This window comes from Rodentibacter ratti (genome assembly GCF_002000485.1).
GTDB lineage: Bacteria > Pseudomonadota > Gammaproteobacteria > Enterobacterales > Pasteurellaceae > Rodentibacter > Rodentibacter ratti.
The window spans coordinates 1-57,671 of record NZ_MLAJ01000015.1; the positions used below are offsets into that span (position 1 = coordinate 1).

General features: G+C 40.4%; 59 protein-coding genes. 24 read left to right on the plus strand and 35 right to left on the minus strand.

Annotated features, from left to right (window positions below; genetic code table 11):
• Positions 1 to 81: 81 nt before the first annotated feature.
• Positions 82 to 711 (minus strand): response regulator, encoded by a 630-nt coding sequence (locus BKG94_RS09095; protein WP_077436399.1) that lies wholly within the window; start codon positions 709 to 711, stop codon positions 82 to 84.
• Positions 712 to 848: 137 nt separating this feature from the next.
• Positions 849 to 3,338 (minus strand): class I adenylate cyclase, encoded by a 2,490-nt coding sequence (locus BKG94_RS09100; protein WP_077436401.1) that lies wholly within the window; start codon positions 3,336 to 3,338, stop codon positions 849 to 851.
• A 144-nt stretch (positions 3,339 to 3,482) separates the two neighbouring features.
• Here BKG94_RS09100 and BKG94_RS09105 point away from each other — a divergent pair, with 144 nt between their 5' ends.
• Positions 3,483 to 3,794 carry a DUF5389 family protein gene (locus tag BKG94_RS09105; protein WP_077436403.1) on the plus strand — a complete coding sequence of 104 codons (312 nt, stop codon included), beginning with the start codon at positions 3,483 to 3,485 and terminating at the stop codon, positions 3,792 to 3,794.
• Between the two features lie 26 nt (positions 3,795 to 3,820).
• On the opposite strand, the gene greB is transcribed toward BKG94_RS09105, so the two are convergent.
• Positions 3,821 to 4,300, minus strand: coding sequence for a transcription elongation factor GreB (gene greB, locus BKG94_RS09110; protein ID WP_077436405.1), 480 nt, complete (start codon positions 4,298 to 4,300; stop codon positions 3,821 to 3,823).
• A gap of 101 nt (positions 4,301 to 4,401) precedes the next feature.
• Here greB and BKG94_RS09115 point away from each other — a divergent pair, with 101 nt between their 5' ends.
• Positions 4,402 to 6,714 (plus strand): Tex family protein, encoded by a 2,313-nt coding sequence (locus BKG94_RS09115; RefSeq protein WP_077436407.1) that lies wholly within the window; start codon positions 4,402 to 4,404, stop codon positions 6,712 to 6,714.
• Between the two features lie 191 nt (positions 6,715 to 6,905).
• Positions 6,906 to 8,522, plus strand: a complete 1,617-nt coding sequence (pckA, locus tag BKG94_RS09120; protein WP_077436409.1) for a phosphoenolpyruvate carboxykinase (ATP) — start codon at positions 6,906 to 6,908, stop codon at positions 8,520 to 8,522.
• A gap of 224 nt (positions 8,523 to 8,746) precedes the next feature.
• Here pckA and aspA read toward each other — a convergent pair whose 3' ends face one another.
• A complete protein-coding gene (aspA, locus tag BKG94_RS09125) occupies positions 8,747 to 10,165 on the minus strand; it encodes an aspartate ammonia-lyase (RefSeq protein WP_077436411.1) in 1,419 nt (472 codons plus the stop codon).
• A 223-nt stretch (positions 10,166 to 10,388) separates the two neighbouring features.
• Here aspA and BKG94_RS09130 point away from each other — a divergent pair, with 223 nt between their 5' ends.
• From BKG94_RS09130 to galU, 8 genes are all read left to right on the plus strand, one after another.
• Positions 10,389 to 10,679 carry a co-chaperone GroES gene (locus BKG94_RS09130; RefSeq protein ID WP_018356907.1) on the plus strand — a complete coding sequence of 97 codons (291 nt, stop codon included), beginning with the start codon at positions 10,389 to 10,391 and terminating at the stop codon, positions 10,677 to 10,679.
• 74 nt (positions 10,680 to 10,753) lie between these two features.
• Entirely contained in the window at positions 10,754 to 12,397 is a 1,644-nt protein-coding gene (gene groL, locus BKG94_RS09135) for a chaperonin GroEL (RefSeq protein ID WP_077436413.1), read from the plus strand.
• A gap of 107 nt (positions 12,398 to 12,504) precedes the next feature.
• Positions 12,505 to 13,053 carry a YecA/YgfB family protein gene (locus BKG94_RS09140; RefSeq protein WP_077436415.1) on the plus strand — a complete coding sequence of 183 codons (549 nt, stop codon included), beginning with the start codon at positions 12,505 to 12,507 and terminating at the stop codon, positions 13,051 to 13,053.
• Positions 13,054 to 13,082: 29 nt separating this feature from the next.
• Positions 13,083 to 14,381, plus strand: coding sequence for a Xaa-Pro aminopeptidase (gene pepP, locus BKG94_RS09145; protein WP_077436417.1), 1,299 nt, complete (start codon positions 13,083 to 13,085; stop codon positions 14,379 to 14,381).
• 92 nt (positions 14,382 to 14,473) lie between these two features.
• The gene (gene uspA / locus BKG94_RS09150; protein WP_077436419.1) at positions 14,474 to 14,899 is read left to right on the plus strand and encodes a universal stress protein UspA; all 426 of its coding nucleotides are present in this window, start codon (positions 14,474 to 14,476) and stop codon (positions 14,897 to 14,899) included.
• A 253-nt stretch (positions 14,900 to 15,152) separates the two neighbouring features.
• On the plus strand, positions 15,153 to 17,777 hold the full coding sequence (alaS, locus tag BKG94_RS09155; RefSeq protein WP_077436421.1) for an alanine--tRNA ligase: 2,625 nt from the start codon (positions 15,153 to 15,155) through the stop codon (positions 17,775 to 17,777).
• 82 nt (positions 17,778 to 17,859) lie between these two features.
• On the plus strand, positions 17,860 to 18,051 hold the full coding sequence (gene csrA / locus BKG94_RS09160) for a carbon storage regulator CsrA (RefSeq protein ID WP_077436423.1): 192 nt from the start codon (positions 17,860 to 17,862) through the stop codon (positions 18,049 to 18,051).
• 20 nt (positions 18,052 to 18,071) lie between these two features.
• A complete protein-coding gene (gene galU / locus BKG94_RS09165; protein ID WP_077436425.1) occupies positions 18,072 to 18,959 on the plus strand; it encodes a UTP--glucose-1-phosphate uridylyltransferase GalU in 888 nt (295 codons plus the stop codon).
• A gap of 262 nt (positions 18,960 to 19,221) precedes the next feature.
• On the opposite strand, the gene rplQ is transcribed toward galU, so the two are convergent.
• The 22 genes from rplQ to BKG94_RS09275 all read right to left on the minus strand — a co-directional run bounded on the left by rplQ (position 19,222) and on the right by BKG94_RS09275 (position 30,416).
• The gene (rplQ, locus tag BKG94_RS09170; RefSeq protein ID WP_077436427.1) at positions 19,222 to 19,605 is read right to left on the minus strand and encodes a 50S ribosomal protein L17; all 384 of its coding nucleotides are present in this window, start codon (positions 19,603 to 19,605) and stop codon (positions 19,222 to 19,224) included.
• Between the two features lie 39 nt (positions 19,606 to 19,644).
• A complete protein-coding gene (locus BKG94_RS09175) occupies positions 19,645 to 20,628 on the minus strand; it encodes a DNA-directed RNA polymerase subunit alpha (protein WP_077436429.1) in 984 nt (327 codons plus the stop codon).
• A gap of 31 nt (positions 20,629 to 20,659) precedes the next feature.
• Positions 20,660 to 21,280, minus strand: coding sequence for a 30S ribosomal protein S4 (rpsD, locus tag BKG94_RS09180; RefSeq protein ID WP_018356917.1), 621 nt, complete (start codon positions 21,278 to 21,280; stop codon positions 20,660 to 20,662).
• A gap of 29 nt (positions 21,281 to 21,309) precedes the next feature.
• Positions 21,310 to 21,699, minus strand: a complete 390-nt coding sequence (gene rpsK / locus BKG94_RS09185) for a 30S ribosomal protein S11 (RefSeq protein WP_005543603.1) — start codon at positions 21,697 to 21,699, stop codon at positions 21,310 to 21,312.
• Positions 21,700 to 21,711: 12 nt separating this feature from the next.
• On the minus strand, positions 21,712 to 22,068 hold the full coding sequence (gene rpsM, locus BKG94_RS09190) for a 30S ribosomal protein S13 (RefSeq protein ID WP_059366018.1): 357 nt from the start codon (positions 22,066 to 22,068) through the stop codon (positions 21,712 to 21,714).
• Between the two features lie 139 nt (positions 22,069 to 22,207).
• Complete coding sequence (gene rpmJ, locus BKG94_RS09195) at positions 22,208 to 22,321, minus strand: 50S ribosomal protein L36 (RefSeq protein ID WP_005625868.1); 114 nt, start codon at positions 22,319 to 22,321, stop codon at positions 22,208 to 22,210.
• A 30-nt stretch (positions 22,322 to 22,351) separates the two neighbouring features.
• Positions 22,352 to 23,677 (minus strand): preprotein translocase subunit SecY, encoded by a 1,326-nt coding sequence (gene secY, locus BKG94_RS09200; RefSeq protein WP_077436431.1) that lies wholly within the window; start codon positions 23,675 to 23,677, stop codon positions 22,352 to 22,354.
• 7 nt (positions 23,678 to 23,684) lie between these two features.
• A complete protein-coding gene (rplO, locus tag BKG94_RS09205) occupies positions 23,685 to 24,119 on the minus strand; it encodes a 50S ribosomal protein L15 (RefSeq protein ID WP_077436433.1) in 435 nt (144 codons plus the stop codon).
• 3 nt (positions 24,120 to 24,122) lie between these two features.
• Positions 24,123 to 24,302 (minus strand): 50S ribosomal protein L30, encoded by a 180-nt coding sequence (gene rpmD / locus BKG94_RS09210; protein ID WP_026215457.1) that lies wholly within the window; start codon positions 24,300 to 24,302, stop codon positions 24,123 to 24,125.
• Between the two features lie 6 nt (positions 24,303 to 24,308).
• Entirely contained in the window at positions 24,309 to 24,809 is a 501-nt protein-coding gene (rpsE, locus tag BKG94_RS09215) for a 30S ribosomal protein S5 (RefSeq protein ID WP_059366021.1), read from the minus strand.
• Between the two features lie 14 nt (positions 24,810 to 24,823).
• A complete protein-coding gene (rplR, locus tag BKG94_RS09220; RefSeq protein WP_018356923.1) occupies positions 24,824 to 25,177 on the minus strand; it encodes a 50S ribosomal protein L18 in 354 nt (117 codons plus the stop codon).
• Positions 25,178 to 25,190: 13 nt separating this feature from the next.
• Entirely contained in the window at positions 25,191 to 25,724 is a 534-nt protein-coding gene (gene rplF, locus BKG94_RS09225) for a 50S ribosomal protein L6 (protein ID WP_077436435.1), read from the minus strand.
• A 15-nt stretch (positions 25,725 to 25,739) separates the two neighbouring features.
• Complete coding sequence (gene rpsH, locus BKG94_RS09230; RefSeq protein WP_018356925.1) at positions 25,740 to 26,132, minus strand: 30S ribosomal protein S8; 393 nt, start codon at positions 26,130 to 26,132, stop codon at positions 25,740 to 25,742.
• Positions 26,133 to 26,168: 36 nt separating this feature from the next.
• Positions 26,169 to 26,474 (minus strand): 30S ribosomal protein S14, encoded by a 306-nt coding sequence (gene rpsN, locus BKG94_RS09235; RefSeq protein WP_005701877.1) that lies wholly within the window; start codon positions 26,472 to 26,474, stop codon positions 26,169 to 26,171.
• A gap of 11 nt (positions 26,475 to 26,485) precedes the next feature.
• Positions 26,486 to 27,025 carry a 50S ribosomal protein L5 gene (gene rplE, locus BKG94_RS09240; RefSeq protein ID WP_018356926.1) on the minus strand — a complete coding sequence of 180 codons (540 nt, stop codon included), beginning with the start codon at positions 27,023 to 27,025 and terminating at the stop codon, positions 26,486 to 26,488.
• A gap of 17 nt (positions 27,026 to 27,042) precedes the next feature.
• Entirely contained in the window at positions 27,043 to 27,354 is a 312-nt protein-coding gene (gene rplX / locus BKG94_RS09245) for a 50S ribosomal protein L24 (protein ID WP_077436437.1), read from the minus strand.
• Positions 27,355 to 27,367: 13 nt separating this feature from the next.
• Complete coding sequence (gene rplN, locus BKG94_RS09250; RefSeq protein ID WP_005548786.1) at positions 27,368 to 27,739, minus strand: 50S ribosomal protein L14; 372 nt, start codon at positions 27,737 to 27,739, stop codon at positions 27,368 to 27,370.
• A gap of 160 nt (positions 27,740 to 27,899) precedes the next feature.
• A complete protein-coding gene (locus BKG94_RS09255; RefSeq protein ID WP_077436439.1) occupies positions 27,900 to 28,187 on the minus strand; it encodes a DsrH/TusB family sulfur relay protein in 288 nt (95 codons plus the stop codon).
• A gap of 9 nt (positions 28,188 to 28,196) precedes the next feature.
• A complete protein-coding gene (gene tusC, locus BKG94_RS09260; RefSeq protein ID WP_077436441.1) occupies positions 28,197 to 28,556 on the minus strand; it encodes a sulfurtransferase complex subunit TusC in 360 nt (119 codons plus the stop codon).
• Positions 28,553 to 28,933 carry a sulfurtransferase complex subunit TusD gene (tusD, locus tag BKG94_RS09265; RefSeq protein ID WP_077436443.1) on the minus strand — a complete coding sequence of 127 codons (381 nt, stop codon included), beginning with the start codon at positions 28,931 to 28,933 and terminating at the stop codon, positions 28,553 to 28,555. The genes tusC and tusD overlap by 4 nt, the downstream gene beginning before the upstream one ends.
• Positions 28,933 to 29,595 carry a helix-turn-helix transcriptional regulator gene (locus BKG94_RS09270; RefSeq protein WP_077436445.1) on the minus strand — a complete coding sequence of 221 codons (663 nt, stop codon included), beginning with the start codon at positions 29,593 to 29,595 and terminating at the stop codon, positions 28,933 to 28,935. Before BKG94_RS09270 ends, tusD begins: the two co-directional genes overlap by 1 nt.
• 98 nt (positions 29,596 to 29,693) lie before the next feature.
• A complete protein-coding gene (locus tag BKG94_RS09275; protein WP_077436447.1) occupies positions 29,694 to 30,416 on the minus strand; it encodes an FKBP-type peptidyl-prolyl cis-trans isomerase in 723 nt (240 codons plus the stop codon).
• A 91-nt stretch (positions 30,417 to 30,507) separates the two neighbouring features.
• Here BKG94_RS09275 and BKG94_RS09280 point away from each other — a divergent pair, with 91 nt between their 5' ends.
• Positions 30,508 to 30,729 carry a SlyX family protein gene (locus BKG94_RS09280; RefSeq protein ID WP_077436449.1) on the plus strand — a complete coding sequence of 74 codons (222 nt, stop codon included), beginning with the start codon at positions 30,508 to 30,510 and terminating at the stop codon, positions 30,727 to 30,729.
• A gap of 43 nt (positions 30,730 to 30,772) precedes the next feature.
• Here the strand turns inward: BKG94_RS09280 and BKG94_RS09285 are convergent, their stop codons facing one another.
• From BKG94_RS09285 to BKG94_RS09295, 3 genes are all read right to left on the minus strand, one after another.
• Positions 30,773 to 31,255, minus strand: coding sequence for a hypothetical protein (locus BKG94_RS09285; protein WP_077436451.1), 483 nt, complete (start codon positions 31,253 to 31,255; stop codon positions 30,773 to 30,775).
• A gap of 128 nt (positions 31,256 to 31,383) precedes the next feature.
• Entirely contained in the window at positions 31,384 to 32,793 is a 1,410-nt protein-coding gene (locus tag BKG94_RS09290) for a multicopper oxidase domain-containing protein (RefSeq protein ID WP_077436453.1), read from the minus strand.
• A complete protein-coding gene (locus tag BKG94_RS09295) occupies positions 32,786 to 33,532 on the minus strand; it encodes a 1-acylglycerol-3-phosphate O-acyltransferase (protein ID WP_077436455.1) in 747 nt (248 codons plus the stop codon). Before BKG94_RS09295 ends, BKG94_RS09290 begins: the two co-directional genes overlap by 8 nt.
• Positions 33,533 to 33,618: 86 nt before the next feature.
• Here BKG94_RS09295 and lpxH point away from each other — a divergent pair, with 86 nt between their 5' ends.
• The 3 genes from lpxH (at position 33,619) to BKG94_RS09310 (ending at position 35,924) form a co-directional block, all read left to right on the plus strand.
• Positions 33,619 to 34,329 carry a UDP-2,3-diacylglucosamine diphosphatase gene (gene lpxH, locus BKG94_RS09300; protein WP_077436457.1) on the plus strand — a complete coding sequence of 237 codons (711 nt, stop codon included), beginning with the start codon at positions 33,619 to 33,621 and terminating at the stop codon, positions 34,327 to 34,329.
• A gap of 141 nt (positions 34,330 to 34,470) precedes the next feature.
• Positions 34,471 to 35,022, plus strand: coding sequence for a carboxymuconolactone decarboxylase family protein (locus BKG94_RS09305; RefSeq protein WP_077436459.1), 552 nt, complete (start codon positions 34,471 to 34,473; stop codon positions 35,020 to 35,022).
• Between the two features lie 107 nt (positions 35,023 to 35,129).
• Positions 35,130 to 35,924 (plus strand): formate/nitrite transporter family protein, encoded by a 795-nt coding sequence (locus BKG94_RS09310; protein ID WP_077436461.1) that lies wholly within the window; start codon positions 35,130 to 35,132, stop codon positions 35,922 to 35,924.
• A 45-nt stretch (positions 35,925 to 35,969) separates the two neighbouring features.
• On the opposite strand, the gene BKG94_RS09315 is transcribed toward BKG94_RS09310, so the two are convergent.
• Positions 35,970 to 36,509, minus strand: a complete 540-nt coding sequence (locus BKG94_RS09315; RefSeq protein ID WP_077436463.1) for a DUF924 family protein — start codon at positions 36,507 to 36,509, stop codon at positions 35,970 to 35,972.
• A gap of 155 nt (positions 36,510 to 36,664) precedes the next feature.
• Between BKG94_RS09315 and purL the strand changes: the two genes are divergently transcribed.
• A complete protein-coding gene (purL, locus tag BKG94_RS09320) occupies positions 36,665 to 40,558 on the plus strand; it encodes a phosphoribosylformylglycinamidine synthase (protein WP_077436465.1) in 3,894 nt (1,297 codons plus the stop codon).
• A 95-nt stretch (positions 40,559 to 40,653) separates the two neighbouring features.
• Here the strand turns inward: purL and mutS are convergent, their stop codons facing one another.
• Together mutS and BKG94_RS09330 are read right to left on the minus strand one after the other, a co-directional pair.
• Complete coding sequence (gene mutS / locus BKG94_RS09325; protein WP_077436467.1) at positions 40,654 to 43,239, minus strand: DNA mismatch repair protein MutS; 2,586 nt, start codon at positions 43,237 to 43,239, stop codon at positions 40,654 to 40,656.
• A 136-nt stretch (positions 43,240 to 43,375) separates the two neighbouring features.
• Positions 43,376 to 44,320, minus strand: coding sequence for an alpha/beta fold hydrolase (locus BKG94_RS09330; protein ID WP_077436469.1), 945 nt, complete (start codon positions 44,318 to 44,320; stop codon positions 43,376 to 43,378).
• Positions 44,321 to 44,621: 301 nt separating this feature from the next.
• On the opposite strand from BKG94_RS09330, the gene BKG94_RS09335 reads away from it, so the two are divergent.
• From BKG94_RS09335 to BKG94_RS09360, 6 genes are all read left to right on the plus strand, one after another.
• Positions 44,622 to 45,278, plus strand: a complete 657-nt coding sequence (locus BKG94_RS09335; protein ID WP_077436471.1) for a tetratricopeptide repeat protein — start codon at positions 44,622 to 44,624, stop codon at positions 45,276 to 45,278.
• A gap of 1 nt (position 45,279) precedes the next feature.
• Positions 45,280 to 46,542 carry an MBL fold metallo-hydrolase gene (locus BKG94_RS09340; RefSeq protein WP_077436473.1) on the plus strand — a complete coding sequence of 421 codons (1,263 nt, stop codon included), beginning with the start codon at positions 45,280 to 45,282 and terminating at the stop codon, positions 46,540 to 46,542.
• Between the two features lie 8 nt (positions 46,543 to 46,550).
• The gene (locus BKG94_RS09345) at positions 46,551 to 47,312 is read left to right on the plus strand and encodes a tetratricopeptide repeat protein (protein ID WP_077436475.1); all 762 of its coding nucleotides are present in this window, start codon (positions 46,551 to 46,553) and stop codon (positions 47,310 to 47,312) included.
• An 89-nt stretch (positions 47,313 to 47,401) separates the two neighbouring features.
• Entirely contained in the window at positions 47,402 to 48,277 is an 876-nt protein-coding gene (locus BKG94_RS09350; RefSeq protein WP_077436477.1) for an SEL1-like repeat protein, read from the plus strand.
• Positions 48,278 to 48,461: 184 nt separating this feature from the next.
• Positions 48,462 to 48,860, plus strand: coding sequence for a DUF805 domain-containing protein (locus BKG94_RS09355; protein WP_077436479.1), 399 nt, complete (start codon positions 48,462 to 48,464; stop codon positions 48,858 to 48,860).
• Positions 48,844 to 49,440: a hypothetical protein gene (locus BKG94_RS09360; RefSeq protein WP_077436481.1), complete on the plus strand. Its 597-nt coding sequence runs from the start codon at positions 48,844 to 48,846 to the stop codon at positions 49,438 to 49,440. Before BKG94_RS09355 ends, BKG94_RS09360 begins: the two co-directional genes overlap by 17 nt.
• 62 nt (positions 49,441 to 49,502) lie before the next feature.
• On the opposite strand, the gene asd is transcribed toward BKG94_RS09360, so the two are convergent.
• The 3 genes from asd to rimO all read right to left on the minus strand — a co-directional run bounded on the left by asd (position 49,503) and on the right by rimO (position 54,162).
• Positions 49,503 to 50,618: an aspartate-semialdehyde dehydrogenase gene (asd, locus tag BKG94_RS09365; RefSeq protein ID WP_077436483.1), complete on the minus strand. Its 1,116-nt coding sequence runs from the start codon at positions 50,616 to 50,618 to the stop codon at positions 49,503 to 49,505.
• 164 nt (positions 50,619 to 50,782) lie between these two features.
• Positions 50,783 to 52,807 (minus strand): UDP-glucose:protein N-beta-glucosyltransferase, encoded by a 2,025-nt coding sequence (locus BKG94_RS09370; RefSeq protein WP_077436485.1) that lies wholly within the window; start codon positions 52,805 to 52,807, stop codon positions 50,783 to 50,785.
• 17 nt (positions 52,808 to 52,824) lie between these two features.
• Positions 52,825 to 54,162, minus strand: a complete 1,338-nt coding sequence (gene rimO / locus BKG94_RS09375) for a 30S ribosomal protein S12 methylthiotransferase RimO (protein ID WP_077436487.1) — start codon at positions 54,160 to 54,162, stop codon at positions 52,825 to 52,827.
• Positions 54,163 to 54,317: 155 nt separating this feature from the next.
• On the opposite strand from rimO, the gene BKG94_RS09380 reads away from it, so the two are divergent.
• Together BKG94_RS09380 and BKG94_RS09385 are read left to right on the plus strand one after the other, a co-directional pair.
• Positions 54,318 to 55,037: an MgtC/SapB family protein gene (locus BKG94_RS09380; RefSeq protein WP_077436489.1), complete on the plus strand. Its 720-nt coding sequence runs from the start codon at positions 54,318 to 54,320 to the stop codon at positions 55,035 to 55,037.
• 249 nt (positions 55,038 to 55,286) lie between these two features.
• A complete protein-coding gene (locus BKG94_RS09385) occupies positions 55,287 to 57,647 on the plus strand; it encodes a TonB-dependent receptor plug domain-containing protein (protein WP_077436491.1) in 2,361 nt (786 codons plus the stop codon).
• Positions 57,648 to 57,671 lie beyond the last annotated feature (24 nt).

Sequence of the window (57,671 nt, forward strand, 5' to 3'; positions counted from 1 at the left end):
TTTTAGTTAAAAATAAAAAGAGCGGTCAGAAAATTTAATGTTTTTCTGACCGCTCTTTTCTGATTTCTCGAATAACCTTTGTTAGCGTCCGTTATACTCAAAATATAATACGGTAGCCGCCACACGGGAATGTACGTTCAATTTACGCAACAGATTGCGAATATGTACTTTTACCGTTTCTTCGGAAATAAATAACTGCCCTGCAATTTGTTTGTTTGATAATCCTGTGGCAATTAAACGTAAAACGCCCATTTCACGATCCGTTAGTAAATCCATCGGATCTCTACGATGCTCACGTTCAATTAATAAATTTTTAATTGAGCTACTTAAAATTACCTCACCTTTTGCAATGCGTTTGATTTCTTCAAGTAGGATTTCCGGTTCCGTATCCTTTAATAAATAACCGTCCGCTCCTGCATCAATTAAGGCAAAAACATCATTTTTTGCATCCGATACTGTCAAAATAACAATACGCGCATCGACTTCTTCTGCACGTAAACCTTTCAGCGTATCCAAGCCTGAAAGTCCTTTCATATTAAGATCTAAAATGATTAAATCCGGCGATGTCTGTAAGGCAACGGAAATACCTTCCGTCCCACTCCCCACATCAGCAATAACTTCGAAATCTTCTTCTAATTCAATTAGTTGTTTGATACCTCGACGCATTAATGGATGATCGTCGATAAGTAAAACTTTTAATTTTTCTTGCATTTTTCCCCCAACGGTGAACTACAAAATTTATTAACCATTCACCTAAAATCCGCTCATTTTATCGGGATTTTTCACTTCTTCCAATCAAGAAACTCAGGAAATGTGATCTATCTCATTATTTTATTTACTTATTACGTCTAATCTATTACCGATGCATTTTGTTGATATTTAAAGGATTGAATTTCCACATCTCCCTGATCATTATATTGAATCTGATAAAACTGTGGATAATTAAAATTACGAGACTCAATATTATATGGATTTTCATCTCCAGTGCCTAAAGCTTGATAAAGTTGGTTAATCTGTTTTACCTTTTCATCTTTTGAGCCGTCACAGTGACGATAAATTTCCAACTGGTTGGTTTCATTCAATAAATATACGTTAAAGGTATTATCTTCATTATCTTCAAAGAAAAACTGCAAAAAACCTTCTCTTGCCAAAAGATCAATTTCAACCGGATATTTGCGATAAACTTCACTTTTTTCGTCCACAGGGCTTTGTAAAACATCATCAAAATCCTCCGTACTTTGAGCGTTATTTTCGACTTCTTGTAAGCTCAATCCGCTTTCTTCAAAGAAGAATTGCCAGTTTTTGCCCGCTATACGCAAGCGTGGAATGTGAGATGTTTGGTGACCAAGTTGAATACTTATACAACGATTGACTAAAGCGTTCACAAGGTTACGTAATGTCCGGCGATAATGCTGACTATAACAAAAAACCTGTACGGAAGGAGGGTTATTCACATCTCGATAAATCTTATTTGATAGCACTTTTAAGGCAACCAAGATAGCATTTGGGCCTTCAAAATGCAGAGTACGGATTTCATTCCATATATTACGATAAGTAAAATCAATACTCCCCACAAGATTTTGTTCTAATGGACCAAAACTAAATAAATCACAGGCGGAAAGGCTATCTTTAAATTCGGTGATACGGGTCGTTGGATCAGAAGTTAGATTTACAGCAATAACAACATTACGAATTTCACAAGCACTTGCCAAACTACCACTACCCGCCACAGGGATTTCCCGAGAAAAAGATAAACGGAGATCTGCCACAAAATTGCGCAAAGTTTCAATCTCAATAGAATGACTAAACAGGTGAATTTGCGTTTCTGCAGTGAGTAATCGGTTAAAATACGCCCAAGCAACCAGTTTATTGAGACTTTTATTGTATTCAATAATACGATTTTGAGAAAACATCATCGCATTTGGCGGCCGATTAACAAGATACCAACCATCTTGGAAATGCTTATTACCTCGCACTTCTAAAAATGAAATATCAGGCTCGGATAAATTACGAGAAATCTGCGAATTAAGTAAAATCACTTTTCCCGGCAGTTCTTCAAATGTCGTATAAAGTTTACGTGTTAGAACATTAATATCTTGTGGTACGACACTTGAGTTAATTTTATGTTTACGGGCAAAATTCACCAAATTGTGATAGCTCAGCATCAAAAACTTCACTAAGTTATCATGGCTTTCTTTGGCCCGCTTAATTTTCCAAAACGGACGATAATTCAGCTCGTGAATTTTTTCGGCGCTCCATCCCCATTCCTGAGCCAAAATCTGCATATAGTTGGTACGCCAGTTATGAGTTTGATATAAGGCTAAATCTTCTGTCACTTTGACATAAAAACAACGGCGTACAAAATCAAGGCGTTTAAATTCGGAAAGTGCGGTCAAATAATCCGTCACTTTAGAAAGAATCGCAATATAAGGATCAAAATGATGCGCGGGCGTTGTATTACCGGAAAAAAGATCTTCTTTAAACTGGCGGGCAATAAGATGAGTGTTTGGATACTCTTTCGAATAAACTTCCAATAACAAAATTTTCAGTACGGATTTGTAAGGCGAATCAATTCCTTTGTAAAGTTGCCACAAGCCTGCACCAAAATATTCTTTCGCCGAGAACTGCGCTAATCCGCCAAAATCAACCCAATCTTGTGGGTCAAGTAAACCATCTTGAATACGTATTTTTACTTCACTTTCATAGTCTGCTTCATTTTCTACCCATAAATGTAACCACAGTAACGGTTTCCCGGCTAAACGAACGGCAGAACGATAAAATTCATCAAGCAGTAACATATATTGGGCAGAACCGCTATTTTCGCTCGTCAAAGGATCAGAGTATGATTCATGGCGAAAACGTTGTTGATCAACCAAATAAAAATTAATTTCAACCTCAAACTGCATTGCCCATTCTTTGATTTTGTGGGCTTTTTGCTCTAATAAATTCCGTTCATTTTCTGTTAAATCTTCACGGCAGCAGATCCAGGTATCCATATCAGAGCTGCTACTTTGACTAATAGAGCCAAAGCTGCCCATCACATAAATACCCAAAATCGGAGGGTTATCAACGTCGAGCTGCTCTTTTATTTGCTCGTAAAGCTCAGGATATTCGGAAGAAAGGAATTGTTGCTGGTAATCTGACAACTTAAAATTTGCGACACCACAAAGGGATTGCGCCATATAACCAGATAAACTAGGATGGTTCAATTGAAACAATAAAGGGAACAGAGATAAAACATGCTGAAACCCATCACTGGCTCCTGATAACGCCCGTTCCAAACGACGTTTATCAAGAATTTCCACACATTTTTTTGCTCGATTGAGATCGTACTTCAAGCGGCATCCTACCGAATGGAAAAAGTTACCAATACTTTACCATTTTAAGACGGTTAAAGCAAAGAATTACTACCCAATCTTAGCCGTATTTGCTATATTTCCCGTGTTACTATTTTATTACGAATTTATGACGAAATTTACCTTATGAAACAACCGTCTATGCCTACAAAATTTAGTAAGTTTGCTTGGGGACTCGCCGCTTTTTGCGTGCCGGTTTTACTTTGGCCTCTCGTCTTACTCATTTCTTCCCATTTCTCTCAAAATCAGGCATTAACGGAAGGGCAAATCAAGTTGTTCTCTACCTTATTTTGGATTTACCCTTTCATTCTCGCGGTTATTGCACGTCTACTGTATAAATTACACGCTAAACGCCCTACACTTGCCGAACGATTACTCGGTATAAGTGCGGTCATTTTTTACGGCGTTTTGATTTATATTTGCATGGTAAGTTTTTAAAAAATCTCTTAAAACAGACCGCACTTTTACAGCGAGTCATACCAAATTCGATTCACATAAAGCGTCACTCGACCTGAAGGGGTTTCCACACTCACTTCATCATCAGTGGTTTTACCAATCAAAGCCCGAGCCACAGGGGAATCAATCGATATCCAGTTTTTTGCCGGATCAAACTCATCACAACCCACAATGCGATATTGTTTCACTTCGCCCTCGTCATCCTCCAGCTCTACCCACGCTCCAAAAAACACTTTGCCTTCTTGTTTCGGGTTGTAATCCACAATTTGTAAGACTTCCAGACGTTTTGTCAGAAAACGCACTCGGCGATCAATTTCTCTTAATCGGCGTTTGCCGTAAATATATTCCGCATTTTCACTGCGATCCCCTAAAGCGGCGGCATCAGAAACCGCTTGGGTGACTTTGGGGCGTTCTTCTTTCCACAAGAATTTCAGTTCTTTGTCCAAGGCGCTCCAGCCTTGGCGTGTAATGTAATTGGATTTTGCCATTTCTTTTGTAAAGGTTGGAAAATTTATTGAATTATATTTGAGCCAAGGTATCAAAACCAGTATTCTATGCCCGATTTTATTTTCAACAAAGACGTATACCGATGTTAAATCAACAAATTAGTCAAATTATCGCAGCAGAACTTAATGTTGCTTCTCATCAAATTCTCGCCGCCATTCAATTGCTGGATGACGGCAACACCATTCCATTTATCGCCCGTTATCGTAAAGAAGCTACCGGTGGCTTAGATGACACTCAACTCCGCCATTTTGAAACCCGTTTAGGCTATTTGCGTGAGCTTGAAGATCGCCGTCAAAGTATTTTGAAATCCATTGAGGAACAAGGCAAACTCACCGATGAATTACGTACGCAAATCGAAGCGACTCAAAGCAAAACCGAACTTGAAGACCTCTATTTGCCTTATAAACCGAAACGTCGCACGAAAGGGCAAATTGCCATTGAAGCAGGGCTTGAGCCACTTGCCGAGTTACTTTGGAGCGAACCACAAAATGATCCGGAAACCACCGCACTTTCTTTCGTGAATGCGGAAAAAGGCGTAACGGATACAAAAACCGCATTGGACGGGGCGCGCTATATTTTAATGGAACGCTTTGCCGAAGATGCACAATTGTTGGCGAAGGTACGGCAATATTTGCAGCAAAATGCACAAATTGAATCGAAAGTAGCTGAAGGAAAAGAACAAGAAGGAGCAAAATTCCAAGATTATTTTGATCATCAGGAATTATTGAAAAATGTGCCTTCTCACCGTGCTTTGGCGATGTTCCGAGGACGTAATGAAGGTGTTTTACAACTAACTTTAAATGCCGATCCCGATGCGGAAGAAGGGACACGTCACAGTTATTGTGAAGAGATTATCCGAGAGCATTTGGGTGTACGTTTAAGCGGTCAGCCGGCGGATAAATGGCGTGAGCAAGTGATTGCTTGGACGTGGAAAATTAAAGTTTCCCTCCATTTAGAAACGGAATTAATGGGTACCTTGCGTGAAAAAGCGGAAGAAGAAGCCATTGATGTTTTCGCCCGAAATTTGACCGCACTTTTAATGGCTGCCCCTGCCGGCTCAAAAAATACCATGGGGCTTGACCCGGGGTTACGCACCGGAGTGAAAGTTGCCGTGGTGGATAACACCGGAAAATTATTGGATACGGCAACCATTTATCCTCACACCGGTCGTGAGAGTGAAGCACAAATGACCTTATTTGGCTTGATTCGTCAGCATAATGTGGAACTGATTGCCATTGGTAACGGCACGGCTTCCCGTGAAACAGAACGTTTTGCGAAAGAAGTGATTAAAGAAATCAAAGAAAACAAACCACAAACCGTGGTCGTGAGCGAGGCGGGCGCTTCGGTATATTCTGCTTCTGAATTTGCCGCCAATGAATTTCCAAATTTAGATGTTTCCTTGCGTGGGGCGGTATCCATTGCCCGCCGATTACAAGACCCATTGGCGGAACTGGTGAAAATCGAACCAAAAGCCATTGGCGTGGGGCAATATCAGCACGATATCAATCAACCCCAATTAGCCCGTAAATTGGATGCGGTGGTAGAAGATTGCGTTAATGCGGTGGGGGTTGATTTAAACACGGCTTCCGCCCCGTTACTTGCTCGTGTGGCTGGAATGACAAAAACCTTGGCACAAAATATTGTGGCTTATCGTGATGAAAATGGGCGTTTTGACAGCCGTGAACAACTGAAAAAAGTACCTCGTTTGGGGCCAAAAGCCTTTGAGCAATGTGCCGGTTTTATGCGCATTGCAGGTGGCAAAAATCCACTGGATGCCTCCGGGGTGCACCCGGAAGCTTATTCGTTGGTAGAAAAAATCTTACAAGCGACCCAACAATCCATTCAAGAATTAATGGGAAGCCATACAGTGCGTCAACTTAACGCTGCCCAGTTTACTGATGAGCGTTTTGGTTTACCAACGGTACAGGATATTTTCAAAGAATTGGAAAAACCGGGGCGTGACCCTCGTGGTGAATTTAAAACCGCCACCTTTATTGAGGGCGTGGAAGAAATCACCGATTTAAAAGCCGGTATGATTTTAGAAGGCACAATTACAAATGTCACCAACTTCGGGGCATTCGTGGATATTGGTGTACACCAAGACGGGCTGGTGCATATTTCATCACTCAGTGATAAATTTGTCGAAGATCCGCACCAAGTGGTGAAAACCGGTGATATTGTGAAAGTTAAAGTGTTAGAGGTGGATATCCCTCGTAAGCGTATCGCACTAACCATGCGATTAGAGGAAAGTGCGGTAAAAAATACCGAGAAATCCGACCGCACTTTATCGGCAAAGCCACGGTCTCAATCACGCCAAGAGCGCCACCCGCGCACTTCAAATAATAGTGTCATGGGTAATGCTTTTGCAGATGCCTTAAAAAATTGGAAAAAATAATTGATATTTCAGGGGGAATGTATGGGATGTGCATATTCCCCTTATTTTTTAATTTTCTCTACTAAACCAACTATAAATAGGTAGAAATTAACGTTAATTTTCAAAAATGAGATCAAGTTAACATTTTTTATTATTTACTTTCTTTAAAATAGGACATAGCTAAATTTTAATTTTTTATACAGAGGTGACTTATGACAGACTTAAACAAAGTAATTAAAGCGCTTGAAACTCTTGGTATTTATGACGTAAAAGAAGTTGTCTATAACCCAAGCTACGAGCAATTATTTGAAGAAGAAACCAAACCCGGGCTAGAGGGATTTGAAAAAGGTACGCTAACCAATACCGGTGCCGTAGCCGTAGATACCGGTATCTTTACCGGTCGTTCACCGAAAGATAAATATATTGTTTTAGATGAAAAAACCAAAGATACCGTTTGGTGGACATCTGATGCGGCAAAAAACGACAACAAACCAATGAACCAAGCAACCTGGCAAAGCTTAAAAGACTTGGTGACTAACCAACTATCCCGTAAACGTTTGTTTGTCATTGATGGTTTCTGCGGCGCAAGCGAAAAAGATCGTATTGCCGTCCGTATTGTTACTGAAGTCGCATGGCAGGCGCACTTTGTGAAAAATATGTTCATTCGTCCAACGGAAGAACAATTAAAAGACTTTGAACCTGACTTTGTCGTGATGAACGGTTCAAAAGTCACAAATCCAAACTGGAAAGAGCAAGGTTTAAATTCTGAAAACTTTGTTGCGTTCAACTTAACTGAAGGGATTCAATTAATCGGCGGTACTTGGTACGGTGGTGAAATGAAAAAAGGTATGTTCTCTATGATGAACTACTTCCTACCGTTAAAAGGTGTAGGTGCAATGCACTGCTCTGCCAATGTTGGTAAAGATGGGGATGTCGCTGTTTTCTTCGGCCTATCCGGTACCGGTAAAACGACACTTTCTACCGATCCAAAACGTGAGTTGATTGGTGATGACGAACATGGTTGGGATGATGTAGGCGTCTTCAACTTTGAAGGGGGATGTTACGCCAAAACCATCCATCTTTCTGAAGAAAATGAACCGGATATTTATCGTGCAATCCGTCGTGATGCCTTATTGGAAAACGTTGTGGTTCGTGCAGATGGCTCCATTGATTTCGATGATGCGTCAAAAACCGAAAACACACGTGTATCTTACCCGATTTATCATATCGATAATATCGTTAAACCGGTTTCCCGTGCAGGTCATGCCACTAAAGTTATTTTCTTAACGGCTGATGCTTTTGGTGTTTTACCGCCGGTTTCTAAATTAACACCGGAACAAACCAAATATTATTTCCTATCAGGTTTCACAGCAAAATTAGCGGGAACGGAACGAGGTATTACTGAACCTACGCCAACCTTCTCGGCCTGTTTTGGTGCAGCATTCTTAACTCTCCACCCAACACAATATGCCGAAGTTTTAGTAAAACGAATGGAAGCGGCCGGTGCGGAAGCCTATTTAGTCAATACCGGTTGGAACGGCACGGGTAAACGTATCTCTATTAAAGATACTCGAGGCATTATTGATGCTATCCTAGACGGTTCAATCGAAAAAGCAGAAATGGGTAAATTACCAATCTTTAACTTAACGATTCCAAAAGCATTACCGGGTGTCGATTCTGCGATTTTAGATCCACGTGATACCTATGCGGATAAAGCTCAATGGCAAGAAAAAGCAAAAGACCTAGCAGGTCGTTTTGTGAAAAACTTCGAAAAATATGCGACCAATGCTGAAGGTAAAGCATTAATCCCAGCCGGTCCTGAAGCATAATCAAAAAATATCTAAATAATCAACCGCACTTTAAGTGCGGTTTTTTTGTTAGCATTTTTGACTTATGAAACTGAGTTTATCTAAAACAATAACGTTCTATCACAAACTCAGACAATTTTGATTATTTTTGAGTAGTAAAAAAGCCACCCTCTATGAAGGTGGCTTTCGGTTAGCAAAAAAAGTGCGGTCATTTTGACCGCACTTGATTCGTTTAACTTATAAAACTATTTATTTAATTTCGCTTTATAAGTCGGATTCATTAAGTTCTCCACAGAGAGAATATCATCAAGCTGTTCAGCAGTGAGTAGGCCTTTTTCTAATACGACTTCACGTACACCTTTACCGGTTTCCGCACAGATTTTACCCACTAAATCACCATTGTGGTGGCCGATGAATGGGTTCAAATAAGTCACGATACCGATTGAATTGAATACATAGTTTTCACAAATTTCTTTGTTTACCGTAATACCATCAACACATTTATCACGTAAATTCACACAAGCATTGGTTAGGATGTCGATAGATTCAAACATCGCTTGACCGATGACCGGTTCCATCACGTTTAATTGTAATTGACCCGCTTCTGCTGCAAAAGTCACGGTAGTATCGTTACCGATTACTTTAAAGCAAACTTGGTTTACCACTTCAGGCACAACCGGATTAACTTTTGCCGGCATAATAGATGAACCGGCTTGTAATTCAGGAAGATTGATTTCTTTTAAGCCTGCGCGCGGACCGGAAGAAAGTAAACGTAAGTCATTACATACTTTAGAAAGTTTTACCGCCGTACGTTTTAAAGCACCATGTACCATGACGTAAGCACCACAGTCAGAGGTTGCTTCAATTAAGTTTTCAGCCAATACACAAGGTAAACCGGTGACTTCTGCAAGATACTTCACAGCAAGCGGAGCATAACCTTGTGGGGTATTTAAACCGGTACCGATTGCCGTTGCACCAAGGTTTACTTCAAGTAACAATTCAGCAGTGCGTTTTAAATTGCGAACTTCTTCTTCAAGCAATACAGCAAAGGCTTTAAATTCTTGTCCCACTGTCATTGGCACAGCATCTTGTAACTGGGTGCGCCCCATTTTCAATACGTTGTGAAATTCTTTCGCTTTATTTTCAAACCCTTCTTGTAAATATTGGATTTTATCAATAAGCTTTAAAATACTGTTATATACAGCAATACGGAAACCTGTAGGGTAAGCATCATTAGTCGATTGGCTGGCGTTTACATGATCCATTGGATCTAAGAATTGATATTGCCCTTTTTGATGCCCTAATTTTTCCAAAGCAAGATTCGCCACCACTTCATTGGTATTCATATTCACGGAAGTACCTGCACCGCCCTGATACACATCCGATGGAAACTGATCTAAGCATTTACCGGTTGTTAAGATTTCATCACAAGCTGAAACAATCGCTTTTGCAATGTCAGCAGGAATTGCGCCTAATTCACCATTCGCTAAAGCAGTGGCTTTTTTTACCATCACCATACCACGCACAAATTCCGGTACGTCAGAAATAGTTACATTGGAAATATTGAAATTTTCAACCGCTCTTAATGTGTGGATCCCCCAGTACGCATCTGCTGGGACTTCGCGTTCACCTAACAAATCTACTTCTTTTCTAAATTGTGTCATTTTGATCACCTATTCTAGTTAGTTAATTTGCTACCATTATAAAAATTTTCACAAGAAAAAAATTGATTGAGATCACATTTTTGATGTGAGATTTCAAGATATATTTTCATCATTCAAATTAGTTTTTTTAAGGCTAAAAATTTTTAATTTCCCTCTTGAAAGCAAAATTTTTATTCCCATATAGAGTGAGAATTTCACATTTTTAAACAGAAGGAAATTAATCATGAATATTCGTCCATTACACGATCGTTTGATTATCAAACGTGAAGAAGTTGAAACCTTATCTGCAGGCGGTATCGTATTAACCGGTTCTGCGGCGACAAAATCTACCCGAGCAAAAGTATTAGCTGTAGGAAAAGGTCGTATTTTGGAAAACGGCACCGTTCAACCTCTAGATGTTAAAGTAGGTGATACCGTGATTTTCAATGATGGTTATGGTGTGAAAAGCGAGAAAATCGATGGTGAAGAAGTGTTAATCATTTCTGAAAGCGATGTTTTGGCGATTGTAGAATAAGATTGAATGGATTTTAATCAATCCAAAAATAAATAGGCTTAAGCCTACAATTCTGGAAGAAAAGGAAAAATAAAATGGCAGCAAAAGATGTAAAATTTGGTAATGATGCGCGCGTAAAAATGTTGAAAGGCGTGAACGTATTAGCAGACGCAGTAAAAGTCACGCTTGGTCCGAAAGGTCGTAATGTGATTTTAGATAAATCATTCGGTGCACCGACTATCACCAAAGATGGGGTGTCTGTGGCACGTGAGATTGAATTAGAAGATAAATTTGAAAACATGGGCGCACAAATGGTGAAAGAGGTTGCCTCTAAAGCCAATGACGCAGCTGGTGACGGTACAACCACTGCGACTGTTCTTGCACAAGCGATTGTCAGCGAAGGATTAAAAGCGGTAGCGGCGGGAATGAACCCGATGGATTTAAAACGCGGGATTGATAAAGCCGTAAGTGCGGTGGTTTCTGAGCTTAAAAACCTTTCTAAACCTTGCGAAACCTCAAAAGAAATCGAACAAGTCGGGACTATTTCTGCAAACTCTGATAGCGTTGTCGGTCAGTTAATCGCCCAGGCAATGGAAAAAGTAGGTAAAGAAGGTGTAATTACGGTAGAAGACGGTACAGGTCTTGAAGATGAATTAGCGGTGGTAGAAGGTATGCAGTTCGACCGTGGTTATCTCTCTCCATACTTCATCAATAAACCGGAAGCGGCAACCGTTGAACTGGACAACCCATACATTCTATTAGTAGATAAAAAAATCTCTAATATTCGTGAATTATTACCTGTATTAGAAGCCGTGGCGAAAGCCGGTAAACCATTATTAATTATTGCAGAAGATGTGGAAGGCGAAGCCCTTGCTACTTTAGTGGTGAACACTATGCGCGGTATTGTGAAAGTGGCGGCAGTGAAAGCACCGGGCTTTGGTGATCGTCGTAAGGCCATGTTACAAGATATTGCGATTTTAACCGCAGGTACCGTAATTTCTGAAGAAATCGGTATGGAGCTTGAAAAAGCCACATTAGAAGATCTTGGTCAAGCAAAACGTGTAGTAATCAATAAAGATAATACGACCATTATTGACGGTATCGGTGATCAAGCACAAATTAACGGTCGTGTAGCACAGATTCGTCAACAAATTGAAGAATCCACCTCTGACTATGACAAAGAAAAACTTCAAGAGCGCGTGGCGAAGTTAGCTGGCGGTGTTGCGGTAATCAAAGTGGGTGCAGCAACTGAAGTGGAAATGAAAGAGAAAAAAGACCGTGTGGACGATGCTTTACACGCAACTCGCGCAGCGGTTGAAGAAGGTATTGTTGCCGGTGGTGGTGTGGCACTCGTACGTGCAGCCTCTAAAGTAGCGGCGAGCCTACAAGGTGACAATGAAGAACAAAATGTGGGGATCAAACTCGCATTACGTGCAATGGAAGCGCCTCTACGTCAAATCGTCACCAATGCCGGTGAAGAAGCCTCTGTGGTGGCAAGTGCAGTGAAAGCGGGCGAAGGTAACTTCGGCTATAACGCAAGCACTGAACAATACGGCGATATGTTAGAAATGGGTATCTTAGATCCAACAAAAGTCACCCGTTCTGCATTGCAATTTGCCGCATCGGTAGCAGGCTTAATGATTACCACCGAATGTATGGTTACCGAGCTTCCAAAAGAGGAAAAAGCGGATCTTGGCGCCGGAATGGGCGGCATGGGAGGTATGGGCGGAATGATGTAACCCCCATCGTAAAATAAAAAGTGCGGTCGTTTTTCTATGCGGAAAGCGATCGCTTTTTTATTTATAAAGGTTTACACTGAAAAAAATCTTTACTACGGAAATAAATAATGACAATTTCGCAAATCGAACTTAACCAACAACTCAAATCCAATGGTATCGGGATTAACGCAACAGAACTTCACGGTTTCTTAAGCGGCTTAATTTGTGGGGGGATCAAAGATCAAAGTTGGCAGCCACTACTCTACCAATTCACTAACGATAATCACGCTTATCCGACCGCACTTTTAGAACAAGTTAATGAGCTTTATCAAACCATTTCTAACGCATTAGCGGATGTCGAAAGTTTTTCTTTTGAATTAGGCCTAATTGAAAACGAAAATGTATTCACCCGAGCTGACAGCTTATCTGAATGGGCAAATCATTTTTTACTGGGTTTGGGATTAGCTCAACCTTCTTTAGATAAAGAAAAAGGTGAAATTGGTGAAGCCGTTGAGGATTTACATGATATTTGCCAACTAGGATATGATGAAGACGACGATGAAGAAGAAATGAGCGAAGCACTTGAAGAAATTATTGAGTATGTGCGAACCATCGCAACCTTGTTTTACACTCAATTTAATCAAACCTCCGACAGGGAAAAACCAATATTACACTAATTCAAAAAAACACATAAAAAGGAGAAAAAATGGATCTTGCGTATATGGCAGAATTGCCCCAACAAGAATTTGCGGAACGCCGGAAACAGGTTTTGGCAAAAATGCAGCCGAATTCTGCTTTGTTACTGTTTTCAGAAATTGAAAAACGTCGCAACAACGACTGTACTTTTCCTTTTCGCCAAGACAGTTATTTTTGGTATTTAACCGGTTTTAATGAGCCGAATGCCGCCTTGCTATTGCTGAAGACGGCACAATCCGAAAAAACCATCCTTCTTCTTCGACCGCGAGATCCTTTACTTGAAACTTGGAATGGGCGTCGTTTAGGCTTAGAACGGGCCCCTGAAAAACTCAATATAGATGAGGCATATTCTATCGATGATTTTAATACCGTTTTTCCTAAAATTACCGAAAATCTAACCGCACTTTATTATGCGCCGGAGCTTCATTTATGGGGAGACAAATTACTTTCGGAAAGTGCGGTTAATTTTACGGAAATTTTAGATTGGCGCCCTATCATTAGTGAAATGCGCTTGATTAAATCCCCCAATGAAATTCGCTTAATGCAACAAGCCGGGCAAATTACTGCTTTGGCGCATATCAAAGCAATGCAAGAAACCTGCCCTAATCGCTTTGAGTATGAAATTGAAAGTGAAATTTTGCATGAATTTAATCGCCACGGTGCACGTTTTGCTTCTTATAATTCGATTATTGCGGGAGGCGATAATGCTTGCATTTTGCATTACACCGAAAACGATCAACCTTTGAAAGACGGGGATTTAGTGTTAATTGATGCTGGCTGTGAGTTTGCCATGTATGCCGGTGATATCACAAGAACTTTTCCTGTAAACGGCAAATTTACCCAAGCTCAGCGCGACATTTATGAGCTCGTCCTAAAAGCACAAAAACGGGCTATTGAATTATTGATCCCGGGTAATTCAATAAAAAAAGCGAATGATCAAGTCATTCGTATAAAAGTACAGGGTTTGGTTGAGTTAGGTATTTTACATGGCAATGTAGAGGAGCTCATTGAACAGAAAGCCTATCGCCAATTTTATATGCACGGCTTAGGTCATTGGCTTGGGTTGGATGTTCATGATGTGGGTGAATATCATGATGAACGCAGCCGCACTTTAGAAATCGGCATGGTAATTACGGTAGAGCCCGGGTTGTATATTTCCGAAGATGCCGATGTGCCGGAACAATATAAAGGTATCGGAGTACGCATTGAAGATAATTTATTAATAACGGAATACGGTAATAAAATCTTGACAGCTGCGGTACCGAAAGAGATCGAAGAAATTGAAAAACTAATGGAAAAAAATTGGTAATTTCCCAAAATGTGATCTAGAGCAAGTTTTTTTGAGTAGTGAAATGCTACTATTCTATTAAACAGATAAGTCCATCAGATAAGGAGTCGATTATGTATAAACATGTTTTAGTCGCAGTGGATCTTTCAGATGAAAGTGAATTCTTGGTTAAAAAAGCAGCAGGTATTGCCAAACGCCATGATGCAAAACTTTCGATTATCCACGTAGATGTAAACTTTTCAGATCTTTATACCGGATTGATTGATGTTAATATGCATTCCATGCAAGATCGGATTTCAAGTGAAACCCAAAAAGCATTATTGGAACTCGCAGAAGAAGCCGATTATCCTATTTTGGAAAAATTGAGTGGTAGCGGTGATCTGGGACAAGTGCTTACCGATGCAATAGAACAATATGATGTTGATTTATTGGTTACAGGTCATCACCAAGACTTTTGGAGTAAATTAATGTCTTCAACACGTCAAGTAATGAATACAATTAAAATTGATATGTTAGTTGTTCCACTTCTTGATGATTGAGCAATACCGATTTCTAAACTAGAAAATGAATAAGTTTAACCGCACTTCTTAAATTATTTAAGAAGTGCGGTTTTATTTTTACGCGTTTACAAATAATTTAATAATATTTTTTCGATACGAAAAATAACAAACTGTTCAAATAATAAACAAAACTGAATAATTACAAGCAAAAAGCCTTTTTATAAAGTTAAAAAATATGCAAGAATAATATGTTTTATTTTTTACTTTAAATTACTTTTACAACGGGTTTATGATGAAAACGACAGCGGAAATTAGACAATCGTTCCTTAATTTCTTTCATAGTAAAGGACACCAAGTGGTCTCAAGTAGCTCGCTTGTACCTGAAAATGATCCAACGCTACTTTTTACCAATGCGGGGATGAACCAATTTAAAGATGTATTTTTAGGCTTAGACAAACGCCCTTATTCACGAGCAACAACTGCACAACGCTGTGTACGTGCCGGCGGTAAACATAATGATTTAGAAAATGTAGGCTATACCGCTCGCCACCATACTTTTTTTGAAATGTTGGGGAACTTCAGCTTTGGTGATTACTTTAAACAAGATGCAATTCATTTTGCCTGGGAGTTTTTAACCTCTCCACAATGGCTTGGGTTACCAAAGGAAAAATTATGGGTAACCGTTTATGAAACGGATAATGAGGCTTATGACATTTGGAACCAAAAAGTTGGCGTGCCAACAGAGCGCATTATTCGAATCGGCGACAACAAGGGCGCACCCTATGCCTCAGATAATTTTTGGGCGATGGGGGACACAGGTCCTTGCGGTCCTTGTACTGAAATTTTCTACGATCATGGCGACCATATTTGGGGCGGTCCCCCGGGTTCCCCTGAAGAAGACGGTGATCGTTATATCGAAATTTGGAACGTTGTATTCATGCAATACAATCGCTTAGCCGATGGAACAATGGAAAAATTACCACGTCCATCCGTAGATACCGGCATGGGTTTAGAGCGTATTGCTGCGGTACTACAACATGTAAATTCAAACTACGATATTGATATTTTTAAAACATTAATCAAAAAAGCCGCAGAAATTGTTGGTACAACCGATCTAACCAATAAGTCATTACGCGTGATTGCTGATCATATTCGTTCTTGCGCCTACTTAATTGCTGATGGCGTGATTCCGTCAAATGAGGGTCGAGGTTATGTATTGCGCCGTATTATTCGTCGTGCGGTGCGTCATGGACATTTACTCGGTGCAAAAGAAGCATTTTTCTACAAACTAGTACCAACATTGATTGAAGTAATGGCTGACGCAGGCCAAGATATCAAAGAAAAACAGGCAAATGTTGAAAAATTACTACGTTTGGAAGAAGAGCAATTTGCACGCACATTGGAGCGTGGTTTAACCCTTTTAGATGAAGCCCTTTCTGAAGTGAAAGACGGAGTGCTTTCCGGAGAAGTCGCCTTCAAACTTTATGATACCTATGGTTTCCCATTAGATTTAACCGCTGATGTATGTCGTGAACGTGACATTACCATCGATGAAGCCGGATTTGAGCGGGAAATGGCAGCACAACGTACTCGCGCCCAAGCAGCAAGTCAGTTCGGCGTGGATTACAATAATGTCATTCGCGTTGAAGGTGAAACAAAATTTGAAGGCTATACCGAATCGGAATCATTGGCAAAAGTGACCGCACTTTTCCATGACGGTAAATCGGTAGAACAAATTTCAGCCGGACAAAGTGCGGTAGTTGTATTAGAAAATACGCCATTTTACGCAGAATCAGGCGGTCAAATTGGTGACAGTGGTTATTTAGCAATAGAAGGGGTTACCTTTAATGTTAAAGACACCCAAAAATATGGCCAAATATTTGGGCATATTGGTGAATTAGAGAAAGGAACATTATCCGTTGGGCAAACTGTGAAAGCAGTAGTAGATGTTAAGCGCCGCAATCAAACGGCACTTAATCACTCCGCAACCCATTTATTACATGCAGCGCTCCGCCAATTATTAGGGACGCATGTTACACAAAAAGGTTCCCTTGTTTCAGAAACTGCTTTGAGATTTGACTTTGCACACCCAGAAGCGTTGAATAAAGAACAACTTGCGGAAATAGAACGCCTTGTAAACCAAAAAATCCGTGCAAATTTTCCAATTCAAACTGATATTATGGAAATTGAAGCGGCAAAAGAAAAAGGAGCAATGGCACTGTTTGGTGAAAAATATGGCGATCAGGTTCGGGTATTAACAATGGGAGATTTCTCCATTGAACTATGTGGCGGTATTCATGCCAACCGAACCGGTGATATAGGGTTATTTAAAATTACAGTAGAAACAGCTGTTGCTGCGGGAATTCGACGAATCGAAGCAGTAACGGGTGAAAATGCGATGAATTGGATATTAAAACAACAACGTATTTTGAACCAAAGCGCAGAATTACTAAAATCAGACGTAAATACCCTTGTAGATAAAATCCAGCAATTGCAGGATAAAACAAAAAAACTAGAAAAAGAGCTCCAAGGCTTAAAAGAGAAAGCGGCAGTGCAAGCCGGCTCTGATTTAGCCAAAAGTGCGGTCAAAATTAACGATGTTTCAGTCATTCTTCATCAATTAGATGGTATCGAAACAAAATCACTACGAGTGATGGTCGATGACTTAAAAAATCAACTGGCTTCAGGTATTATCGTATTTGCATCGATTTTAGATGAAAAAGTGAATCTTGTTGTTGGTGTAACAAACGATTTAACTTCTAAAATAAAAGCCGGCGAACTCGTTAATTTAATGGCTCAACAGGTTGGCGGTAAAGGTGGTGGTCGCGCAGATATGGCGATGGCTGGAGGCTCTCAACCAGAAAATGTAGCACAAGCCTTAACCGTTGCACAGGACTGGTTAAAAGAAAATCTGTAGTACAAAAGCCTTGGTTGGATGGATGCCAACTGTTCCTTGATAGATAGGGATATCTAATAAATGCAAACTAAGAGGATAAAGAATGTTAATCTTAACCCGCAAAGTTGGCGAAAGTGTACTTATTGGAGATGATATTTCTATCACAGTGTTAAGTGTACGTGGAAACCAAGTAAAGCTCGGTGTACAAGCACCTAAAGAAGTATCTGTTCACCGAGAAGAGATTTACCAACAAATTAAAAAACAGCAAGATGAATCTTCTAATGATTTATCATAATTATTATGGACTTTAATGTTATGAAAGTGATTATTCCGGTTGCCGGTTTAGGCACTCGTATGTTACCTGCAACAAAAGCAATTCCAAAAGAAATGCTTACGTTAGTAGATAAACCACTAATTCAATATGTAGTAAATGAATGTGTTGCGGCAGGTATTAAAGAGATTGTACTCGTTACCCATTCATCAAAAAATGCTATAGAAAACCACTTCGATACCTCTTTTGAGCTTGAAACAATGTTGGAAAAACGCGTAAAGCGCCAACTTTTAGAGGAGGTACGTTCTATTTGCCCTAAAGATGTTACTCTCATACATGTACGCCAAGGTAATGCGAAAGGCTTGGGTCATGCTGTATTATGTGGACGCTCAGTTGTAGGTAATGAGCCTTTTGCTGTTGTTCTGCCGGATGTGTTACTTGCTGATTTTAGTGCGAATCAGAAAAAAGAAAATTTATCCGCTATGATTAAACGGTTTAATGAAACTCTATCTAGTCAAATCATGGTGGCTCCCGTTGCTCAAGAAGAAGTGAGTAGTTACGGGATCGTTGATTGTGGTAATGTAGAACTAAAAGATGGAGAAAGTGCTAAAATTGAAAATATCGTTGAAAAACCTTCAATTGAAAATGCGCCATCTAACCTTGCTGTGGTCGGTCGTTACGTATTTTCTTCCACGATCTGGGACTTATTAGAAAAAACGCCTGTTGGTGTAGGTGATGAAATTCAATTAACTGATGCTATTGATATGCTGATCGAAAAAGAAAATGTTGAAGCATTCCATATGACAGGTAACTCCTTCGATTGCGGTGATAAAATCGGTTATATGAAAGCTTTCGTTGAATATGGCATTAGACATGAAAAACTAGGTAAAGATTTTAAATTATTTATTAAAAGCCTGGCAAAAAGCCTATAAAACGATAAGAAAAGCGGTTAATTCACCGCTTTTTTGTCATTAGCTCTGGCGATAGGTCTAGATGTAGAGTAAAAATAAGTATTTTTAATAGCCTTCCTGAATAAATCTACGCGAATAGAAGTCGCAGTACAGCAATTATTTTACCTAAATTTTATTTTCTTGATTCAAATCATTCGTTATCAAAATATAATTGATTTCACTTACGAATTTAAAACAACAAAAAAGCTCGCAATTGCGAGCTTTTTAATTTTTATTCAACTATTTATTCCGCGGTTGTTTCCACAATCTCTGGGCGTTCAACTAACTCAATATAAGCCATTGGAGCATTATCACCTGCACGGAAACCACATTTTAAAATACGGGTATAACCACCTGCACGTTGAGCAAAACGTGGACCTAATTCATTGAATAACTTCGCAACAGTTTCAATGTTACGAGTACGAGCGAATGCTAAACGACGGTTTGCAACGCTATCTTCTTTTGCTAATGTAATTAACGGTTCAACTACACGACGTAATTCTTTAGCTTTAGGTAAAGTTGTCTTGATAATCTCGTGACTAACTAAAGCACTGGCTAAATTACGGAACATCGCTTGGCGATGGCTACTATTACGGTTTAGTTGACGACCACTCTTACGATGGCGCATGATATTATCCTTCTCAGAAAAACCTTAATCTATGCCAAATTAGTCTTCAGCAATACTTGCTGGCGGCCAATTTTCAAGGCGCATACCAAGTGACAAACCACGTGAAGCAAGTACATCCTTAATTTCAGTAAGTGATTTCTTACCAAGATTAGGCGTTTTTAATAACTCAACTTCTGTACGTTGTACTAAGTCACCGATATAGTGAATTGTTTCTGCTTTCAAACAGTTAGCAGAACGAACTGTCAACTCTAAATCATCTACAGGACGTAGTAAAATCGGGTCAAATTCCGGTTTTTCTTCCTTGATTTCAGGTTGACGAACATCACGTAAATCAACGAATGCATCTAGTTGCTCTGCTAAGATTGTTGCTGCACGACGAATTGCTTCTTCAGGATCCAACGTACCGTTTGTTTCTAAATTAATTACTAATTTATCCAAGTCCGTACGTTGTTCAACACGAGCTGCTTCAACATTATAAGAAATGCTTTCGACAGGACTATAACAAGCATCAACAAGTAAACGACCAATTGGACGTTCATCTGTCTGAACACGAGTCGAAGCCGGAACGTATCCTCTGCCACGCTGAACACGAATACGCATACTAATTGAGGCATTTTCGTCAGTTAAATGACAAATCACATGGTCTTGATTTACAATCTCAACATCCCCATCATGGGAGATATCTGCTGCAACAACAGGGCCAATTCCAGATTTATTTAGTGTCAGAATAACATCATCTTTATTCTGTACTTTGACCGCTAGACCTTTAAGGTTTAAAAGCACTTCAAGAATATCTTCTTGAACTCCTTCCTTACTACTATATTCATGCAATACTCCATCGATCTCTACTTCAGTTACAGCACAACCTGGCATTGAAGATAGAAGAATACGGCGTAATGCATTACCTAGAGTATGACCAAAGCCACGCTCTAACGGTTCAAGGATCACCTTAGCATGTGTTGAGCTAACCTGCTCAATATCTACTAAACGTGGTTTTAAAAATTCTGTAACAGAACCCTGCATTTTATCCTCTCTTTACTTTTAAGCTTAACTATTATTTCGAGTAAAGCTCAACGATCAGATGTTCGTTAATATCTGCTGATAAATCAGAACGTTCAGGAATACGTTTAAAAACACCTTCCATTTTAGTTGCATCAACTTCTAACCAAGTTGGTTTCTCTCTTTGTTCTGCTAATTCTAATGATGCTTTAATCCGAGCTTGTTTTTTAGATTTTTCTCTAACAGCTACTACATCATTAACTGCAACCTGGAAAGATGGGATATTCACAACGCGACCATTTACTACAATCGCTTTATGACTTACCAACTGACGAGCTTCTGCTCGAGTTGCAGCAAATCCCATACGATAAACAACGTTATCCAATCTACCCTCTAATAACACTAATAAGTTTTCACCAGTGTTACCTTTTAAGCGATTCGCCTCTTTATAGTAGTTACGGAACTGACGTTCTAAAATACCATAGATACGACGAACTTTTTGTTTTTCACGTAATTGACTACCATAGTCAGATAAACGTGGTTTACGAGCACCATGTTGACCTGGAGCTGTATCAATTTTACATTTTGAATCAATCGCACGCACACCTGATTTAAGAAATAAATCAGTGCCTTCACGACGGCTGAGCTTGAGTTTAGGGCCCAAATATCTTGCCATTTTCTTTCTCCAACTATCCTATTACGTCACTAAACACGACGTTTTTTCGGTGGACGACAACCGTTATGAGGAATCGGGGTTACATCTGTAATATTCGTGATACGGAAACCCGCAGCATTTAATGCACGGATTGTTGACTCACGACCTGGTCCCGGACCTTTAACCATAACTTCCAAGTTCTTTAAGCCGAATTCTTTAACGATTTCAGCACAACGTTCAGCAGCAACTTGTGCAGCAAACGGTGTAGATTTACGAGAACCACGGAAACCTGAACCACCAGCTGTTGCCCATGCTAAAGCATTACCTTGGCGGTCAGTAATAGTAACGATTGTGTTATTGAAAGATGCGTGAATATGAGCTACGCCATCTACAACTTGTTTTTTTACACGTTTACGTGCACGAACTGGTGTTTTAGCCATTATTTACCCCGACTATTTTTTGATCGGTTTACGAGGACCCTTACGGGTACGCGCGTTAGTTTTAGTACGTTGACCACGTACCGGTAGACTACGACGATGGCGTAAGCCACGGTAACAACCTAAGTCTAGAAGACGTTTGATGTTTAGTGTTACTTCACGGCGTAAGTCACCTTCAACGGTAAATTTACCAACTTCGTCACGCAGTTTGTCAATCTGCTCTTCAGACAATTCTCTGATCTTAACATCTTCGGCAATCCCCGCTGCAGCACAAATAGCTTTTGAACGAGTTTTACCGATACCATAAATTGCAGTTAAGGCAATCACAGTATGTTTGTGATCAGGAATGTTAATGCCTGCAATACGGGCCACTATGCACTCCTATATTCTAAATTAATTGGTATTCTGATCTTGAAAAGCCCGTTTTCAGGATACTCAAACAGAATACCAAGGATGTAAATGAGTCGGGCAGTATAACTGCTCAACTGGTTCTTTGCAAGAAAAATGTCAATTAACCTTGACGTTGTTTATGTTTAGGGTCACTACACAATACGCGCACAACACCTTCACGTTTAACAATTTTGCAGTTACGACACATTTTCTTTACGGAAGCACGAACTTTCATTGCTTATCCTTTTTTACGTTAATCGGACAATTACTGTCCTAACCCCTTGAGGTTTGCTTTTTTCAATGCAGATTCATATTGAGACGACATTAAGTGACTTTGAACCTGTACAATGAAATCCATAATTACAACGACAACGATTAATAATGATGTTCCACCGAAGTAGAATTTAACATCCCAAGCCGATGTCATAATATAAGGGACCAAACACACAAATGTTACATAAAGACCGCCAATTAAAGTTAAACGAGTCATTACTTTATCAATGTAACGGGATGTTTGCTCACCTGGTCTAATTCCTGGGATAAATGCACCAGATTTTTTTAAGTTATCTGCCGTATCACGCGGGTTATATTGCATTCCGGTGTAGAAGAAACTGAAGAAAATAATTGCAATTGCATAAACAAGCAAATATAGAGGCTGACCAGGATTCAACAACATTGATAAATTATTCAACCATTCAAATTTATCATTCTGACCAAACCATTGAGTTAATGTGGCTGGGAATAAGATAATGCTAGATGCAAAAATTGCCGGCATTACATTTGCCATATTAACTTTTAATGGTAGATGTGTTGAGTGTCCACCTAAGATCTGACGACCTTGCTGACGTTTAGCATACTCAATTCGAATTCGACGTTGTCCTCTTTCTACAAAAACAACAAAATAAGTTACCGCAAAAACAATTGCTGCTATTAGTAAAAGAACTAATGGATGCATTTGTCCTTGGCGAGCCTGCTCAATTGTTTCTAGAATAGCTGAAGGTAAACCTGCTACGATCCCACCGAAAACAAGAATCGAAATACCGTTACCAATTCCTCTCTCTGTAATTTGTTCACCTAACCACATTAAAAATATGGTACCAGTTACTAAACTCACTACTGAGGTAAAATAAAAACTGAATCCAACATTTGGAACCAGTCCGGGTAACATATTTGGTAACCCTGTTGAAATTGCAACAGCTTGAATAGTAGCAAAAACTACCGTAGCATAACGAGTATACTTGGTAATTTTTCTTTGACCAGCTGCGCCTTCTTTCTTCAACTCAGCTAAAGCAGGAGAAACCGTTGCTAACAATTGAATCACGATAGATGCCGAGATATATGGCATAATACCTAGCGCAAGAATTGAAGCTCGGCTTAATGCACCACCAGAGAACATGTTGAACATATCAATGATGGTACCTTCTTGTTGTTCAACTAATTGAGCGAGTACGGCTGCATCAATACCAGGAACCGGAATAAATGAACCAATACGATAAACGATAAGTGCACCTAAAACAAAAAGCAATCTACTTCTTAGCTCACTTTTACCACTATTGGTACTTCTAGCTTGATAACCTGGTTGTTTAGCCATTTGCTAATTATTCCTCAATTGAACCGCCAGCAGCTTCAATTGCTGCTTTTGCACCTTTAGTCACACGTAAACCACGGATAACAACTGCAGATTTCAATTCACCGGCTAAAATAACTTTAGCAAATTGAATATCTTTAGTTAAAACATTTGCAGTTTTTAACGTTTCTAAAGTTACTACACCGCCTTCTACTTTATTTAAGTCATTCAAACGAACTTCTGCGGTAACTGCAGCTTTCATTGAAGTGAAACCAAATTTTGGTAAACGACGGTATAATGGCATTTGACCGCCTTCAAAACCGCGACGAACCCCGCCACCGGTACGAGATTTCTGACCTTTATGACCACGTCCACCGGTCTTACCTAGACCAGAACCAATACCACGACCAAGGCGTTTAGAACTATGTTTGGCGCCTTCAGCCGGAGATAGAGTATTTAAACGCATCTCTTACTCCTCTACTTTAACCATGTATGAAACCTGGTTAATCATTCCACGTACTGCTGGTGTATCAATTAACTCAACTGTGTGGTTCATATGGCGAAGACCAAGACCACGCAAGGTAGCTTTATGCTTCGGTAAACGAGCAATCGAACTACGAACTTGTGTTACTTTAATAGTTTTAGCCATTATCAATTACCCCAAAATTTCATCAACAGTCTTACCACGTTTTGCAGCAACCATTTCTGGTGATTTCATGTTTGCTAATGCATCAATAGTTGCACGAACAACATTAATTGGGTTGGTAGAACCGTATGCTTTAGAAAGGACGTTACGAATACCAGTAACCTCTAACACTGCGCGCATCGCACCACCTGCAATGATACCAGTACCCTCACTAGCAGGTTGCATAAATACACGAGAACCAGTATGAACACCTTTAACAGGGTGTTGCAATGTACCTTCATTTAAAGCTACATTAATCATATTGCGACGAGCTTTCTCCATCGCTTTTTGGATCGCTGCCGGAACTTCGCGTGCTTTACCATAACCAAAACCTACACGGCCATTTCCATCACCCACCACAGTTAATGCGGTGAAGCTCATAATACGACCACCTTTTACAGTTTTTGATACACGGTTTACTGCGATTAGCTTCTCTTGCAGTTCACCAGCTTGTTTTTCGATGTTTGACATCTCAATTTACCTCATTAGAACTGTAGACCAGCTTCACGAGCAGCGTCCGCTAGAGTTTGGACACGTCCATGATATTTAAATCCGGAACGATCAAAAGCAACAGCTTTTACGCCTTTTGCTAATGCACGCTCTGCAACGGTTTTACCCACTACTGCAGCTGCGTCTTTGTTACCGGTGTATTTTACTTGCTCACGAATTGCTTTTTCAACAGTTGAAGCAGCGGCAAGCACTTCTGAACCGTTCGGTGCAATAACTTGTGCATAAATATGACGTGGAGTACGGTGAATAACTAAACGAGTTACACCTTGCTCTCTCATCATATAGCGTGCACGAGCTGCACGACGGATACGAGCTGATTTCTTATCCATAGTGTTACCTTAATTATTTCTTCTTAGCCTCTTTGATACGTACCACTTCATCAGAGTAACGTACCCCTTTACCTTTATAAGGCTCAGGACGACGATAAGCACGAATATCTGCTGCAACTTGACCGATTAGCTGTTTATCAGCACCTTTCAATACAATCTCTGTTTGAGAAGGACATTCAGCAGTAATACCTGCCGGCAAAGTGTGCTCTACGGGGTGGGAATAGCCCAAACTTAATGCAACGACATTACCTTTAAGTTGAGCTCTGTAACCAACACCAACCAATACTAATTTTTTAGTGAAGCCTTCATTAACACCGATAACCATTGCATCAACCAATGCACGAGCCGTGCCTGATTGGGCATTCGCATCAACAAAACCTTCACGTGGAGCAAAAGTTAGTTGACCATTATCTTGTTTAACTTCAACTGAATTATGAATTGTGCGAGATAACTCGCCATTTTTACCTTTTACTGTTAATAACTGACCGTTAAGTTTAACCTCAACACCGGCAGGAATATTAACAGGTGCTTTTGCAACACGAGACATTTTCCTACCTCTCTATTAAGCTACATAACAGATGATCTCACCGCCTAAGCCAGCTTGACGAGCTGCGCGGTCAGTCATAACACCTTTAGATGTAGAAACAACAGCAACACCTAATCCACCCATAACTTTTGGTAACTCGTCTTTACGTTTATAAATACGAAGACCAGGGCGGCTTACACGTTGGATACTCTCTACAACCGGTTTTCCTTGGAAATATTTTAAAGTAATTTCTAACTCAGGTTTCACACCTTCTAAAACTTTAACGCTTTCGATATAACCTTCAGCAGCTAATACATTGGCAATTGCCACTTTTAGCTTGGATGAAGGCATACTGATCGCAACTTTGTTCGCAGCTTGACCGTTACGAATTCGGGTCAGCATATCTGCGATTGGATCTTGCATACTCATTGTACTTTTTCTCCGATTCCAAAATAAAGTGGTATATTACCAACTCGCTTTTTTAAGGCCTGGGATTTCACCGCGCATTGCAGCTTCACGGACCTTAATACGGCTTAAACCAAACTTACGAAGAACGCCGTGTGGACGTCCAGTTTGGCGGCAACGGTTACGTTGACGAGATGGGCTAGAATCGCGTGGTAAAGTTTGTAACTTTAATACCGCATTCCAACGATCTTCGTCAGAGGCATTGACATCTGAAATGATTTTCTTTAATTCCACACGTTTAGCATAGAATTTTTCAGCCAATTTAACGCGTTTTACATCGCGTGCTTTCATTGATTGTTTAGCCATAATAACCTGCCTTATTTACGGAATGGGAAATTAAAGGCAGCAAGTAGTGCTTGACCTTCTTCATCATTCTTAGCAGTAGTTGTGATAGTGATATCTAAACCACGTACACGATCTACTTTATCGTAATCGATTTCAGGGAAGATGATTTGTTCACGCACACCCATACTGTAATTACCACGACCATCAAATGATTTCGCACTCAAACCGCGGAAATCACGAATACGTGGAACAGCAATTGTAATTAAACGTTCAAAGAACTCCCACATACGCTCACCGCGTAGTGTTACTTTACAACCGATTGGATATCCCTGACGGATTTTAAAGCCTGCAACAGATTTACGAGCTTTAGTTACTAAAGGTTTTTGACCGCTAATTGCTGTTAAGTCCGCTACTGCGTTGTCTAGCAATTTTTTGTCGGTCAATGCTTCACCCACACCCATATTCAGGGTAATCTTTTCGATTCGTGGGACTTGCATGACAGATTTGTAGCCGAATTTATTTTTTAATTCGTTTACTACTTGATCTCTGTAGTAATCATGCAGTTTCGCCATCGCATTACTCCAGTTTGTTAGATAATTTCATTGTTAGATTTAAAGAAACGTACTTTTTTGCCTTCTTCAAATCTAAAACCTACACGATCAGCTTTATTTGTTTTCGGGTTAAAAATCGCAACATTTGAAACGTCAATTGCTGCTTCTTTTTTCACTAAGCCACCAGCTTTGCCTAATGCAGGAACCGGTTTTTCATGTTTAGTGATAATATTGACACCTTCAACAAAAACTTTACCGTTCGGTAACACTTTAGTTACCTTACCACGCTTGCCTTTATCTTTACCGGCAAGCACAATTACTTCATCGTTTTGACGAATTTTTGCAGCCATTTGTCACTTCTCCTTACAGTACTTCTGGTGCCAAAGAAATGATCTTCATGAACTTCTCAGAACGTAGTTCACGCGTCACAGGTCCAAAAATACGAGTACCGATTGGTTGCTCAGTGTTATTATTTAAAATGACACAAGCATTGCCATCGAAGCGAATGACTGATCCATCTGGGCGACGAACACCCTTCTTGGTGCGCACAACAACCGCTTTTAATACATCACCTTTTTTCACTTTACCGCGAGGAATTGCTTCTTTCACAGTAATCTTGATGATGTCACCAATTGCAGCATAACGACGGTGCGATCCACCTAGAACCTTGATACACATTACGCTGCGAGCGCCTGAGTTGTCAGCAACATCCAGCATAGTCTGTTCTTGGATCATATTAGTGCTCCGTTAAGTTAAAAAAACACCCTTTCGGGACGAACATACTTACATAAGCATAAGACAGATGTAAGAGGTTGCGGAATATAGCATAAAGGACTAGGTGAATCAATAAGATTTATCGATAAAATGTGAAAAGACGGAGAAAAAACAAATGTTTTTACAATGCTATCTGTGGAAAATATTGCTCTGTAATATCAACAAGATCTAACAAAGAAATAAATTGCACTATATTTTCTTTAGGTAAAAGTGCGGTCAAATTTCTTGCTAAAATATCCTGTTCCAAGGCAAAACAACCGCCCTTGCAAAGTTTAAAATAATCGGGGTATTTTATTATCAATAATACGGCATCTTGCCAAAGTACAATCGCATCATTTTCTGTAACCAAAGAAAGATAGCCGATTAATTCTTCTTTATCGTAAGTTGCTTGAGAAAAACAATAGAGCATAAATATCCCTTAAAATGTGAGTAATTTATCGGCTTGGTTCAGCTTAGCGAATAATACCGTACGATCAATTTTTTTTCCCGATACTATAAGCCTATCCTCTACGATACCGAATTTATCAAGGGACTCCCGACAAATAAAACGCTGTTCGATATTATATAAGTCCAATAACTTAAACGTGCGAATAAAATCCTTTTGTAATAACTGCTCCGGTTGCTGCCCGTTTAGTAAATTAAACACGCCATCATCAATAAAAAATACACCTATTTCTTCCTCATCACAAAATGCTGTTGCGGCAAGTAAGGCATCCAACCCTTCTCGGGCAAAAGATTTACCGTGTGGCGCAGAACGAAACAAAAAGGCTATTTTCATAATGTAATTACTCTATCGGCGTTTAATGTTGCAGCCATGAACTCCCCTAAACCGGTAATCATAAAACCTTCTGCCAGATTATGGTTGTTCCCGGTTTCCGCCGTCATTTCATTTACTACACCTCGACGTTGTGATGCCGCCACACACAAACATAAAGGGATATCATATTTATCGGCAAAAACTTGCCAATATCGCGGTAAGTTCACCTCATCACTAGCCGGATAAACAAAAGCATTACCATTGCTTACCCCTTCTTGGAAAAAGAAAACCTGCTTGATACTATGTCCTTTCTCAATTAAAGCTTCTGCAAATTGATACGCAAGGTAAGCGCCTTGTGTACCGTAAACAGGACTTTTTACCGCAAGTACATAGTTCATTATTCTTGCTCTTGTTTAATTTGACGAATATAAAGATAGACAGTGTGGCGGGAAATATCCAAGCGTTCTGCGACTAAATTAATGGCATCTTTAATATCAAAAATTCCTTTTTCATATAATGAAATCACAATTTGGCGGTTTTTATTATTATTCGCCACTGTGCGATCCGCATTGACCTCTTCAATGGTTTTTTCAACGGTTTGCGAAACCAAATCTTCCATAGAGTTCGCAAAATTTACAGAAGAGGCTTCTTCTGCCTCAATGGTTGGCATAAACGATTGAATAAATTTTGAAACCGGCACATCAAGATTAATGTTAATACACAGTAACCCTATGATTCTTTGGCTTTTATTACGAATTGCGATAGTAACAGATTTCATCAAGACATTATTTTTTACTCTTGTGAAATAAGGTTTCGAGACATCCTCACTTTGCATACTGTGTAAAGAGCGTAATGCCAAATCCGTGATAGGAGAGCCTACTTGGCGATTAGTATTATGTCCGTTAGCAATGCAAATAGCGGAATGCTCAATATCATCCAAAGAATGCAAAACAATCTCACAATGCTCACCAATAAGTGCGCTCACGCCATCCACTACGGCTTTGTAAGAATTTAAAATTGTGTGATCTTCATCGGTGAAAATATATTCGTCATGTAACATGAATAGATCCAAATCTATGCTAAAAATAACCGCACTTTTGCAATGGGAAGGTAAGAATAAAACATAGCTTTTGGCTATGTTTTATTCAAGTTTATAGATTATTTATCTTTAGGATTAACGTCCAATACTTCTACTTCAAAGTACAATGTTGAATTTGGTGGGATAGACGCGCCAGCCCCTTGTTTACCATAAGCCAATTCAGGAGGAAGTACTAACTCAATTTTGCCGCCTTTTTTCACTAATTGAAGTCCTTCTGTCCAGCCTTTCACAACTTGATCTAAACGAAATTCTGCCGGTTGACCACGCTCTACCGAACTATCGAAAACTTCACCGTTTGGTAATTTACCCGTGTAATGTACTTTGACCGTATCCGTTGGCTTAATCACCTCACCTTTTCCGGCTTCAACGAGGCGATATAATAAACCGGATTTTGTGGTTTTCACGCCTTCTTTTTTGGCAAACTCAGCACGATATTTATCGCCTTCATCTTGTGCCTTCTGTGCAATCTCTTTCATTTTCACTTGTTCACGCGCAACGACTTTTTGTTGAAACTGCTCTAAAGTTTGCGTCAATTCACCAATTTTTTCTTCGGTAAATTTACCTTTCAATACATCATCCACCGCTTTATTTACTTGCGCTTCGTTTAATTTAATTTCACCTTGTTCTGCCAGTAATTTTGCCTGCGTCATAGAATAAGCAGTTAAGGCATAAGATACATCATCATTAAATTTCGCATCAGTCTTTTCATCTGCAAAAACAACACCGGAAACAACCGCACTTACCATTAATGCTGCCAATGAAAATTTTTGAATTTTTAACATTGTTATTAATCCTTTATAATAGAAAAGTGCCGAATAGATTAAATCGGATTTAAGCTATTCTCAACTTTTTTTTAAAATTTAGAGAAAAATCATGCAAATTCAACAAAGGTTAGAAAATCGCATTACCGAACTTGAAATGAAAGTGGCATTTCAAGAACAATTGTTAGAGGAATTAAACCAAGCATTAGTTCAACAACAATTTGATATGGATAGAATGCAACTGCAATTACGTTATATGGCAAATAAACTGAAAGACTTCCACCCCTCAAATATTGCCAGCCAAGCAGAAGAAACTCCTCCGCCGCATTACTGAAAAAAATGGATAATCAATATTGATTATCCGTTTTTGCTTGTGATTATCCCACCACGCTAAATGATAAATCTTGATAAACTTTTCCCATAATTTGGATTTGCAATTTATATTTACCCAGAGGATCGGTTTCATCAAAATGCCAACATCTGACTAAACTTCTACCTTGATCCGATGTTTTTAATGTACTGCGAATCACATTCACTTTGCCATTTTGTGAGGTTGAGACTTCGGAGCCTTTTGCCACAATCTTTTGTTTTGCCGGCGCTTTTAAGGTTTCAATTGTGCTCACCGATTCGGAAAACTGACCTTGCGCCACCCAACAAAGTCGAAGATTGGATTGGCTACGTGATAATGCGGTTGTTTTGAGATCGGTGAAAGGCTCCGTTGAAGTATTAAACACAGAAAGATAAATTTCCGGCGATACTGTTTTTTTCTCTTTTTGACTGTCTGCAGCATTGGCCTCTGCCATATTTACCGCCCCAAATAACATCGTTGCAATAGAAATTAAACTGAGAGTTTTCTTCATTTCTTTTCCTTTTAATGAATAAAAAATAAACTAAAAATTATTCACAAACTCGCTTACTCGTTTGTTCACCCTATCGGGGCCGTTAGCAAAGCCGATATTCAAAAAACGTTGTTTTTTGTGACCGCACTTTATTGCACAATCATTATCCCAATGCAGCCCATATCGGCAAGCATAAGATTCGATGCGCCAAAAATAAACGGATAGTTATTGGAGGAAGGTTGATCAAAACGCACTAAAATTTGCGTTTTTCCTCTCACCCACACGGTATCTTTCCAAACTAACTCACTCTCTTTCGACACACCATTCTCATTACTTTCTACGATGAATTTCGCCCCTTGAAGGGTAAATCCAACCGGCAGAGAACTGGTCAAAATCCAGCGTTCCACCGAGCCTTGTTTGGCCACCACATCCACACGGCGCGGATCAAAACGTTGTTGGTTAATTAAACCGCTTGTGACATCCAAAACAAATGTGCGCTCTCGTTCAACCTTTGCATTGAGCATAGACACCGCATCTGTCTCAAACGTTACATCCATTTTTTGAGCGAAAGCGGAAAAATCACCTTGAGGGCGTAATTCTAATACAGTATTTTCCACTAATTCACCGTCAGAGGAAAAAATCTGTTTCACTTTGTCAAAAATACCTCGTTTATGCCCCGAGATAAGCGAGACATTGCCGCCTTCACTTAGATTAAGCAAGATTTCTGTCCGCTCGCCGGGTGCTAAAATAAAGGATTTCACCACATTGCCTCGAGGAAGAAAACCCAAATCTTTTGCAATCACCGTGATGCCTTGATCGTTATCCAAACGCAGCTCATAAGCCCGCGCCAAAGAGGCGTTGAGCAAACGCAATCTCACCCAGCCACGAGGCACCTCTAAATAAGGGGCTTCCAAACCATTAACTAATAAACGATTCCCCACAAAGTGCGGTTGATTTTGTTTGAATAGTTGTACCCCTTCACTGTTAAATTCCATATCCTGTAAAATCAATGGAATATCATCTACCCCATATTTACGGGGAAGAGCGGATTTAGTGCTTTGCTCATCTTCAATCAACCACATTCCCACTAATCCCCGATAGGTTTGATAAGCAGAGTTGGCCAATGTCGCAGAGCGATACCAACAAGTGGCGGCAGGTTGATCAATCGGCACAATCGGTGCCCAAGACTCGCCTTTTTTAAGTACTCGTGCCGCCCCGCCAAACAATTCACCGGAAGCCTGTAAACCTTGGATAGAAAGGGAAACATGTTGAGGTAAATTATTGTGGTAATTGAGTTTTGCAAAACTCCCCGACTTAATTTTGATTGTCGGCCCTAAATAATTACCATTAAAGCCCCACACGCTGACCTGATGTTCACCGTCCAGCTTATATCCGGCCTCTTCCATCGTCAGAATAATCGGGCGACCACGGCGCACTTCAACCAATGGCGGCACGACCAATTTAGCTCGTGTCGCAGCAATGAGAGGTGTCGGCACAGTAAAAAGTGCGGTGGAAATTGCACTTGTTTTTAGCAACTGGCGGCGGGAAAGTTTAAGCATTTGAACTTTCCTTATCTTGATGGGATTGCATAATTTCCGCATCCAATTCGGCAATACGCTTTTCCATTAAATCGTGGCAGTATGTAGCTAAATCCCGCACGGATTCTTTGCTATAACCGCTCGTATCAATCGGCGCCATCATTTCGCAAATCACCTTGCCGTTATCCCAACGATTGAGATCGATTTTGTTATGAGTGGTTGAACACACCACCGGAATAATCGGTACACCGGCGGCAACCGCAGCATAAAACGCACCGGTTTTAAAAGGTAACAATCCCCGTCCACGACTTCGCGTGCCTTCCGGAAACATCCAAATAGAAAGGTTATCTTTATTAATACGCTCTGCAAGCTGTGTCATTGTGCCATGGGCTTTAGAACGATTTTCCCGATCCAAAAAAACATTGCCCGTTACCCAATACAAAATGCCGAAAAACGGTATCCAAATCAGGCTTTTCTTCCCAACACTCACGGTACGAGGCTGCACCATATAAGAAATCGTCACCATATCGTAGTTATTTTGGTGATTACCAATATAAATCGCACGCCCAAAGTTTTCTTTATTTTCCGGAAAGCGGTGTTCCACTTGTAACCCGAAAAGCGGGGATAAACGCCCAAACCATCGAGCCATCACGCCCACATTACTGGGATTTTTAAAGCGGATGAAGGAATAAATCGTGCCAAGCACACAGATTAAAATACAACAAATCACCACAATGAGGATTCGAGCCAGTTTTAACATATCAACACCTATAAGAAAATTTCGCGGAAGTATAGCAAATTAGAAGGGATTTTGTGCTAATCTAGGCAAAAATTTACGGAAATTCTATGAAAAAGACTTATTTCATTGCCGATCTTCATCTGAGCGAAACACAACCAAAACTGACCGCACTTTTCTTAGATTTTATGCACAATCTCGCACCGAACGCAGCAGCGGTTTATATTCTCGGTGATTTATTTGATTTTTGGATTGGTGACGACGAACAATCGCCATTAATTACTCAAGTTAAAGGTGCGATTACACATCTCACAGGACAAGGTATCCCTTGCTACTTTATCCACGGCAACCGTGATTTTCTCATTGGAAAACGCTTTGCTAAAGAAACAGGGATGACTTTACTGCCCGATTATCAAATGATTAATCTTTACGGTATGCCTACCCTACTCTGCCACGGCGATACCCTTTGTATTGATGATGTCAACTATCAACAATTCCGCCTCAAAGTTCATCAAAAATGGCGGCAATGGCTTTTCCTGCATTTACCCTTAAAAGTGCGGTTAAAAATTGCAGAGAAAATTCGGGCAAAAAGCCGAAAAGACAAAGCACACAAAGCCGATGAAATTATGGATGTTAATCTTCCCTTCACCTTATCCCAAATGCAGCAATATAATGCCCCTCTGTTAATTCACGGGCATACCCATCGTGAAGCGATTCATCACTATGAGGGCAAAAAACGCATTGTACTAGGCGATTGGCGAACCGATTATGCCTCCATTCTCGTGGCAGAAGAAAATGGGGAAATTGGCTTCCTAAAATAGCCTAATTCCGTGTGAAAATATTCAAATCGTCTTTTCATACTTATAACTTTTTTATCTATCAAATAGCCTTTATTTCTTTCCAAAACCAAAACTCCTCACGTACTATCAGGCAACAAATGATTTTTACAACAGGAGTTTTTTATGTCTCAATCTCAATTTACTATCCACAATATTGAAACCGCACCAGAAGCCGCAAAAGAAGCCTTAACTGCGGTCAAAAATGCCAATGGATTTATTCCCAATTTAATCGGTGTATTGGCTAATGCCCCAACCGCCTTAGAAACCTATCGTACCGTGGGCGGCATTAACGGTAAAAATAGCCTGACCGCAACAGAACGTGAGGTCGTACAAATTACCGCAGCAGTGGTAAACGGCTGTGGATTCTGTGTGGCAGGACATACAAAAATAGCCTTAAAAGTATTAAAGTTAGAGGAAGATCTTGTCAATCAAATCCGTGCCACCGCACGTATTGAAAGCGATGATAAACTTGATACCCTCGCCCGTTTTACCCTTGCGGTCATATTACAAAAAGCAAAACTCACACCGGCGCAACTGCAAGCCTTTTTTGATGCGGGCTATACACAAGAAAATGCGATTGATGTCATCCTTGGGGTGAGCCTCGCCACATTATGTAACTATGTTAATAATATTGCAGAAACCCCAATCAACCCTGAATTACAACCCTTCGCATAATTCCTTCTCTCCTTATGGCAAAGTATTATCTTTGCCATTTTTCTAGGGTATGTGGATATTTTGTCACCTTTAATCATCAATAAGTTATTAATAAAAAAGGAAATATAATGAACAGCCGTGATCTTTACCCTCATGAAATTTTACAAGATGTCATTGACAAAAGTTATGCCAAATCACAAGGTCATCTTAAAACCCTCGCCATTCTCAGTTTTTTAGGCGGCGGTTATGTCAGTTTCGGTTATATGGCTTACTTGAAAGTGGTGAGCGGAATCCCCTCCGAGTGGAGCGGGCTTGCCACCTTATTAGGCGCGGCTGTGTTTCCTATTTGTCTAATCTGTATTCTCATTGGCGGAGGAGAACTCGCCACTGGAAACATGATGATGATGGCATTAGGGCGGCTCAGTAAACGTGTCAGTTTCAAAAAATTAGTCCAAAACTGGGGTATCGTCAGCCTTGGTAACCTTGCCGGCGCACTGTTTATGGCATTTTTCTTAGGACATTATGTGGGCTTGGCAGAAGGTATTGCTGCCTCTAAAACCATCGCCATTGCAGAAGCGAAAGTACAAATGGATTTTTCCCGTGCCTTCATCTCTGCCATTGCCTGTAACTGGATGGTCTGTATGGGAATTTGGTTTTATTTTGGGGCAAAACAAACCTCAGGGCGAATCCTTGCCATGTGGTTTCCCGTGATGATTTTTGTGCTTATCGGTTTACAACATTTTGTCGCCAATATGTTTATCATTCCAGCCGGAATTTTTGCCGGTGCGAACATCACTTGGGGAGAGTTTTTCTTAAATATGATTCCGGTTTTCCTCGGCAATGTTACCGGTGGAGCCGCCTTCGTTGGCGCCTCTTATCTCTATGCCTATCGTCATTTATTAAAAGAAGACTACCAAATCTAAACTCAAAGTGCGGTTAAAATCAACCGCACTTTTTGTTCCCTCTTATTAAAAACTCGATCCCGGTTGGGTTAAAAACTCGACTTCTTCTGCACTACTTTCCCGACCTAATACGGCATTGCGATGAGGATAGCGGCCGAAACGATCAATAATCACCTTATGTTTCAATTCAAAATCCACGCTTTCTTCAGGGCCAAATTGTTCAAATAAAGGCACGGCTTGTTCATGAATCACCTTGCTTTCACTGTGCATTAACGGCATCAGCATAAAATGACGCTCACGTACCGTCATATTTTTAAATTCAGCTTGTTTAACGGCTTCTTGTGCCAATGCAATAGCCATATTATCTTGTGCAAATGCCAAGGGGCTATCACGATGTAAATTGCGTGAAAATTGATCCAATACAATAATTTCCGCCAATCGACCTTGCACCGTTTCGCGCCAATGATTTAGTTCCGATTGTGCCGCTTGCTGCCATAAATCATAAAATTGCTCACGGATTTTGCGGTCAAATTCCTCACTTTTAGCAAACCAAAATGGTTTTGTTTCCTCACTAAACCAAAAATCAAGTACGCGTTGGTAAGACATTGCTTTCTCCTCTCAATAAAAAACGAGTAATATTTTACAAGAAAACTGCTTAATAAAGAATGCTACAAAACAAACGCAAACGTTTTCGTTTTTCTCCCTTTTCCTTTATAATAGCGCGCAATTTTCATTTCTATTCAGACTCAAAGGGAATCCTTATGTTTCAAATTTTTCGTGGCTCACCTGCCCTTTCCGAATTCCGTATTAATGGCTTAATGCAAAAATTCCAACAAAACGGGCTGCCGGTGAAATCTGTCTATGCCGAGTATGTTCATTTTGTCGAACTCAATGCAGCGCTTTCCGGCGAACAGGAAAGCAAGCTAAAAGCCTTGCTCCATTACGGTCCTACCTTGGCAGAACACGAAGCAAAAGGTGAAACCTTCATTGTTATCCCACGTGTCGGCACCATTTCCTCTTGGTCATCCAAAGCGACGGATATCGCCCATAATTGTGGCTTAAAAGAAGTGGATCGAATTGAACGTGGTCTTGCCTATTACTTTGAATTTAACCAACCTTTAGATGAAAAAACACAGTCAAAATTAACCGCACTTTTGCACGACCGTATGATGGAAACTGTGGTGCGTGATGCCAAAGATGCCGAAGTTTTATTCCGCCACCAAGCACCAAAACCTTTTACCACTGTAGATATTTTAGGCGGTGGCCGAAAAGCGTTAGAAACCGCCAATATTGAACTGGGGCTTGCTTTAGCGGAAGATGAAATTGATTATTTGGTGGAAAATTTCACCGCCCTTGGACGCAACCCGAACGACATTGAACTTTATATGTTTGCCCAAGCCAACTCCGAGCATTGTCGCCATAAAATCTTTAATGCAGACTGGGTGATTAACGGTGAAAAACAAGAAAAATCCTTGTTCAAAATGATCAAAAACACCTTTGAGAAAACCCCAGATTACGTGCTTTCCGCCTATAAAGATAACGCCGCTGTGATGGAAGGCTCTAAAGTGGGACGTTTCTTTGCCGATCAAGATGGGCAATATCGTTACCACAATGAAGATGCACATATTTTGATGAAAGTGGAAACCCACAATCACCCAACGGCGATCTCGCCTTTTCCGGGGGCGGCAACCGGCTCCGGTGGGGAAATTCGTGATGAAGGGGCAACCGGCCGTGGGGCAAAACCGAAGGCCGGTTTAACCGGTTTTTCCGTATCAAACTTGGTGATTCCAAACTTTGAGCAGCCTTGGGAAAATCCGCTTTCGAAACCTAACCGCATTGCTTCAGCACTCGATATTATGATTGAAGGCCCGTTAGGGGGAGCGGCATTTAATAATGAATTTGGTCGCCCGGCATTGCTCGGCTATTTCCGCACTTATGAAGAAAAAGTGAACAGTTTTAACGGCGAGGAAGTCCGTGGTTATCACAAACCGATTATGTTGGCAGGCGGTATCGGTAATATTCGTGCCGAACATGTGCAAAAAGGCGAAATTCCTGTTGGCGCAAAACTTATCGTATTAGGCGGTCCTGCGATGAATATCGGCTTGGGTGGCGGTGCCGCCTCCTCAATGGATAGCGGTAAATCAAAAGAAGATTTGGATTTTGCTTCCGTTCAACGGGAAAACCCTGAAATGGAGCGTCGCTGCCAAGAGGTGATCGACCGTTGCTGGCAACTGGGTGAAGAGAACCCGATTTTATTTATTCACGATGTGGGTGCAGGCGGTTTATCCAATGCGATGCCTGAATTGGTGCACGATGGAGAGCGTGGCGGAAAATTCGATTTGCGTTCCATTCTTTGTGATGAAAAAGGGATGTCACCGCTTGAAATTTGGTGTAACGAATCACAAGAACGCTATGTTTTAGCCATTGCACCGGAAAAATTGGATTTATTTACCGCACTTTGTGAACGTGAACGCGCGCCTTTTGCGGTGATTGGTGAAGCCACAGAAGAAAAACATTTAACCTTACACGACAGCCATTTTGATAATAATCCGATTGATTTGCCAATGAACGTGCTGCTCGGTAAAACGCCAAAAATGACCCGCAATGTGCAATCAAGTGCGGTCGAAAATCCACCTGTTTCACAAGACAATATTGTGTTGAAAGAAGCCCTCCATCGTGTATTACGTTTACCGGTGGTAGCAGAAAAAACCTTCCTCATTACCATTGGCGACCGCTCTGTCACCGGTATGGTGGCACGGGATCAAATGGTCGGTCCATGGCAAATTCCAGTTTCCGATGTGGCCGTCACTACCGCAAGCCTTGATAGTTATCACGGTGAGGCAATGTCAATGGGTGAACGTGCTCCGGTAGCATTACTTGATTTTGGTGCCTCCGCCCGTTTGGCGGTGGCGGAATCCATCACCAATATCGCCGCCACCAACATTGGTGAGATTAAACGCATTAAGCTTTCCGCAAACTGGATGTCAGCAGCCGGTCACGGCGGTGAAGATGCCGGACTTTATGAGGCAGTGAAAGCCGTGGGTGAAGAACTTTGTCCTGCACTTGGCATCACTATTCCAGTGGGTAAAGACTCCATGTCAATGAAAACCACTTGGGAAGAAAACGGCGAGAAAAAAGCCGTTACCGCCCCACTTTCTCTCGTGATCAGTGCGTTTGCACGGGTGGAAGATGTGCGTAAAACCGTCACCCCACAACTGCGTACCGATAAAGGGGCATCCCGTCTCTTGCTGATCGATTTAGGCGAAGGCAAAAATCGTCTTGGCGCAACCGCCCTTGCTCAAGTTTATAAGCAATTAGGCGATAAACCGGCGGATGTGGAAAATGCGAATACATTGAAACAATTTTTTGATGCCATGCAAGCCTTGGTGGCAGAGCGTAAATTATTGGCTTACCACGACCGTTCCGACGGTGGGTTAATCGTCACCTTAGCGGAAATGGCCTTTGCCGGAAACTGTGGTATTGAAGTGGATATTTCCGCCTTAGGTGATAATGATCTCGCCGTGTTATTTAACGAAGAACTGGGCGCCGTGATTCAAGTGGCGGAAAGCGAATTAACCGCTGTGCGTGAGATTCTAAACACCCACAATTTATTACCGCTTACCCACGAACTCGGTGCGGTGACCACGGATGATCATATTGAAATCGCACGAGGTAATAAAAAATTACTCAGTGAAAAACGCTCCGAATTGCGTGCTATTTGGGCTGAATTAACTCATCAAATGCAGCGTTTGCGTGATAATCCGGAATGTGCCGACCAAGAATTTGAAGCGAAGAAAAATGCGGAAAACAAAGGATTATCTGCATTCTTAACTTATGATCCGAATGAAGATATTGCCGCACCTTATATTGCCAAAGGGGCAAAACCGAAAGTCGCCGTACTTCGTGAACAAGGGGTAAACAGCCATGTGGAAATGGCCGCAGCATTCGACCGTGCAGGGTTCGCCGCCATTGATGTTCATATGAGTGATTTAATGGCAGGGCGTTACCATTTAAATGATTTCAATGCGATGGTTGCTTGCGGCGGTTTCTCTTATGGGGATGTGCTTGGCGCTGGCGGTGGCTGGGCAAAATCAATTTTATTTAACCCACAATTACGTGAACAATTCAGCCAATTCTTCGCTAATGAAAACACCCTGTCTTTAGGGGTATGTAACGGTTGTCAGTTTATTTCTAATCTTGCGGAAATCATTCCGGGTGCAGAAAACTGGCCTCGCTTTGTGCGAAATAAATCCGAACGTTTTGAAGCCCGTGTTGGTTTAGTGAAAATCAACGATACCCACTCTTTATGGTTCCAAGGTATGGCAGGTTCCCATATGCCGATTGCCGTTTCCCACGGCGAAGGGCGTGTGGAATTCAAAGCACCGGAAAATTTAACCGCACTTCAAGCGCAGAACTTAATCGTTGCACAATATATTGATAACAACTTGAATGTAACGGAAACCTATCCGGCGAATCCAAACGGATCTGCCTTAGGTATCACTGCCATTTCTAACCTAGACGGTCGTATTGCGGCAATGATGCCACACCCTGAACGGGTATTTCGTGCCGTGAGCAACTCGTGGTATCCGGAAGATTGGAGTGAGGACGGTGCTTGGATGCGCTTGTTTAGAAATGCACGGGTGCAGTTTAAATAACACAACTATCGGGCTTTAAAGCATTTCATTGATGTGATTTACCTTAAAGCCCAAAATAACAAACGACCGCAAGTGCGGTCGTTTTTCTTTGCGTTTTAATTCACCATTTTCTTTAATTGATACAAATACGCCAGCGCCTGTTTTGGGCTTAATTCATCAGGATCAAGTTTCTCAATGGCGGTTCGTAACGCATCCGTTTCTTGTTCAAAGGCAAGCTCGCCTTGGTGTTGATTGGCTTCTCGCAAGGCTTGAATTTGTTGATCGGCAGCATGGCCCGATATTTTTTCTAATTGCGTCAATTTTTGCTTTGCCAGTTTAATGACTTGTTGCGGTACACCGGCTAACGCGGCAACGGCTAAACCATAGCTTTTGCTTGCCGCCCCTTCTTGTACGCTGTGCATAAAGGCAATGGTATTATTGTGTTCAAGGGCATCTAAATGCACGTTCACAATACCTGCAAATTGTTCCGGTAAAGCGGTTAATTCAAAATAGTGGGTGGCAAATAAGGTAAGCGAACGAATATTTTTCGCCAGCCATTCCGCACATGCCCAAGCAAGGGAAAGCCCGTCATAAGTGGAGGTGCCTCGCCCGATTTCATCAATTAAGACCAGACTTTGCGCACTCGCTTGATGGAGAATATTCGCCATTTCCGTCATTTCCACCATAAAGGTTGAACGACCGGAAGCCAAGTCATCAGAAGCACCGATACGGGTGAAAATACGATCTATCGGCCCGATTTGCGCCTGATCTGCCGGTACAAAACTTCCCATATAGGCCATTAAGGCAATCAATGCGGTTTGGCGCATATAGGTACTTTTTCCCCCCATATTCGGGCCGGTAATTATGAGCAAATGACGATCATGATTAAGTTCAACCGGATTGGCGATAAAAGGCTCTTTTAACACCTGTTCCACCACAGGGTGGCGACCATTCTCAATCGTCATACTGATTTCGTCACAGAATGTAGGCATCACATAATTTAATCGATCGGCACGTTCCGCCAAATTCACTAATACATCTAATTCCGATAAAGCAAGGCTTGCCAATTGCAATGCCCCTAAATGGGGAAGCAACAAATCAAATAATTCCTCGTAAAGCTGTTTTTCCAATGCCAATGCCGCCCCTTTGGATTTCAGCACTTTATCTTCATATTCCTTAAGTTCCGGGATAATGTAGCGTTCCGCATTTTTTAAGGTTTGGCGGCGTACATAATGAATCGGCGCTTTGTGAGCTTGCCCTTGACTGATTTGAATATAATAGCCGTGAACCGCATTAAAACCGATTTTTAAGGTGTCAATCCCCGTATTTTCCCGCTCTCGTTTTTCCAAATTTTCTAAATATTGGGTCGCCCCTTCAGACAGGGTTCGCCACTCATCCAATTCCGCATGGTATCCTTGTGCAATCACCCCACCATCACGAATCAAAAGTGGGGGCGAGTCAATAATGGCACGTTGAAGCAAATCACACTGCGCAGAAAAATCTGCGATTTGATTAAAAAGTGCGGTCAAAAATGGCGGTGTTTTTTGTTGAATGATCGTGCGTAATTCGGGAAGTTGCTCTAATGCAGTACGCAAACGGGTGAGATCTCGTGGACGAGCCGAACGCAACGCCACACGAGCCAAAATGCGTTCCATATCCCCCACTTGTTTTAAATAAGGTTGTAATTCATCCACCAAATCAAAATTTAAGATTTCCGCAATCGCCTGTTGGCGTTGTCGCAGTTTTTCAGTATTACGGATCGGCTGGTGAATCCAACGTTTGAGCAAACGACTCCCCATTGGCGTCACACATTTATCCAACACAGAAGCGAGGGTATTCTCCGTGCCTCCGGCAAGATTTTGAGTGAGTTCTAAATTGCGTCTTGTGGCAGCATCTAATTGAATATAATCTTGATTTTGAATCACGCTGATGCTGTGAATATGTGGCAGTGCAGTGCGTTGGGTTTCTTTGGCATATTGCAATAAACAGCCCGCTGCACTCAAACCAAGAGGGGATTTTTCTACGCCGAAAGCACGCAAATCTTTGGTACCAAATTGACGATTCAGCAAATTGATTGCCGTGCCAAGTTCAAATTCCCAAATGGGGCGGCGGCGTAATCCTTTACAATGTTCAATGATTGCCATGTCGCTGAAATCTTCGCAATAGAGCAATTCCACCGGTGAAATGCGTTGTAATTCCGCACGCAAGGTTTCTTTATTTTCCGGTTCGCACAGTTGAAAGAGACCGGATGTCATATCCAAGGTGGCTAAACCAAATCTTTCTTTTTCTTGATAGACAGCGGCAATCAAATTGTCTTGGCGTTCCGGCAACAGCGCTTCATCACTCACCGTACCGGGTGTCACAATACGCACAATTTGACGCTCCACAGGCCCTTTGCTCGTTGCCGGATCACCCACTTGCTCACAAATCGCCACCGGCTCACCTAATTGAACCAGCTTCGCCAAATACCCTTCTATGGCGTGATAAGGCACCCCGGCCATAGGAATGGGCTGCCCTGCGGATTGTCCCCGTTTGGTGAGGGAAATATCCAACAATGCCGCCGCTTTTTTTGCATCATCATAAAACAGCTCGTAGAAATCCCCCATACGATAAAACAGCAAAATATCCGGATTTTCCGCTTTGAGTTTGAGATATTGTTGCATCATTGGAGTATGCTGAGAAAAATTATCTTCTGAAATCATTGAGTTACCTGTTTTTGATAAGAAAATAGACGGCGATCTTGGTCGAAAAATAGCGGTTTTAATGTCGGTTATTTTAGAGGTTGAGAGAGGAAAAAGCCAATTACAATTTCCTGTATGTCGAAGCGCTATACAACAACTACGACTTTTCAAAAAATTGTGTCATGTTTTTCATAACATTTTCCCTCAATTCATCCCGCTCAAATAAAATCTCGTGTTTCGCTTGATGAACTAACTCGCAACGGGCGTTAGGGAAAAGTGCGGTCAGTTTTTGCAAAGTTTTATTATCCACGATTTTTTCTTTTTCCGATTGCAAAATCAGCACGGGAATTTCAATGCGGGGAACAATCGTAGGTAGGCGTTTTATCGCATTAAGGCATAAATGCACCCAACGAAAAGTCGGGCCGCCAAGATGAAGGGCGGGATATTTTCGGTTGATTCGGTTCATCCATTTCATTCGGGTTTTACAAAAACTGAGTTCATTGCGTTCAAGATGTGCCGGCTTGTATGCCCCTTTGCCAAACACATAACGCTCCCCTTGTCCCAGTAAATTCATTGCGGCAATGATCAGCTCATCCCGAATCGGCTGTTTTAACGGCACTCCAAAGAAAGGAGAAGAAAGCACCGCTTTGTTAATGCGATGATCGCAATTTGCCAAATAATAGGCGGCAATCAGCGAACCAAGAGAATGGGAAACCAGATGTTGGGTTGGATAATCAAAAAGTGCGGTGATTTTTTCAATCACTTTTTGCATATCTTCCACATAAAAACGAAACTCGTCCAAATGCCCTTTTTCCGGATCGGGTAAAAGCCGGTCAGAATAGCCCTGCCCTCGATGGTCAAACAGCAACACATCATAGCCTTGATGATAAAAATCATAGGCGAGCTCCGACCATTTCATCATATTTTCCGCCCGCCCGTTCACCAAAATCATCAATTTTTTGACCGCACTTCCTTCGTGAACAAAATGACGATAAGCAATGCGAATATTGCCTTTCCCCATCAGATATTGGGTAGGGAAACGTTCAAAAAAAGGCAATAATTCCACCAAGGCAAATTGGCAAAAACGGGGCTCTCTTATCATAATCATTATTCCAACGGCTTTTGGATAAAAATAACGCAATTAATGGGGTATTGTCATATTTCAGTGCTCGCCGCCCTTGAGAAAAATCAGCCAAAAACGACGCACTTAAAAGAATGGAATGGGCACATTATATCATTAATTGTGCTAAGTTCAGCCTTCCTTTTCCTCCGACCTTTTACGCCAATATCGCCCAAGTTTCAATTAATTAAAGCAAGCCAAAGTATAAAATATTGCGCAAAAAAAAAACAACTTATAATTATTTTTTAACCAATTAAACCATTTAACCAAAGAGGAAAACCCAATGAAATTCAACAAAATCACCCTATTTTTCACCGCACTTTTTGCTTTTTCCACCGCAACGATTAGCCCTCTGGCTTATGCGGATAATGCAAGCCAATTTCAACAAGGCGTTGAAGCCGTAGAAAAAGGCGATTATCAGACCGCTTACCATCTTTGGAAACCATTGGCAGAGCAAGGAAATGCACAGGTTCAATTTAATTTGGGGGTGATGTATAACAAAGGACAAGGCGTGAAACAAGATTATCATCAAGCGGTGAAATGGTACGCCCTCGCGGCAGAGCAAGGGCATGTATCGGCTCAAGTTAATTTGGGGGTGATGTATAGCGAAGGGGAAGGGGTAAAGCAGGATTATCACCAAGCGGTGAAATGGTACACCCTCGCAGCAGAGCAAGGGAATGCAAAGGCTCAATATTATTTGGGGATGATGTATAGCAAAGGGGAAGGGGTAAAGCAGGATTATCACCAAGCGGTGAAATGGTACACCCTCGCAGCAGAGCAAGGGAATGCACTGGCTCAAACTCATTTGGGGCTGATGTATGGTCTTGGACAAGGGGTTAAGCAAGATATGCAAAAAGCAAAATACTGGGCTGGTAAAGGCTGTGATAATGGTGAGCAAAATGGCTGTGATGTTTATCGTATGTTGAATGAGGCGAGATAGTATGCTGGAAATGAAATGTACCTTCTGGGCAGTGGGGCAAGGGTTATTTTCAAGCGGTTCAATTTCTAACAATAATAGCGAAAAGTTTAACTGGGTTTATGATTGTGGGGCGGTGAAATCCGCCCGACAATATTTAAACCATTCTATTTCTAAAATGCGGTCGGAATTGAAAGATAATGAGCCGATTGATTTATTAGTGATTTCCCATTTTGATGAAGATCATATTAGTGGTTTAGGCGATTTACTATTGGGAAAGAAAGTCAAACGTTTAGTCATTCCCTATTTTCCATTGTGGAAACGCCTTATTTTGGCGGATATGGCAAATATTCCTTTTAACAGCCCACTATTTCGTTTTTATTTGAACCCAATCGAATATATTTTAGAAAATTTTTCAGATTCCTTTTCAGAGGAGGGGCAAATTTTATTATTGCCTGAAACGGAAGAAGTTCATTTTCCTCTTAATCCCGATAGACGGGAAAGAATAGAATTTCAAGATTTAAATGAAAAAGCAATTCACCATAATAAAGTGAAGCTATTATCCAAAGGGTATGGTTACCTTCACCATAATGCTATTGAATTTATTTTTTATAATGCCCCACTTTCAGAATTGAAAAAATACCCAAGTGATTTTAAACAATATAAAGACGAAATCGAGAAAATCACGCAACTCCAACAGTATGGCAAAGCAGAAACAGATCAATTAAAAGCGATCTGCGATAAATATTTTGTACGAACAAATAAAAAAGGTAAACAGAATAGTCATGATAGAAATATCATTTCTACTTTTTTATATATTGGCTATATTGAGCATTGTGATAAATCCTATCAGTTTAAGCAAATACAACGAGTTTCGTTATACGAAAGTCGAAAATTAGAGGGGATTGGTAGCCCTATTCATTATGCCGGTAATCAATCTATTTACGAAATTTTATTACCTAGTCCAGAAGTAAAACATTCTCGCAACGGGATTTTATATACCGGCGATGGCTCATTAAAAAATCAAAAACAATTTGAGCATTTACATTTGGCATTAGGTGATAAAAGAATGCGAAATATTTTTTGTTTTCAAGTGCTTCATCACGGTTCTAGGAATAATTGGCATAAAGGTTTGGCAGATAAAATCCAGCCTTGTATTTCTGTTTTTTCTGCCGATCCGAATTATGCGAATTATCGTCATCCACATGCTGAAGTCGTCAAAGATTTTTTACCTTATTCCCCAATATTAGTTAATCAAAATAGTTATATCACTTTCAATATATTATGAGACTCAAAATGAAACTGAAAAAAACCACCCTATTTTTCACCGCTCTTTTTGCTTTTTCCACTGCTACGCTTAGCCCTGTGGCTTGGGCGGATAATGCAAGTCAATTTAACCAAGGGTTTGAAGCCACAGAAAAAGGCGATTATCAAACGGCTTACAATCTTTGGAAGCCTTTGGCAGAGCAAGGTAATATTGATGCTCAATTTAATTTGGGGTTGCTGCATTATAGCGGATTCGGGGTTAAACAAGATTATCAGCAAGCCGTGAAGTGGTTTACTAAGGCAGCAGAGCAAGGATTGGGAGAGGCCCAATATAATTTAGGAATGATGTATTACAACAAACAAGGAGTGCAAGATTATCAACAAGCTGCGAAGTGGTTTACTAAAGCGGCAGAACAAGGGTTCGCAGAGGCTCAATATAATTTAGGTGTACTGTATCAGAATGGGGAAGGCGTAAAGCAAGATAGTGTTCAAGCGGTGAAGTGGTACACCTTAGCAGCAAAGCAGGGATTTTCTCAGGCTCAATTTAATTTGGGGGTGACGTATGATTATGGACAAGGTGTAAAACAAGATAGTGCCCAAGCAGTGAAATGGTACACCTTGGCGGCAGAGCAAGGGTTGGCTCAGGCTCAATTTAATTTAGCCGTGATGTATGATAATGGAACGGGAGTCAAACAAGATACACAAAAAGCAAAAGAATGGTTTGGTCAGTCTTGTGAAAATGGTTCACAAGCAGGCTGTGAGGTATATCGTAAATTGCATGAGGAGAAATAATAGACCTGTAATGGAATACGCTTTGGGAATGGATAGATTTATCCATACTCAATTCTATAAATCTCATTTTTAACGAGAAGGATCAGCAAATGAAACTCAAGAAAACAACCTTATTTTTCACCGCACTTTTTGCTTTTTCTACTGCAACGATTAGTCCGTTAGCCTATGCAAATTCGGCAGAAAGCCAATTTAAGCAAGCCACAACAGCTTATAAAAATCAAGATTACACGGCAGCATTTAATTTATTTAGTTCTTTAGCAGAGCAAGGATTTGCAGTGGCTCAATATAATTTAGGGCTGATGCATTACAATGGGCAAGGTGTGAAACAAGATTACCATCAAGCGGTGAAATGGTACACCTTAGCGGCGGAGCAAGGATATACAGAGGCTCAATTAAATTTGGGATCAATGTATTATAACGGACAAGGTGTCAAGCAGGATTATCATCAAGCTGCGCATTGGTTTCAAAAAGCAGCTGAGCAAGGAATATCACAGGCTCAGTTTAATTTAGGGCAAATGTATTATTATGGTGAAAGTGTCAAACAAGATTATTATCAATCAGTTTATTGGTTTCAGAAAGCTGCAACTCAAGGCAATTTAAAAGCCCAATTTAATTTGGCTACGATGTATAGCAATGGACAAGGTGTTGAACAGGACTATGCTCTATCAGCAAGCTGGTATCAGAAAGCTGCGGAACAGGGAGATATAAAATCTCAATATAATTTGGCTTTAATGTATTCTAAAGGGCAAGGTGTACAACAAAACTACTATCAATCAGTATATTGGTTTCAGAAAGCAGCAGAACAGGAAGATTCTAATTCACAAAATGGTCTAGGTGTAGCATATCAATTAGGGTTAGGCGTTCGTGCCGATAAACAACAAGCATTATACTGGTATGGCAAAGCCTGTGATAAAGGTAATCAAAAATCTTGTGATAATTATCGTAAACTAAATGGGGAAAAATAATATGCGTAAAAAATTAGCGTCATTTTTCGGTTGAGCTGCCTTTTGGGCATTTTTAGTTTTAGGCTTATGTATCGCTTTTCTGCCTTATGTAGGCGTGTATATTACTTATGTTTGTTTACCGGTTGGGGTAATTGGAACATTATTTTGGTATTTATTAACTAATAAAGAAAATGAGGAATAAAAAATGAATAAAAATGTAGGTATTGAAAATATTAAAAAGCAACTCTTTTCATTTGAGGGAACGGTAGATAATATTAATTTTTTCTTTGCTTCTCTTATAATGCTTCCAATTCTTGGATTATTTATCTCTATAATCTCACTTTTGGGTTATGAAATTTATCTTGATATAATATATTGGTATGGTCAGTATCAGTCCCTCGTGACTCTTATTGCTTGGTTGCTAATTTTTATTCCTATAACAATTATTTTCATACATATATTTCTTTCTTTTATCAGAAGAAGGCTAAATGATTTGAAATTAAGTAAGGATTATGCTTGGTTAATTTTTGTACCTATAATTAACGTCTTTTTTCTGTTGCTTCTTATTTTTGTGAAAGGAGTAAAGGATGAAGAAAATATTTAGTTTAATCATATTGTTATATTTTTCTTTCGTCAGTTTAGCTAGTGCGATTGAGTTTGAAAACTTATCTTTTTCTAATGATTCTATTCGTATTCAAGTACCAAAGAGTTGGTATAGACTGACAAGATCAGATTTGAATAAGGCAAGCAATATAACAAAAGAGATGGTAAAAGATCAGGAGCTTTTATCTGTTCTTAATAAACATTATATTAGTATGCGTTCCAGTCAATATAATATGAAAGCAAGATTTAGATTACAAGAGGAAGAATTATATAATCGGAGAAATGATATTCCAAAAATGACTTTTTCTGAAAAGTTCAAAAAAGATTTTATTAATTTAATTGAAGGAAATATTCCTTTTCCAACATATGATTGGCATTTTTCAAAAGTAAATTATCCTGCAATTGGTATCCATATACTATATTCTATGGTAATGAGAAACGAAGAATGGGTTTCCGAGTTGTATGAATTTCCTGATGATAAGGAAAAACGTGCAATTCTATTGGAATTAAGTTATAAAAAATCAGAAGAAAAAACAGTTAAACCAATATTAGATAAGATTATTTCTTCTTTAAGGTTTTAATCAAAATCAATTTTCTCTTTAAAAAATAGGGCGTAATAAATACGCCCTTTCTAATATAAAACCTACCCCACCAACTGTTTCAAAATACGGCGAACCGGCTCAGCGGCACCCCATAGGAGTTGGTCGCCCACGGTGAAGGCTGCGAGGTATTCGCCACCCATGGCGAGTTTGCGTAAACGTCCGACTGGCACACTTAATGTACCGGTCACTTTCGCCGGGGTTAATTCACGTAATGTGGTTTCTTTGTCGTTTGGAATCACTTTCACCCATTCATTGTGAGAAGCAATGATTTGTTCGATTTCCGCAAGCGGTAAATCTTTTTTCAGTTTGATGGTGAAAGCTTGGCTGTGGCAACGTAATGCACCGATACGCACACATAAGCCGTCAACCGGAATTGGGTTGTCGCTTAAACCAAGAATTTTGTTGGTTTCCGCATAGCCTTTCCATTCTTCTTTGGTTTGTCCGGTTTCCGGTAATAATTTGTCGATCCAAGGGATAAGGCTACCGCCCAGTGCCGCGCCAAAGTTTTCAGTTGGGAAATCGGCGGAACGCATTTCTGCGGTGACTTTGCGTTCAATATCTAAAATAGAAGACGCCGGGTTGGCTAATTCCTCTTTCACCGCATCACGCAATAAGCCCATTTGGGAAAGCAATTCACGCATATTTTTTGCGCCTGCGCCTGATGCCGCTTGGTAGGTTGCCACAGAGACCCATTCCACCAAATCACGTTCAAATAATCCGCCGATTGCCATCAGCATAAGGCTCACGGTACAGTTTCCGCCTACGAAGGTTTTAATGCCGTTTTTTAAGCCTTCGTCAATTACATTTTGATTGACCGGATCAAGCACGATAATGGCATCTTTTTCCATACGCAATGCGGAAGCCGCATCCACCCAGTAGCCGTTCCAACCTGTTGCTTTTAATTTTGGATAGATTTCATTGGTGTAATCGCCGCCCTGACAGGTAACGATGATATCTAATTTCTTGAGTTCATCAATATCGAAGGCATTTTTAAGCTCCCCCGCCTCTTTGCCAGCGAATACCGGGGCTTTTTGCCCTGCTTGTGAAGTGGTGAAGAAAATAGGATTGATGTTTGCAAAATCATTTTCTTGCACCATGCGATCCATTAATACGGAACCGACCATTCCGCGCCATCCGATAAAACCGACGTTTTTCATAGTTTTTTCCTTTGTTAATGTTGTGTTTGAATGGGTTTATTAATTACAAGATAGTGTGACCAAAATCAAGTTTTTTTATGATGAATAGGGATAAATTTATCTCTCCGTTAATTCTTATGCAAGAAAAAATCCCCTTTCGGGGATTTTCATTATTTTAAGCCGTCTTATTTAGTCTTAGTGGCTTTTTTTGCTGCGGTTGCTTTTGAAGTAGATTTATCTTCAGATTTGACCGCACTTTTCTTCGCTACAGTTTTTGCCGTTCTTGTTTGCGTTGTCGCTTTTTTAGTTGCCGGTTTTCTCGCTGCGGTTTTTCTCTTCGGCTTTTCACCTAAATTAACCACTTTCCACTCATTGAATTTTTCCAATAAGACTTTCCCCATCGGACTCGGATCGCCGGTAAAGAGTGTTTGCAGACCGTTATTTTCAATAATATGACGACGTAATGCTAAACGTTCTTCGTGGTTTTCAGCTAAACGAATGGCTCTTTCTATATATTCATCCACCGTACTGGCAATTAACCATTCCGGCAAGCCTAAGCGTTTGAATAAACCTTCATCAATGTGTTCGTGTACTTCAGCACCGGTTTTACAGATACCCACCAAACCGAGGGTGACCATATCAATGATGCCGTTGGTATTGCCAAATGGGAATGGATTGACCATCATGTCGCAGTTATGCAACACCTGAAGATATTGATGATAAGGCGAATGTGGGTGTGCGGTGGCATTATCACCTAAATAAGATTTAATAAAACGTTCTACGTAAGGATGAGTAATGCCACTGGATTGACCCAATGCAAAGTGGAAATGGACTTTGACTTTGGCACGATCACGAATAGCTTTTAAGGCTTCCAAGAAATACGGATTTAATTTCATTGTAGTAGAAGCAATACCGATATTAACGACCTCAGGATTTGCCCGTAGGCGATATTCTACATTCTGTGGTGCGAGGGCGGACGGCACATAAGGAAGCGCATCTTTTGATAAGCGCAATAAGGTTTCACTGAAACATTCCTCTGAGCCCACATAATCATCTTCCACAATCACATATTCAATAAAATCCGAATGGGTTGTGGCAGGGTGCCCTAATGCAATGACTTGAATCGGGGCAAGGCGTGTATTACTTGCGAAGATAGTCGTGAGATCCATACCGATGCTTGGCATATAAAGTATCGCCGCACCGTTTTCCTCACAAATTGATTTTAAGAATACCAATTTTTCGAGAACATTATTGCCTTTAATTAAGTGGAACTCGTCAAATACGGCTCTGCCTGCGTCATCCACCGCGTCGTTACCAACACCGATTAAATGAAAACGCTCACGAGCTGCAATCATTGAGGTTGAATGGGTACGATAAATAGAATGTGCGGAGTGGAAATGCTCTAGGAGCACAACCATTACCGGTTTGCCATTGCGCTCGCCTAATTTGCTCACATCGAGGTCTGTCCAATCAGAGGCAATAAGATGACGACGAATCACTTGATTTAATGCGCCTTTTACATCGTGTTTATTCGCAGCGATATCATAACTACAATGCATATATACATCATGAGAAATGCCACTAGGGAGGTTATTGAGATTTTCAATTTGCGCTAATTTTTCCGGGAACCATTGCAAGAGCGCTGCACGTTTACCAAATGATTGTTCTGTACCAATAAAACGAGGAGACTGTAACGCAAAACAAAGTGATGCACAAAGTTCCGGATTAATATTCCATAATGCATCTAAATTAAGATTCACATTGGATTCCGGCAAATACAAAATACAGAACTTAATCAATGCAGATTCTGAAGAATCCAAGTGAATATCTAACGGATTCTGAGGGTTTGGATTGCGATTATAGGTTTGTAAAATATGATCGGCATTTACAAAAGGCGATGCAGCAAAAATCATATTCAGCCAACGTTGTAAGGTTAAGAAACGTTTTGCACCGGAAATAGAAACGTCTAATTTCGGATCAGTGAATAATTCTGTAATTGCCACTGCCATACGGGTAGCAAAATAGATATTTTTATCTTGGGTAAGCTTTTCAAGCTGTTGGGGAATATCAATTTCAATATCCTTAATTTCGCCAAAGTTTGAATCAATTTGACCAAGGATATCAAGTAGCTCTACACAAGCATCTTCATAGTTTTTTGCTGCAACTTTTTTTTCAAAACGTACAACACTCGGTTGTTTCACTTCAGACATTTTATTTTCCTTTTTATTTAACAAGTTCCCCACAGATCATATTCATCTGATTGGGTAATGAAGACTTTAATTACATCTCCGACTTTTACATCAGCGCCACTTATATTATCAATATAAACCAAACCGTCCACTTCCGGTGCGTCTGCTTTTGAACGTCCGATAATGCCCTCTTCATCAATTTCATCCACCAACACATCTAGGTTTTTTCCTACTTTTTGTTTCAATCGGTTGGCTGAAATTTCTTGTTGTAATTGCATAAAACGATGATAGCGTTCTTCTTTGATGTCTTCCGGCACTTGATCTGCCATCTCCGTTGCTGGCGCACCTTCTACCGGGCTAAATTTAAAACAGCCGACACGGTCAAGCTTCGCTTCTTTTAAGAAATTGAGTAATAATTCAAAATCTTCTTCCGTTTCCCCCGGAAAACCCACAATAAAGGTGGAACGCAAGGTTAAATCCGGACAAATTTCACGCCATTTTTTAATTCGCTCTAAAGTGCGGTCAATACTGCCCGGTCTTTTCATTGCTTTGAGAATTTTCGGGCTGGCGTGCTGTAAAGGAATATCTAAATAAGGCAACAGCGTGCCGTCTGCCATCAATGGAATTAAATCGTCCACATGCGGATAGGGATAAACATAATGCAGACGCACCCAAATGCCAAGTTTCCCGAGCTGTCGGCAGAGTGTCATCAAATCATTTTTAATCGGCATTCCGTTCCAAAATGAGGTTTTCACGCCTCCTTCTTGGCGTTTTAAATCCATAGAATAGGCGGAAGTATCTTGTGATACAACCAGTAATTCTTTCACGCCGGCTTCCGCTAAACGTTTGGCTTCCTCCAATACTTGGGTGATAGAACGACTTTCCAAATCACCACGCATGGAAGGAATAATACAGAATGTGCAACGATGATCACAGCCTTCAGAAATTTTCAAATAAGCATAATGTTTCGGAGTCAGTTTCACCCCTTGCTTTGGCACAAGGCTGATGTAAGGGTTATGGGAAGGTTTTGGCACATATTTATGCACTTGTTCCATCACCGCCTCATAACTATGAGGGCCTGTCACTTCTAATACTTTCGGATGGACTTCACGAATGCGATCCTCTTTTGCGCCTAAGCAACCGGTTACAATTACCCGACCATTTTCTTCTAATGCTTCACCAATGGCTTCCAACGATTCTTGTACGGCACTATCAATAAAACCGCAGGTATTGACGATCACTAAATCAACATTCTCATAACTCGGTACGATATTATAGCCATCACTGCGTAATTCCGTGAGAATTCGCTCGGAATCCACTAAGTTTTTAGGACAACCCAGACTCACAAAGCCAATATTCGGGGTTGAATTTTGCATAAATTTATCTCTATTTCATTCCTATAAAATGGCGCTAATTTTACTGAATTTCTGTGTGAAAGGCGAACAAAGAAAAGTAAAAGATTGTAAAATTAACTATATTTTTATTTTTCAAATCGTTAGAATCCTATGTTTTCTGATCAAAAAATCGCAATATGGAAAATTCATCCCTTATTTTGACCGCACTTTTAAGCACCCATCAATTAACTATTCTCGGTAAAATGTTTTTGGCACTGCTTTTAGGAAGTATTATCGGTTTAGAGCGCGAGTTAAAACACAAACCGGTTGGCATTAAAACTTGCTCAATTATCGCAATCACTACTTGTGTACTAACAATTGTTTCCATCCAAGCGGCCGAACATTATGCTCAAGTATCCGAAAACATTCGGACCGATCCCATGCGCCTTGCCGCACAAGTTATCAGCGGTATTGGTTTCTTAGGTGCCGGCGTTATTTTACATAAAAAAAATGATGCGATTTCAGGATTAACTACCGCAGCGATTATTTGGGCTGCTGCAGCGATAGGTATCGCAACCGGCGCCGGCTTTATTTTTGATGCTTTAATCGCTACGGCAATGATTTTAATCGCGATTCGTTTTAGCCCACTGGTACAGCGTTTAATTCGTCATAAAGAGAAAAAAAAGAAAACCAAAATTATCATTCACCTCAGCTCGTCCGCTTCTATTGCCGTCATCACGAATCTACTGATTCAAAATGATTACCGCATTGAAAATCTTTTCGTAAAAGATTTAGCCAATGGCGAGGTTCGAGTACAGATCCGATGTTTTGCTATCGATAGTGCTATGATTAAAGACATTTACACATTATTAAAAACAGAAGATGGTGTGTTGAGTGTAGAACTGTTTGAAAACTAAATAAAAGGGGAATTGTTATTCCCCTTTTATTATTTTTAAATATCGTAAAAACCATTGTTCGCTCTGTCTCTATAGTTTTTCCACTCCTTACTTTTTCTTATTTTACCTTCAATTATTTTTCACCTCTCCCCCTTATCCTTTAAGCACAGTAAAAAATCAAACATTCGTTAATTGACAAAAATTCCTTTACATTAAGAAATGAAAATATATGATAATCATTTTCATTTTAAACAAACCTAAGGAAATACCATGCATAAAAATAAAATCGCCCTTTTCATTTGTCTCACTTTGTGTGCATCCCGTGCTTTTTCCGAAGACAAAACTAAAAATCACGAGAATATGCTGTCAGAAATTGTAGTATACGGTGACAATAATAAATCCCTTTCCTCCACTCAAACGCTCACTTCCACAGAGATAGAAAAAACGCCCACAAGCAATAACAACATCACCGACTATTTGCGCTCTAACCCGCATATTCGTTACGAAGATAGCGATCAGGGCGGTTTTCAAAGTGGCGAAATTAAACCGCAAAATATTTCGATTAATGGTGCGGATGCAAATCAAACCGCTTATTTTGTGGATAATGTCAATGTAAACAATGATTTAACGGTGGATAGTGAAATCTTTGACGGTGCAATGCAAGTCGTACCGGGAATTAGCCATACACAGGCCTATTTCTTTGATGCTTCTATGCTTTCCAAAGTTGAAGTACACGACAGCAATATTTCTGCCAGTTTAGGTGGTTTTATGGGTGGTGCAGTAGTTGCCAAAACGAAACAATATAGCGGTAACGATAGCGTTTCACTCAAGTATCGAACGACCAATTCTGCTTGGGCAAAAATGAACGTCGATAATTCGGCACAAAATTTATTGGACAAAATCAGACCTGATTCCAGCGGTGTCGCTGAATTTCAGCCTAAATATCGTAAGCAGACATTCAACATTGTTTTGGAAAAAGGCATAACGGATAATTTAGGTATGGTGTTAGGCTACAGTAAACGCCATTCCCGTATCCAACAAAATCGCTTAATCGGTTACGACACCGAGGCGAAATTAAATAAACAAAATCACCTGCGTAACTCGAATAATTTATTGCTGAATTTCAATTTAGCGGCAAGTGAAAAAGATCGTGTTGAACTGGGATTCCGTTATTCCAACTACAAAGAACAGAAATATTTTGCCACCAATATTGATAGTGATGTCAGCGATTATCATCAAGCCTTCGGTGCAACATTGGCATGGGTACACGATTTTGATTCGGGTGTTTGGACAAATACCCTTGCCTATGATCGTTTCAGAGATAAACGTAAATCGTCTTCTGCTAATGTGGAAATTGTTTCTGTTGAGGATGAAAATGGGGATTCACTTTACGATTATGAAAAAGGCGGCTATGGTAACAGCTCCCTGACACAAGATAATCTTCACTTCTCAACGGAATTTGCCGTTGAACCCTTTGATTGGGGCGCAACCAACCATTCGATTTCTGTTGGTGGAATTTATCAGGCAACCCACTATAAATTTAATCGCCCTCAGGATGTACACCAAAAAATCATTGTTCAATCTCCGTTTTATCCATCGAAAATCACCAATATCACCTACAAAGGCAGTGCGAAAACCCGTTATCAAAACTTTGTCTTTTATGCGGAAGATTTAATCACATGGAAAAAATTGGAATTTCGTCCGGGTGTGCGTATTGAACGGGATGATTATTTACGAAACAATAATATCGCCCCACGTTTTGTGGCACGCTATAAACCTTGGGAAGAAACCGGTTTAACATTAGGATTGAACCGTTATTACGGGCGTTCTTTCGCTTCATTAAAACTAACTAATGAAATTTTAAAAATCAATCGTGATACCAATCGTAAATATCAAGAATTCAATTCACTAAAAACGCCTTATGCCGATGAACTCAGTTTAGGCATAGAACAAGAATTCGGAAATTTAGCATTTAAACTGAATTACATTCATCGCCAGAATAAAAATCGGATTCTATTAAAACGTGATGCTAATAGAGTAAATTCCTATCATAACGGTAGCGATTTCAACGTTGATGTTTATACATTCCAAGTTAATAACATTGAACCTTGGAAATTGGGAAAAAGCTATTGGACCGGCACGTTAGGATTTGATTGGTTGAAAACAAAACGCGCCGATATAGGTCGAGATCTTGATCCGAATGAAGCCGTTTATCTTGATGGTAAATTAATGACCCGACGCGCCATGATAAATAAAGTCAATGCCTCCACTGAAGATTGGATTGCCCGATTAGGGTTAGATATGGCAATTCCCGATTACCACATCACTTGGTCAAACAAAGTCTATATGAAAGCGCCAATTCGCAGCTATGAAGCATTAGACGGCAATTTTGGCGATGATATTTCCCGTTATCGTTCCTATCATTACGGTCGTCATACCCAATGGGATTCCAGTATCCGTTGGCAACCGACAATAGCCGGCAATCATAGCGTTTATTTACAAGTGGATATCCTCAACGTATTAAATCAAACCCGTAAATCCAAAACCATTAAACCTATCTCAAGTAATGATGAATACGGCATTTATACGCCGGGTCGTGAATTTTGGCTAGAAGTTGGCTATAAATTTTAAATAGATGTTTGTTCCTTCTACGCT

Excerpts from the sequence above, each read along its gene's own strand:
- BKG94_RS09095 (WP_077436399.1), bottom strand. The coding sequence starts at position 711 with ATGCAAGAAAAATTAAAAGTTTTACTTATCGACGATCATCCATTAATG.
- BKG94_RS09105 (WP_077436403.1), top strand. The coding sequence starts at position 3,483 with ATGAAACAACCGTCTATGCCTACAAAATTTAGTAAGTTTGCTTGGGGA.
- greB (WP_077436405.1), bottom strand. The coding sequence starts at position 4,300 with ATGGCAAAATCCAATTACATTACACGCCAAGGCTGGAGCGCCTTGGAC.
- BKG94_RS09115 (WP_077436407.1), top strand. The coding sequence starts at position 4,402 with ATGTTAAATCAACAAATTAGTCAAATTATCGCAGCAGAACTTAATGTT.
- pckA (WP_077436409.1), top strand. The coding sequence starts at position 6,906 with ATGACAGACTTAAACAAAGTAATTAAAGCGCTTGAAACTCTTGGTATT.
- aspA (WP_077436411.1), bottom strand. The coding sequence starts at position 10,165 with ATGACACAATTTAGAAAAGAAGTAGATTTGTTAGGTGAACGCGAAGTC.
- BKG94_RS09130 (WP_018356907.1), top strand. The coding sequence starts at position 10,389 with ATGAATATTCGTCCATTACACGATCGTTTGATTATCAAACGTGAAGAA.
- groL (WP_077436413.1), top strand. The coding sequence starts at position 10,754 with ATGGCAGCAAAAGATGTAAAATTTGGTAATGATGCGCGCGTAAAAATG.
- BKG94_RS09140 (WP_077436415.1), top strand. The coding sequence starts at position 12,505 with ATGACAATTTCGCAAATCGAACTTAACCAACAACTCAAATCCAATGGT.
- pepP (WP_077436417.1), top strand. The coding sequence starts at position 13,083 with ATGGATCTTGCGTATATGGCAGAATTGCCCCAACAAGAATTTGCGGAA.
- uspA (WP_077436419.1), top strand. The coding sequence starts at position 14,474 with ATGTATAAACATGTTTTAGTCGCAGTGGATCTTTCAGATGAAAGTGAA.
- alaS (WP_077436421.1), top strand. The coding sequence starts at position 15,153 with ATGAAAACGACAGCGGAAATTAGACAATCGTTCCTTAATTTCTTTCAT.
- csrA (WP_077436423.1), top strand. The coding sequence starts at position 17,860 with ATGTTAATCTTAACCCGCAAAGTTGGCGAAAGTGTACTTATTGGAGAT.
- galU (WP_077436425.1), top strand. The coding sequence starts at position 18,072 with ATGAAAGTGATTATTCCGGTTGCCGGTTTAGGCACTCGTATGTTACCT.
- rplQ (WP_077436427.1), bottom strand. The coding sequence starts at position 19,605 with ATGCGCCATCGTAAGAGTGGTCGTCAACTAAACCGTAATAGTAGCCAT.
- BKG94_RS09175 (WP_077436429.1), bottom strand. The coding sequence starts at position 20,628 with ATGCAGGGTTCTGTTACAGAATTTTTAAAACCACGTTTAGTAGATATT.
- rpsD (WP_018356917.1), bottom strand. The coding sequence starts at position 21,280 with ATGGCAAGATATTTGGGCCCTAAACTCAAGCTCAGCCGTCGTGAAGGC.
- rpsK (WP_005543603.1), bottom strand. The coding sequence starts at position 21,699 with ATGGCTAAAACACCAGTTCGTGCACGTAAACGTGTAAAAAAACAAGTT.
- rpmJ (WP_005625868.1), bottom strand. The coding sequence starts at position 22,321 with ATGAAAGTTCGTGCTTCCGTAAAGAAAATGTGTCGTAACTGCAAAATT.
- secY (WP_077436431.1), bottom strand. The coding sequence starts at position 23,677 with ATGGCTAAACAACCAGGTTATCAAGCTAGAAGTACCAATAGTGGTAAA.
- rplO (WP_077436433.1), bottom strand. The coding sequence starts at position 24,119 with ATGCGTTTAAATACTCTATCTCCGGCTGAAGGCGCCAAACATAGTTCT.
- rpmD (WP_026215457.1), bottom strand. The coding sequence starts at position 24,302 with ATGGCTAAAACTATTAAAGTAACACAAGTTCGTAGTTCGATTGCTCGT.
- rpsE (WP_059366021.1), bottom strand. The coding sequence starts at position 24,809 with ATGTCAAACATCGAAAAACAAGCTGGTGAACTGCAAGAGAAGCTAATC.
- rplR (WP_018356923.1), bottom strand. The coding sequence starts at position 25,177 with ATGGATAAGAAATCAGCTCGTATCCGTCGTGCAGCTCGTGCACGCTAT.
- rplF (WP_077436435.1), bottom strand. The coding sequence starts at position 25,724 with ATGTCTCGTGTTGCAAAAGCACCTGTTAATATTCCTGCCGGTGTTGAG.
- rpsH (WP_018356925.1), bottom strand. The coding sequence starts at position 26,132 with ATGAGTATGCAAGATCCAATCGCAGATATGCTGACCCGAATTCGTAAC.
- rpsN (WP_005701877.1), bottom strand. The coding sequence starts at position 26,474 with ATGGCTAAACAATCAATGAAAGCACGCGATGTAAAACGCGTTAAATTG.
- rplE (WP_018356926.1), bottom strand. The coding sequence starts at position 27,025 with ATGGCGAAACTGCATGATTACTACAGAGATCAAGTAGTAAACGAATTA.
- rplX (WP_077436437.1), bottom strand. The coding sequence starts at position 27,354 with ATGGCTGCAAAAATTCGTCAAAACGATGAAGTAATTGTGCTTGCCGGT.
- rplN (WP_005548786.1), bottom strand. The coding sequence starts at position 27,739 with ATGATCCAAGAACAGACTATGCTGGATGTTGCTGACAACTCAGGCGCT.
- BKG94_RS09255 (WP_077436439.1), bottom strand. The coding sequence starts at position 28,187 with ATGCTCTATTGTTTTTCTCAAGCAACTTACGATAAAGAAGAATTAATC.
- tusC (WP_077436441.1), bottom strand. The coding sequence starts at position 28,556 with ATGAAAATAGCCTTTTTGTTTCGTTCTGCGCCACACGGTAAATCTTTT.
- tusD (WP_077436443.1), bottom strand. The coding sequence starts at position 28,933 with ATGAACTATGTACTTGCGGTAAAAAGTCCTGTTTACGGTACACAAGGC.
- BKG94_RS09270 (WP_077436445.1), bottom strand. The coding sequence starts at position 29,595 with ATGTTACATGACGAATATATTTTCACCGATGAAGATCACACAATTTTA.
- BKG94_RS09275 (WP_077436447.1), bottom strand. The coding sequence starts at position 30,416 with ATGTTAAAAATTCAAAAATTTTCATTGGCAGCATTAATGGTAAGTGCG.
- BKG94_RS09280 (WP_077436449.1), top strand. The coding sequence starts at position 30,508 with ATGCAAATTCAACAAAGGTTAGAAAATCGCATTACCGAACTTGAAATG.
- BKG94_RS09285 (WP_077436451.1), bottom strand. The coding sequence starts at position 31,255 with ATGAAGAAAACTCTCAGTTTAATTTCTATTGCAACGATGTTATTTGGG.
- BKG94_RS09290 (WP_077436453.1), bottom strand. The coding sequence starts at position 32,793 with ATGCTTAAACTTTCCCGCCGCCAGTTGCTAAAAACAAGTGCAATTTCC.
- BKG94_RS09295 (WP_077436455.1), bottom strand. The coding sequence starts at position 33,532 with ATGTTAAAACTGGCTCGAATCCTCATTGTGGTGATTTGTTGTATTTTA.
- lpxH (WP_077436457.1), top strand. The coding sequence starts at position 33,619 with ATGAAAAAGACTTATTTCATTGCCGATCTTCATCTGAGCGAAACACAA.
- BKG94_RS09305 (WP_077436459.1), top strand. The coding sequence starts at position 34,471 with ATGTCTCAATCTCAATTTACTATCCACAATATTGAAACCGCACCAGAA.
- BKG94_RS09310 (WP_077436461.1), top strand. The coding sequence starts at position 35,130 with ATGAACAGCCGTGATCTTTACCCTCATGAAATTTTACAAGATGTCATT.
- BKG94_RS09315 (WP_077436463.1), bottom strand. The coding sequence starts at position 36,509 with ATGTCTTACCAACGCGTACTTGATTTTTGGTTTAGTGAGGAAACAAAA.
- purL (WP_077436465.1), top strand. The coding sequence starts at position 36,665 with ATGTTTCAAATTTTTCGTGGCTCACCTGCCCTTTCCGAATTCCGTATT.
- mutS (WP_077436467.1), bottom strand. The coding sequence starts at position 43,239 with ATGATTTCAGAAGATAATTTTTCTCAGCATACTCCAATGATGCAACAA.
- BKG94_RS09330 (WP_077436469.1), bottom strand. The coding sequence starts at position 44,320 with ATGATAAGAGAGCCCCGTTTTTGCCAATTTGCCTTGGTGGAATTATTG.
- BKG94_RS09335 (WP_077436471.1), top strand. The coding sequence starts at position 44,622 with ATGAAATTCAACAAAATCACCCTATTTTTCACCGCACTTTTTGCTTTT.
- BKG94_RS09340 (WP_077436473.1), top strand. The coding sequence starts at position 45,280 with ATGCTGGAAATGAAATGTACCTTCTGGGCAGTGGGGCAAGGGTTATTT.
- BKG94_RS09345 (WP_077436475.1), top strand. The coding sequence starts at position 46,551 with ATGAAACTGAAAAAAACCACCCTATTTTTCACCGCTCTTTTTGCTTTT.
- BKG94_RS09350 (WP_077436477.1), top strand. The coding sequence starts at position 47,402 with ATGAAACTCAAGAAAACAACCTTATTTTTCACCGCACTTTTTGCTTTT.
- BKG94_RS09355 (WP_077436479.1), top strand. The coding sequence starts at position 48,462 with ATGAATAAAAATGTAGGTATTGAAAATATTAAAAAGCAACTCTTTTCA.
- BKG94_RS09360 (WP_077436481.1), top strand. The coding sequence starts at position 48,844 with ATGAAGAAAATATTTAGTTTAATCATATTGTTATATTTTTCTTTCGTC.
- asd (WP_077436483.1), bottom strand. The coding sequence starts at position 50,618 with ATGAAAAACGTCGGTTTTATCGGATGGCGCGGAATGGTCGGTTCCGTA.
- BKG94_RS09370 (WP_077436485.1), bottom strand. The coding sequence starts at position 52,807 with ATGTCTGAAGTGAAACAACCGAGTGTTGTACGTTTTGAAAAAAAAGTT.
- rimO (WP_077436487.1), bottom strand. The coding sequence starts at position 54,162 with ATGCAAAATTCAACCCCGAATATTGGCTTTGTGAGTCTGGGTTGTCCT.
- BKG94_RS09380 (WP_077436489.1), top strand. The coding sequence starts at position 54,318 with ATGGAAAATTCATCCCTTATTTTGACCGCACTTTTAAGCACCCATCAA.
- BKG94_RS09385 (WP_077436491.1), top strand. The coding sequence starts at position 55,287 with ATGCATAAAAATAAAATCGCCCTTTTCATTTGTCTCACTTTGTGTGCA.